The following is a 57052-nucleotide window of genomic DNA, read 5'->3' as shown; positions in this document are numbered from 1 at the left end:
CGGCCGGGCCGCCGCCGCGCCCGCGATCGCCAGGCCCGCCTTCCGCGATCCGGTGAACCCGACCGCCTGGACTCGCGCGTCGGTGACGAGCGCGGTGCCGAGCGTCGGCCCGTCGCCGTACAGCATCGAGAAGACGCCCTCGGGCAGCTCCGCCTCCCGGACGGCCTCCACGACGGCCCGTCCGGCCAGCTCGCACGTGCCGGGGTGGGCGTCGTGCGCCTTGACGATCACCGGGCAGCCCGCCGCGAGCGCGGCGGCGGTGTCGCCGCCCGCCACCGAGAACGCCAGCGGGAAGTTGCTGGCACCGAAGACCGCGACGGGCCCGAACGGCACCCGGCCCTGCCGGATCTCGGGCGCGCCCTCGCACGCCGGGTCGACGCTCGTCGCCGTCCCGCCCGCGAGATCGGCGCCCTCCGGCGGGTTCGAGCCGTGGCGCGCGGTGCTGCCGGCTGTCGCCGTCGCGCGCAGGTCGGATGCGAACAGGCGCAGCTGCCCCGACGTCCGCGCGACCTCGCCGGTCAGCCGGGCGGCGGGGAGGCCGGTCTCGGACGCGGCGCGCCGGACGAGATCGGCGGCCTGCGCGTCGAGCCTCCCGGCGATCCCGTCGAGCAACGCGGCGCGTTCCTCGGGACTCGTCGCGCGGTAGCCGTCGAACGCCTCCTCCGCGAGGCCGCAGGCCCGGTCCACCTCGGCGTCGCCGCCGTAGCGGTATTCCGGTTCGAGACGTTCCCCGGTACGGGGATCGACGGCGGTGATCGCCCTCCCCGTCCCGGTGACGCGCTCGAACCCGATCAGCATCTGCCCGGTGAGCTGCGCCAACGTCCCCGGTCCTCCTCGGTTGGACGGAATGCCTGAACCGGACGATAGGAGACGCGATCGATACCTGTCCAACACGAAGAACGCATCGTTCGATGCTCCGCGCGTATCACCGGCCGCGCCGGGAACGCGAACGGCCGCGCGATCGGGATCGCGCGGCCGTTCGGGGGCGACCGGAGTCAGTCGCGCTTCAGCCTGCGGTGGGTGACCCGGTGCGGGCGGGCCGCGTCGGCGCCCAGCCGCTCGATCTTGTTCTTCTCGTAGTCGGCGAAGTTGCCCTCGAACCAGAACCAGTTCGAGCCCTCCTCCCACGCGAGGATGTGCGTGGCGATGCGGTCCAGGAACCACCGGTCGTGCGAGGTGATCACGGCGCACCCGGGGAACTCCAGGAGGGCGTTCTCCAGGCTGGACAGGGTCTCGGTGTCCAGGTCGTTGGTGGGCTCGTCCAGCAGCAGGACGTTGCCGCCCTGCTTGAGCGTCAGCGCCAGGTTGAGCCGGTTGCGCTCGCCGCCGGACAGGACGCCGGCGGGCTTCTGCTGGTCGGGGCCCTTGAACCCGAACGCCGCGACGTACGCGCGGGACGGCATCTCGACCTGGCCGACGTTGATGTGGTCCAGGCCGTCGGAGACGACCTCCCACACCGTCTTCTTCGGGTCGATGCCGCCGCGGCCCTGGTCGACGTAGGAGACCTTGACGGTCTCGCCGACACGCAGGTCTCCCGCGTCCGGCTGCTCCTCCCCGACGACCATGCGGAAGAGCGTGGTCTTGCCGACGCCGTTCGGGCCGATGACGCCGACGATCCCGTTCGGAGGCAGGTTGAATGACAGGTCGTCCATCAGGAGCCGGTCGCCGAAGCCCTTGGTCAGCTTGTCGGAGATGATCACCGTCTGGCCGAGGCGCGGGCCCGGCGGGATCTGGATCTCCTCGAAGTCCAGCTTGCGGTGCTTGGCGGCCTCGGCCGCCATCTCCTCGTACCGCTCAAGGCGGGCCTTGCTCTTGGTCTGGCGCGCCTTCGGGTTCGACCGCACCCACTCCAGCTCGTCCTCGAGGCGCTTCTTGCGCTTGGCGTCCTTGTTGCCCTCGACCTTGAGCCGGTCGGCCTTCTTCTCCAGGTAGACGGAGTAGTTGCCCTCGTAGGGGTAGCAGCGGCCCCGGTCCAGCTCCAGGATCCAGGTGGCCACGTTGTCGAGGAAGTACCGGTCGTGCGTGACGGCCAGGACGGTGCCCTCGTACTTGGCGAGGAACTGCTCCAGCCACTGGACGCTCTCGGCGTCGAGGTGGTTGGTGGGCTCGTCCAGGAGCAGCAGGTCGGGCGCCTCCAGCAGCAGCTTGCACAGCGCGACGCGCCGGCGCTCGCCACCCGACAGCTTCGACACCTCGGCGTCGCCGGGCGGGCAGCGCAGCGCGTCCATCGCCTGGTCGAGCTGGCTGTCGAGGTCCCACGCGTTGCGATGGTCGAGCTGCTCCTGCAGCTTGCCCATCTCCTCCATCAGCGCTTCGGAGTAGTCCGTCGCCATCTGCTCGGCGATCTCGTTGAACCGGTCGAGCATCGCCTTGGTCTCGGCGACGCCCTCCTGGACGTTCCCGAGGACGTCCTTCTCCTCGTTCAGCGGCGGCTCCTGCTGCAACATGCCCACGGTGAACCCGGGCATGAGGCGCGCGTCGCCGTTCGAAGGCTGTTCCAGACCGGCCATCATGCGCAGCAGCGTCGACTTACCGGTGCCGTTGGGCCCCAGGACGCCGATCTTCGCGCCCGGAAGGAAATGCAGGGTGACGTCGTCAAGGACGACCTTGTCGCCATGTGCCTTGCGCACACGCTGCATCGTGTAGATGTACTCGGCCATATCCTCAAGACTAGGGGGTCCTGGAACCTGTTTATCGCGTTGGCGCCTCAGTTGCCGGACGGCTTGGGGCCCTCCAGAGCGGGGAGGCACACCCGGTCGCGTCCCGAGGACTTCGCCCGGTAGAGCGCCAGGTCGGCCGCCGTCATGAGTTCCAGGAGGTCCTGGCCGTGCGTGCGGAACAGCGACACCCCCACGGAGACCGTGACCGTGACGGTTCCCTCCTCGGCGGGGACGGCGAGACGGCGCACCCGGCCGCGAAGGCGCTCGGCGACACGGCAGGCCTCCACGGTGTCGGCGCCCGGCAGCAGGACGACGAACTCCTCACCCCCGAAGCGGCCCACCACGTCGTAGTCGCGCAGCTGGTGGCACAGGGTGCTGGCCACCCCCACCAGCACCTGATCGCCGACCAGGTGGCCGTGCGTGTCGTTGACGCGCTTGAAGTGGTCGATGTCGATCAGGAGGAGCGCGACGGCGTCGTGGGTGCGCTGGGCCCGGGAGAGTTCGGTGTCGGCCTCGCGCTGCCACGCGGCGGCGTTCAGCAGGCCCGTCTTGGCGTCGGTGCGCGCGGCGGCCTGGAGCTGCTGGTGCATCAGGCTGCGCTGCAGGAGCATCACCGGCGGAAGGGCCAGCAGGAGCAGCCCCAGCGACAGGGCGCTCGTGATCGCCACCAGGATGCCGACGCAGAGCTCCACCGTGTCGAGCAGGAGGCTCTCGCGCGTCCACAGGACGTCCCGCCACCGGCTCTCGGGATCGGCGGCGTGCGCGGCGACCGCGACGATCGCCGCGTTCACCACCGTGAACAGCGCCGCGCAGCCGACGGCCGCCGGTATGCCCGGATAGCTCTCGACGACCCACCGCGGAGCCCCCTGCAGCGGATCGGCCACCACCCGGTGGAACACCACCGACGCGCACGCCCCGGCGATCCCGAGCGCGGCGGCGACGACCGCCCGCCTGTAGACCAGCGTCCGCCGGACGCGGAACTGCATCAGCGCCTGCATCGGCACGGGGATCAGCAGCGCGTACACCGGCGGCAGCAGTAGCGCGACCGGCAGCCACCAGGCCGACAGCAGGTCGCGCGCGACCCCCGCCGGCATCCCCAGCCTCCGCGTCGCCTCGACGCACACGGCGCCGCACGCCAGCAGGGCCGCGAAGGTCGTCAGGTCGTCGCCCCGGAACGGGGTCTCCACCAGCCCCGCGACGATGAGCCCCAGATGGACGGCGACGACCACCGGCACGTAGACCAGGAGCAGGGACGGACGCCCAAGTCGCGCCCTGCGCTGTGGCCTGCGGACCAGCTCCCCACCACGGTCCTCGGCGGACGACTGCACTGCCGTCATCCTTCCCCCTTACGCACATCACGTTGTGTAACACGATAGTTGCAACGTGTGCGGAACGGGCGTGAAACAGGTACGTTCGGGAACGCACAAGCGGGTGACCGTTCTGATCACCGGTATCCGGGCCCGCTGACAGGCGAAGCCCGACCATCCTGAGGGGGACCACCATGCGCGGCGTTTCCTGGATCTGACCAGCCAACAGCCACCGACACCGCGGGGGCACGCTCACCGCTCCCACGGACTACCTCCCCCCACTAAAAACTCTTTGCGCCCCACCCTCCAACCCGGCAATCCCCGGTCGCGCCCTGCCCGCTCTCCGGCCCTCGGACGCGCAATGGCCGCACCTGGCCGACAGCCGCAAGCTGGAGGCGGGCTGCTTCTGGGCGTCGTCCGGAGCGTGCGGAGCCTGCGCCCGATGACGCCCTGCCTCGTACAGACACGGGGTAGAGGGTGGCCGGACGCATGCCGCCCCACGGATGCCGACCCACGGGCACACCGCGACCAGCGGGCACACCACCAGCAGGCCGGCGGTGCGGGTCCCGGCCAGGCTGGGCCCGCACTCCGTGGCACGGTCGGCCGCGCCCTGCCGCTGCCCAGCCCGGCCAGACGGTCGAGCAGCTTCGTGACCAGGCCGATCTCTCGGCCATGGCCTGGACGGGTGAGGCGCCGGCGGGGTTCGGCTAAGCGGCTTTGGGTTCCTCTTCTTCCGCTTCTTCCGTGGGGGTGGTCAGAGCCCATTGGTCGGCGGCGTCGCGGGCGAGTTGGCGGTCTTCGTCGGTCAGGGGGCCGCTGCGTTGGGCGGGGCGGTAGTCGACGGTGCCGCGGGTCAGGTCGGGGCCCAGGGTGGTGGCCTCGACCTCGGCGGAGAAGCGCCACTGGTCGTCGCGTTCGTACTGGCGGATGCGCAGGCGGCCGGTGACCAGGATCGGCGTGCCGCGCTGGAGGTCGGACGCGTTGACGTTGTCGGCCAGGCCGCGCCAGCAGTTCACCGTGACGTACAGGGACTCGTCGTCCTGCCATTGGCCGGTCTGCCGGTCGAAGCGGCGGGGCGTGCAGCCCACCCGCAGCGACAGGAAGGGATGGCCGTTGGTCGTCACGGCATAGCGGGGCTCGGCCGCGACCCAGCCGGTGATGGTGACGTGCGCCTCGTTCATCGGGTCCTCCGTTGTCTCGCGTACGAGGACAACGGTGGCTCAGAGGCGGAGGGCGGGGCCGGGTGTCGCGGAATTGTGGATAACTCAGCCGCGGCCGAGGGCGACGTCGACGTCCCGGCGGAAGCGGGCGTAGACCTCCAGGTCCTCCTCGACGGGGACGATCACCTTCTCGCGCGCGACGCGCTCGATGCCCTGGCGCATGTGCTGCTCCATCTTCTCGCCGTGTTTGGCGGACGACAGCGCGACCATGTTGCGGCACGCGGACGCGGTGAGCCAGCCCATTCCGAGGGTGCAGACGACCAGGATGGCGACGTACGGGATCAGGCCCGCCTGGCCGATGAGGCCGTCCGGGTCGTCGCCGCCGAGGTCGAACAGGCCGTAGGCGATGAGGAAGCCGATCCACACGACGCTGAGGGCCGCGACCAGGACCAGGAAGTACTGCCAGGTCTTGACCAGCCACCACCAGCGCGGCACCACGTTGAACGTGGGCAGGGCCTCCTTGAGGGACTCGCCGAGCGCCTCCGGGATCTCGGCGGCGTGGGAGCGGGCCGCGGTGCGGACGGAGCGGCCCCAGTGCGGCGGAAGCTCCGCGGCGACGCCCTCGGAGACGTTCTGGAGCGCGTTGTCCACGTCGCCCTGCTGGGCGCCGATCGGGCCGGTGAAGGCGTTGCGCAGCTCCTCGCGCAGCTCGGTGAGGCGCATCCGGCGCAGCGGGTCCGACCGCAGCCGGCCGATCATGGCGGTGACGGGCCAGCCGATGAAGTCGGCGGCGCGCAGCTCGTAGGCGCTCTCCATGGCCTCGGCGACGGCGGGCGCGCCCGCGGCGTCGGTGAGGGCCTGCAGGAGCTCGGCCTTGCGTCCGTCGTCCACCGTGACGGGCGGCTCGGCGTCGAAGCGGTAGCCGGTGAACCGCTCGGCGGCCCGGTCGACGTCGGCCGACAGCCGCTCGGTGCGGGCGCGGCGGGCGGCGACGGCGTCGACGAGGGTGTCGCGGAAGCCGTGCACGCCGTCCTCGGCCACCGCGGAGGTGGTGACGATCCGCGGGTCGGCGAGCCCCTCGGCCTCCAGCAGGCGGCGCAGGTCGGCGACGCAGTCGTCGATCTCGTGCGGCGCGAGCCGGTCGACCTGGTTGAGGACGATCAGGGTGACGCCGGTGTGCCGGGCGAACGGGACGATGTAGTTGCGGTGCAGGGCCGCGTCGGCGTACTTCTGCGGGTCGACGACCCAGACCAGCAGGTCGGCGATGGTGACGAACCGGTCGACCTCGGCGCGGTGCATCGCCTGGATGGAGTCGTGGTCGGGCAGGTCGATCAGGACGAGGCCCTGCAGGGTGGCGTCGGCGCGCTCCAGGTCGAGGGCGCTGGCGCGGGCGTAGCGGTGGCGCTTGTCGACGTCGAGCCAGTCGAGGAGGGGGCCCGCGCCGTCCAGCCCCCAGACGCACGCGTGGGCCTGCGACGTCATCGGGCGGCGCATCCCGGTCGGCGACAGTTCGAGCCCGCAGATGGCGTTGAACAGCGAGGACTTGCCGCTGCCCGTGCCACCGGCCAGGGTGACGACGGTGTGGTCGCCCGACAGCCGCAGCCGCTGCCCGGCACGCCGCAGCAGCGCGCCGGCGTCGTCCAGGACGGGCTCGTCGAGCCGGCCGAGGCCCGCCTGGACGAGCCGGTCGAGCCCGTCGAGCCGCTCGACCAGCCCGGGCGGGCCGGCGGAACCGGCGGAGGGGCCGGAGGGGCCGGCGGGAGGGCCGGCTTCGGGAGCGCCGGGGAGCGGGGTCTCGCCGGTTCCCGCCGGTGAGTTCGCGGGGATGGCCGAGGTGGTCATCGGGCAACCTCAAGGTTGTAGGTGGCCTGGTACAGCTGGACGGGGACGGTCTCGTCGGGAATGCCGGCGGAGTCGAGCACCTGACCGAACCGGATGGCCTCCTCGTCGAACAGCATCCCGATACGGCTACGCAGGTCGGCGCGGGCCTTGGCGCCCATGCCGCGCAGGGACTCGGCGCCGAACAGGGCCTTCAGCAGCCGCTGCGGGACGGCGCTGTTGCCGCCCTCCACGGCCACGTCGGACGTCCCGTACCCGAGCAGGCCGATCATCAGGACGAGGGAGACCGCCTCGGTGTCGAACGAGACCAGCTTCGCGACCGAGCGCTTGGTGACGCCGTGGGTGCGGATCAGCTCCTGGACGTGGTCCTGCCAGGCGCTGACGGCCCGGGTGACGCGCCGCGACAGCTCCGGGGAGACGTGCGCGAGGCCGGCGTCGGCGCCGGCGAGCACCTGGGCGCCCGCCGGGTGCTCGCGCCAGCGGGCCATGACCTGCTCCGCGCCGTGCTCGGCGGACGCCATGATCAGCGATTCCAGGCCGCTGCGCAGCGCCGCCTTGAGGGCGCGCACGCGGGCCGGGCTGCGGTGGCGGCGGTTCGCGGCGCGGCCGCGCCGGGACCGCTGGACGTGCAGGGCGCGCAGCAGGTCGCCGGTGCCGGCGAAGTCCTGCCAGCGGGCCAGCACCTCGCCGCGCAGCAGCGAGCCGTTGCGGGTCGCCTCGTCCAGCTCGGCGAGGGCGGTGCCGTACCCGGCCTCGATCTCCCTGGCCAGCTCGGTGCGCCGCTCGACCTGCGCCTCGACCTGCCGGGCGAGCTCGGGGACGCGGGTGCGGAAGCTGTCCAGGACGGCGGCGAGGGTGTCGCTGACGACGATCTCGCGGTCCTCGGCGTCGTCGGCGACGCCGGTCAGCCAGTCGCGGATGTCCTCGACGGTCTCCTCGGGGAGGCGGCTCTCCTCGATCCGGGTCTCGGGGATGGTGAAGCGGCGCGCGTCGCCGACCTCGTGCTCGTCCAGCATCTCGGCGAAGTGCTCGACGATCTCGCCGCCGCCGGCGCCCGCGCCCTGCGGGACGCGCGACAGCACGACGCCGATCGTGGCGCCGTTCTCCTTGGCGCGCTGGAGCATCTGCCAGACCTGGGCGTCGGCGTACCGGGCGGCGGTGGTGACGCACAGCCACAGGTCCGCGGCGGCCATCAGCTTGGTCGCGAACTCGTAGTGGTCCTCGAAGACGGAGTCGAAGTCGGGGCTGTCGAGCAGGGCGAGGCCGGGCGGCAGGACGTCGCTGGCGATGACGACCAGCTGGTCGCCCGCGATGGCGTCGGGCGCGGGTCCGCGGACCCGTCCCATGCCGGGCAGCATCGGCCCCTCCATGAACCACCGCACGTGGTCGGGGTGGCAGACGAGGATCGGGCTGCTGGTGGTGGGGCGCAGCACGCCGGTCGCGCTGACGCGGGCGCCGACGAGCGTGTTGACCAGGGTGGACTTGCCCGCGCCCGTGGAGCCGCCGAGCACCACGAGCATGGGGGCGCCCGCGGCCTGGACGCGCGGCAGGACGTAGTCGACGAGCTGGGCGCGCAGTTCGTCGCGGGCCTCGCGGGCCTGCTCGACGCCGGGGACGTCGAGCAGGAGGTCGAAAGCGCCGAGCTGTTCGCGCAGCGCGGTCAGGGCGCGGACCAGCTCACCCCGGTTGACCGTCGCCCCGGCCCTGGGGGCGCGCCGCCGTCCGCGCCTGGACTTGGCCTCGGCCTTCCTGTCGCCCTCGGCGCTGCCGGTGTCGGTGTCCGTCGCCTGGTCTTCGGATGCGGCGTCGTCCTCGGCCGCGTCCTTCTTCGAGGTCTTCTTCTCCCGTGCCGTGGCGCGGCCTCCCGTGTCCTTCCCGGACGCGTCCTCGCCGCCCGTGGTCTCGCCGGACGCCGCGGCCTCGTGGGGGGCGGGCTCGCCGGCCCGGCCCGAGCCGGCGCCGGCCTCCTCGTCGTGGACCGTGCTCTGCTCTGCGGGGGGTGTCACGGATCCCGTCCCAAGTCCGCTCGAATCATGTCGATCTCTCGTGCCACGTTGACCACGTCGCCCACGACCACGATCGCCGGGGGCCGGACATCTCCGGCGGCCATCTCATCGGCCACCGTGCCCAGCGTCGTCGTCAGCGCCCGCTGGCCGGGGAGGGTGCCGTCCTGCACCACGGCCACCGGCGTTCCGGACGACCGACCATAGCGCATGAGGGCCGCCGCGATGAGCCCCATCCGCTCCACCGCCATGAGCAGGACGATCGTGCCGTTCGCGCGGGCCAGCGCCTCCCAGTCGACGGTCGAGTCGGGGTGCCCGGGAGGGACGTGCGCGGAGACGACGTGGAACTCCTGCGCGACGCCCCGGTGGGTGACCGGGATGCCCGCGGCCGACGGCACGGCGACCGCGCTGGTGATGCCGGGGACGACCGTGACGGGGACGCCGTGGCGGGCGCAGTACAGGGCCTCCTCACCGCCGCGGCCGAACACGAACGGGTCCCCGCCCTTGAGCCGGACGACGAAGCGGCCCTGCCGCGCGTGCTCGACCAGGTACTCGTTGATGCGGTCCTGGGTGACCGTCCGGCCGTAGGGGATCTTGGCGGCGTCGACGACCTCGACGTCGGCGGCCAGTTCGTCCAGCAGCCCGCCGGGGGCGAGCCGGTCGGTGACGACGACGTCGGCCATGGCGAGCAGCTGCCGCCCGCGCACGGTGATCAGGCCCGGGTCGCCCGGCCCGCCGCCGACGAGCGCGACGCCCGCGGGCTTGGTCCGGGAGTGCCGGGACTCCAGGGCGCCGTCGCGCAGGCCCTCCACCACCGCGTCGCGGATGCCGGCGGCGCGCCGCGGGTCGCCGCCGAGCAGCACCCCGACGGTCGCGTCGCCCGCGTGCCCGCTGGCGGGCGTCCAGGCCGGGGACGACTCGGCGTCGTCGGCCCGGACGGACCAGATCCGCGCGGCGTCGGCCTCCGCCACCACGTCGCCGTTGACCTTGGCGTCGTCGGTGACGGCCTGCACCAGCCAGGCGCCGGCGCAGTCGCCGCGCCGGTAGCCCCGCCGGTGCCAGGTGATCCGGCCGCGCTCGGCGAGGCCCTCCAGGGTGGCGGTGACCGAGGGGGACACCAGGACCACCTCGGCGCCGGCGTCCAGCAGGGCGGGCACGCGGCGCTGGGCGACCCGTCCCCCGCCGACGACGAGGACGCGTCGCCCGCCGAGTCGCAGGCCTAGCAGGTACGGGGGCACGGTGGATCTCTCGGACGCGTGTGGCGGACAGTCTCTTTGTGGAACAAAGGTACTCGGCTCGGGGAGTCCGTGGAGAGGGGCCTCGCCCGTTCGATAGCCGAGCGTGACTCATTCCGTGATCACGTTGTTACGGCCGCCCGGCGTCCTTCTCGCTCACTCCGGCGGAGTCGAAGGTGGCGACCTCGTGCAGGACTCGCGCCGCGCCCTGGACCAGCGGCAACGCCAGCAGGGCACCGGTTCCCTCGCCGAGCCGCAGCTCAAGGTCGACCAGCGGCCGCAGGCCGAGGTGGTCGACGGCGGCGCCGTGACCGGGCTCGGCCGAGCGGTGCCCGGCGACGCACGCGCCGAGGGCGTCCGGGCACAGCGCGGCGGCGGCGAGGGCGGCGGCGCCGGCGATCACGCCGTCCAGGACGACGGGGACGCGCAGCGCGGCCGCGCCGAGGACGAACCCGGCGATCGCGGCGTGCTCCAGCCCGCCCACGGCCGCGAGGACCTCCATCGGCGCCCTGCCGTGCCCTTCGAGGAGCCCGTGCCGGTCCAGGGCGGTGCGCACCACCTCGACCTTGTGCGCGTGGGTGGCGTCGTCGATGCCGGTCCCCCGGCCGGTGACCCGCTCGGGCGGCAGGCCGGTGAAGGCGGCGATCAGCGCGGCGGACGCGGTGGTGTTGGCGATCCCCATGTCCCCGGTGAGCAGGCACCGGGCGCCCTGCGCGTGAAGATCACGGGCGACCTCGATGCCCGTCTCGGCGGCGCGCCGGGCCTGGTCGGCGGTCATCGCGGGCCCGGCCGTCATGTCGGCGGTGCCCGGCGCGATCTTGCGGCGGAGCAGGCCGGGGGCCTCCTCCAGCTCGGTGGCGACGCCGATGTCGACCACCGTGACGGCGGCGCCGACCTGGGCGGCGAACGCGTTGACGACGGCGCCGCCGGCCAGGAAGTTGGCCACCATCTGCGCCGTGACCTCCTGCGGCCACGGGGTGACGCCCTGGGCGTGGACACCGTGGTCGGCGGCGAACACGGCGACGGCGGCGGGTTCGGGCAGCGGCGGCGGGCACTGCCCGGCGAGCCCGGCGAGCCGGACCGACACCTCCTCCAGGACGCCGAGCGACCCGGGCGGCTTGGTGAGCCGGGCCTGCAGGTCGCGTGCGTCCCGCATGGCCGCCCCGTCCGGAGGGGCGATGGAGGCGACGGTCTCCTCGATCAGGTTCATGGCGTCCTTTCGGGGGGTCGTCGGGGGGTCAGATGCCCAGCTCGCCGAGCACGTCCAGCAGGCGGTCGTTGGACGGACGGTCGCGCACGGCGATCCGCAGCCAGTCCGGGCCGAGCCCGGGGAAGGTGTCTCCGCGCCTGACGGCGTAACCGCGCTGCCTCAGCAAGGCCCGGATGCCCAGGGCGTCCTGCACGCGGAGGCACAGGAACGACGCGCGCGCCCCGGGTACGACGTACAGGCCCCTGGCGGACAGTTCGGCGGCCAGCCGATCGCGTTCGGCGGCGAGCCCTGCGGCCCATGCCTCGCCTTCGGCGACGGCTTCGGGGGTGGAGCACGCCTCGACGGCGGCGAGCGCGGGCGTGGACACCGCCCACAGCGGCTGCGCCTCCGCCAGCCGTCCGATCATGTGGGGGGCGGCCAGGACGTACCCGGCGCGCAGTCCCGCGAGCCCCCACGTCTTGGTCAGGGAGCGGATGACCACCACTCCCGGGGGCAGCCGCGTGGCGAGGCTCTCCGGCTCGCCCGGGACGCAGTCCATGAACGCCTCGTCGACCACGACCGTCCGTCCGGGCGCGGCCAGCGCGGCGATCGCCTCGGCCGGATGCAGCACCGAGGTCGGGTTGGTCGGATTGCCGATCACGACGAGGTCGGCACCGTCCGGGACGGCCCCCGGGTCGAGGGTGAAGTCCTTCTCCAGGATCAGCCGCTCCACCTCGTGCCCGGCGGCCCGCAGCGCCGCCTCCGGCTCGGTGAACTGGGGGTGCACCACCACGGCCCGGCGCGGGGCGAGCACGCGTGCGAGCAGCACGAACGCCTCCGCGGCCCCGGCGGTGAGCAGCACCTCCCCGGCGGACCTGGCGTGCCGCGCGGCGACCGCCTTGCGGGCCGGGCGGGGGTCGGGGTAGGCGGCGAGGCCGTCGACGGACGCGCGGATCCGCTCGGCCAGCCACTCGGGAGGCGTGCCGGCGCGGACGTTGACGGCGAAGTCGGCGAGGCCGTCACCGACCTCGGTGTCCCCGTGGTGGCGCAGGTCGACCTCGGCGGGCCCGGTCACGGCCGTTCCGCCTCGTAGTAGAGCAGCGCGTTGACGGCGGCGGCCGCGACCGCCGACCCGCCCTTCTCCGAGACGTTGCTGAGCTGCGGCAGCCCGCTCGCGCGCAGGGCCTCCTTGGCCTCGCAGGCGCCGACGAAGCCCACCGGCATCCCGACCACCAGGGCGGGGCTGACCCGGCGGGCGACGATCTCGAAGATCGCCTCGGGCGCGGAGCCGACCACCCAGACCGCGCCCGGTCCCACCTCCGAGTACGACAGCCGGACGGCCGCGGCCGACCGGGTGATGCCGGCGGCGCGCGCCATCCGGGCGGCGGCCGGGTCGGCGGCGTGGCAGACCGCCTCGCGGGCGCTGATCCCGGCCGCGGCCATGCCCTCGTCGGTGACGATCGGCGCGCCGGCCCGCAGCGCGGACCAGCCCTGGACGAGGGCCTCCTCCGTGGTCACCAGGTCCACCGCGTACTCCAGGTCGGCGGTGGCGTGGATCACCCGCTCCGCCACCGCCCGCCACAGCGGCGGCATCGGGGACAGGTCGACGCGGGACCGGAGGACCTCATACGAGCGCACCTCGATCGGGTGGGGCCGGCGGACGGTCAACTGCGCTCCTCCACAACTCCGGGCAAGGCGGGGATGGTCTCGATGGGGCGGCCCGTCCGGGACGGCCGCCACGCGGGGGTGCGGGCGTCGCGTTCGCCCCAGACGACGATCACGGGCTCCGCGGCCTCCCCCCGCGTGGTCAGCGGGGCGGCCTGGAGCCGGACGGCGTCGGCGGCGAAGCCCTGCCCGCCCAGTTCGTCCAGTATGGCCTGAGCCTCGCCGGGCGCGGCGAGGACGACGATCCGGGACGGGCGGAGCGCCGCGCAGACCCGGACGGCCTCCGGCCCGCCGCGGCCGAGGAAGACGGCGTCGGGCTCGGGAAGGTGCTCGGCGCTGGACCGGACGTCGCCCGACGCCATCGCGACCTTGACGCCGTGCAGGCGGACGTTCTCCCGCACCCGCGCGGACGCGGAGTGGTCGCGGTCGACGGCGACGACGGCCGCGCCGAAGCGGGCGCACTCGATGCCGACCGAGCCGTCGCCGGACTCCACGTCCCACACCATGTCGCCGACCCTGGGGCCGAGCTTGGCAAGGACGAAGGCGCGCACGTCAGGGCGGGGGCCGGGTCCGTCACCGAAGGCCTCCGCCGGGAGCGCCCATCCGGCGGGGCCGAGCACGGGCCCGGGGACCCAGTTCGCTTCGCCCAGCGCGTGGCGGTTGTCCAGGACGAGCACGACCTCGGGGTCGTTCCATGGGCGGGTGGTCGCCTCCGCCGGCCGGACATAGACGATCCGCTCTTTAGGCCCGCCCAGGTCTTCACAGACCACGAAGGAGCGCGGCGTGACGGGGAACAGCGCGCGCGCCAGCTCGGACGGTCCGGCGCCCGGCTCGGTCAGGACGGCCACCTTCGGATGGGCGCGGCACGCGTTCACGGCCTGCCTCAGGTGCCCGCCCTTGGCGGAGACCACGAGAGCGTCGTCCCAGGGCAGTCCTGCTTGGGAGAAGGCACGCGCTACGAGGGTCGTCGCGGGAAAGCTCTCTGGCGCGTGGCCCTTTTCGAGTAGTTCGCGGACGACGCCGAAGTAGCCGGGGTCGCCGTCCACGACGAGGACGACGTCCTCTTCGGTGACATCGACGCCTTCGAGCGCCTCGGCGAACACCGTGGTGGCGACCGTGCGGACATCCGATGCCAGGGGCAGCCCGTCCAGATGGACTGGGGCGCCTATGACCAGCGTGGCACTTTCCAGAGCCGCCTTCGCCCCCTCGGAGAGGGGCGTCCCGTCGCGGCCGACGACTGTCAGCATCGCTATCGGGCCATCCGCCCGTACATGCCGACCATGCGCTCTCCCGCCGCGTCCAGGAGCACCACCTGGGCGGCGACCGGACTGTCCGCCGACCCCTCCGCCTCGGCGGCCAGGCGTTCGAGCCCCGCGGCCGTCCTGCGGCACAGCTCGCGCCCGCACGGACCGAGCTTGCCCGCGGCGTCCCACACGTCGTAGACGTCCTGGACGGCCGGGGCCTGCGCCACCCGGCCGGCCAGGGCGGGCCCGCAGTCCATGTCCAGCGTGATCGACTCCAGCAGGCCCGCGGCGCCGCCGAGGAACGCGGCCTGCTCCTGCATGCGGGCGACCATGACGACCTGCGCGAGCCCGGCCTTGACCGCCTCCCGCAGCCGCTCCGCCGCGACCGGGACGAAGCACGCGTCCGGCAGATTCGGCAGCATCCGGCGCGCGGCCTCCCGCGCACCGTCTCCGTACATCACGAGCGTCTTCTCCGCAGCGGTCACCTGTGCCGTCCCTCCTGGTCGTCGGCGACGAGCTTCCCGGAGGCGCCGTCGGCACGGCGCCATGGCACGCCGACGAGAGCCGGATCGGTCGCGACCGTCCGGCGCCGGCCGCCCACAGAATAGGCTGTCGCGGTGAGCTACCAGCGCCTGTCCCCGGACGAGCGGCGCGCCCAGATCCTGGACGTCGCGCGGCGGATGTTCACCGAACTGCCCTACGCCGAGGTGTCCACCGCCGCGATCGCGCGGGAGACCGGCGTGCAGCGCGGCCTGATCCACTACTACTTCGGGACGAAGCGGGAGCTGTTCCTCAAGGTCGTCCAGGGGCTGACGGCCTCGGCCGCGATGCAGGCCCCGCCGCCGGACGAGCGGCTGGCGCTGCCCGAGGCGGTCGAGCTGCTCGTCAACCTGTTCCTCGACACCGCCGAGCGCAACGCGACCACGTGGTTCGCCGCGCTCGACGCCGAGGGGTTCGGACAGGACCCCGAACTCCTGCGCATCGTCAACCGCTTCCGGGACGAGACGGTCGAGCACATGCTGGCCGTGCTGCGCGTGGCCGAGCCGACCGAGACGCTGCGGGCCGTGCTGCGCGTCTACTCCGGGCTCGCGGACGCGGCGACGCGCCAGTGGCTCCAGGAGAAGACGCTCGACCGCGACCAGGTGCGCACGCTGCTCACCCGGTCACTGCTCGCGCTGGTCAGCGATATCGGCCCCGCCCTGGAGCGGGCCCCGGAGGACCGGCCGCGGGCCGGCGCGGGCTAGCCGGGGCGCGTCTGGATGGTTCCGGGGACGGCGAACCAGACGGCCTTGCCGCGGACGGGCGGCCCGAGGCGGGAGAGGGTCCGCCGCAGGCCCCAGCGTCCGTTGGACAGCTCGTGGACGATGCTGAGCCCGCGCCCGCAGTCGCCGGACGTCCAGGAGTACCCCGGCAGGCCGACGTCGGCATGGGTGTCGAAGACGGCGCACCGCACTTCGCCCGCCGTCCCGTCCCCCATGTAGAGCCACAGCTCGTGCGGGCCGTGCTCGCCGGCGTGCTGGTGGGCGTTGGTGGCCAGTTCGCTCACCATGAGCCGGGCGTCGGCCGTCCCGTCCAGCGGTACGCCGAGGGAGGCGAGGGCGTCGCACAGGACGCGGCGGGCGTACCCCGCCCCTCCGGGGCCGCCCGGCAGGGCCCACACCCACCCGGGCACACCGTCGCCCCGGGCTGGGTCACCGCCCGCCATAGCGTCGGCCATGCTCTCCGCCGTCAGGTGGGCTGGCGTGGTCTTCACGGTTCCTCCCGCGTAACTGGTGCGAGTGTGAAGGGCGGGCGGTGCGATCGATCGTCACTGTCAGTTGACGACCGATCACGCATCCAAGCGTCTCCTGAGATTCTCACAATCGCAACACCCTTCATGGAATTGCTCTGACCTTCCTGCCGGGTTCGTCAATCGCGTTGTGACAGGCGCCGGGAGTGATAAAGACTCCACTCCCATGACCTACCGCCCCACCGTCCGTGGCCGCCGTCTCGCCAGGGAGCTCCGCAAGCTGCGCGAGGAGCAGGGCCTGACGCTGCAGGAAGTGGCGGACCGGCTCGACTGGTCGAGAGCCACCGTCTCCCGCCTGGAAACCAGTCAGACCCGCCCGAAACCCGGCGACATCGCCGACATCCTCGACCTGTACGGCGTGCCGAGCCCGGACCGCGACGCGCTCATCACCCTGGCCCGGCAGGCCGGTCAGCGCGGCTGGTGGACCGCCTACCAGGACGTCTTCGCGGGCAGCTACGTCGCGCTGGAGGACGAGGCCTCGCACATCCGCACCTGGGATCCGCAGCTCGTGCACGGGCTGCTGCAGACCGAGGACTACTCCCGCGCGGTGATCACGGCGGGCCGGCTGCTGCCCTCGGAGGAGGAGATCGAGCGCCGCATCGCCGCCCGCAAGATCCGTCAGGCGCTGCTGGACCGCGCGGACGCGCCGCGCTTCCAGGTGATCTTCGACGAGGCGGTGCTGCACCGCCCGATCGGCGGCGAGAAGGTGATGCGGGCCCAGCTGAGCGCCCTCGCCACCGTCGCGGAGATCCGCCCATCCGTCACGATCCAGGTACTCCCCTACACGGCAGCGGCACATGCGGGCCTAGATGGACGTTTCACCATATTGTCGTATCCGGACCCCGCAGACCCCGATATCGCCTACGTCGAGGGCACCATGGGCGACGTTTACCTCGAGAGCGCCGAGGAAATAGCAAAACATAGGGACCGCTTCGAACGGATCATGAAGCGGGCCCTGTCCCCCGAGGAGTCCGCGCACCTCATAGCCGAGGCAGCAAGGAGCAGCCTGTGACCCACCTCCAGCGCGAACTCAACCTGGCCGTCTGGCGCAAGTCGTCCCGCAGCGGAAGCGGAGACCAGTGCGTCGAGATGGCCGCCCTGTCCAGCGATCTGCGCGCCGTGCGCGACTCCAAGGACCCCTCCGGACCGGCACTGGTACTGACGCCGGCCGCCTGGCGGGATCTGCTGGACGGGATCAGGGAGGGCTAGCGACAGGTCGACGGGGCCGCGGCGAGACCTCGCCGCGGCCCCTCGCCGTACCCGGCGGCGGCCCCGGGGCGCCCCTTCCGAGAAAATAGAACGTGTTCTAGTATCGCCGGTGCGTCGACTACCGGAGGGTGCAACGTGACCGCGGAACTCAAGCTCGGCATCAACGTCGGCTACTGGCAGCGCGATCCCGAGGACCAGACCGAGACGGTCCTGGCCGCCGAGCGCTGCGGCTACGACTCGGTGTTCACCGCCGAGGCGTACGGCTCGGACGCGTTCACCACGCTGGCCTGGTACGGCGCCCGCACGTCCCGGATCAAGCTGGGCACGGCCGTCGTGCAGATGTCGGCGCGGACCCCGGCGGCCACCGCGATGCACGCGCTCACCCTGGACGCCCTGTCGGGCGGGCGCGTGATCCTCGGGCTCGGCGCGTCCGGTCCGCAGGTCGTGGAGGGCTGGTACGGGCAGCCGTTCCCGAAGCCGCTCGCCCGCACCCGCGAGTACCTCGACATCGTCCGGCAGGTGTGGCGCCGCGAGGACCCGGTGACCAGCGAGGGCCCGCACTACCCGCTGCCCTACCCCGGCGGGTCGGGCCTCGGCAAGCCGCTGAAGTCGATCGCCCACCCCCTGCGCCCGGAGATCCCCGTCTACCTGGGCGCGGAGGGCCCGAAGAACGTCGCGCTGTCCGCCGAGGTCGCGCAGGGCTGGCTACCGCTGTTCGTCGACCCCGAGCAGATCGAGCCCGTCTTCGGCGGTTCGCTGGCCGGACGCCCGGAGGGCTTCGAGATCGCCGCGACCGTCACCACGATCGTCACCGACGACCTGGCGGCCGCGCTGGAGTTCGCCAAGATCCCGCTCGCCTTCTACATCGGCGGGATGGGCGCCAAGGACCGCAACTTCCACCTCGACCTGATCGGCCGGCTCGGCTACGCGGAGGAGGCGGGGCGCGTCCAGGAGCTGTTCCTGAGCGGCCGCCGGGACGAGGCGATCAAGGCCGTGCCGGACGGGCTGGCCGACGCGATCTCGCTCCTGGGCCCGCTCGGGCGGATCAAGGAGAGGCTGCGGCTGTGGCGGGACAGCCCGGTCACGACCCTGCTGATCGCCGGGGTGAAGGACGAGCCGACGCTGCGCGCCATCAGGGAGATGGCCGACTCCTGAGAGACCGAGCACACATCTTCGCGCGGAATGGAGGTAGGGACCCGGGTGCTGCACGGAGAGCACCCAGGACAGACGCAGACTGGAGATGGGACACACGATGTCCACGCAGGACGCCGCCCGGCTTCTCGTCAGGACCCTTGAGGCGGAGGGCGTCGAGTACGTCTTCGGCATCCCGGGCGAGGAGAACATCCATTTCGTCGACGCGCTGAACGACTCGCCGATCCGCTACATCCTCGTCCGGCACGAGCAGGGCGCCGCGTTCATGGCGGAGATCTACGGCCGCCTCACCGGCAAGGCGGGCGTGGCCTCCGCGACGCTCGGCCCCGGCGCGATCAATCTCCAGCTCGGCGTCGCCGACGCCACCACCAACAGCACGCCCGTCGTCGCGATCTCCGCCCAGGTCGGCCTGGACCGGATCTACAAGGAGTCGCACCAGATCGTCGACCTGGTGTCCCTGTTCCGCCCGATCACCAAGTGGTCGGAGCTGGCACCGCGGGCGGAGGCGCTGCCCGAGATGGTGCGCAAGGCGTTCAAGACGGCCCAGACCGAACGTCCCGGCGCCGTCTACCTGGCGATCCCGGAGGACGTCGAGTCGGCCGAGGTCTCCGCCGACCTCGCGCCCCTGCCGGTGAACGTCGTGCGCGCGCAGGAGCCCTCCGCGTCCCAGATCGCCCGCGCCGCCGACGTGATCGCCCTCGCGCGGCGGCCGGTCGTCCTGGCCGGCCACGGCGCCACCCGGGCCCGCGCGAGCGACGCCCTGGTGCACTTCTCCGAGCGCCTCGGCCTGCCGGTCGCCACCACGTTCAACGGCAAGGGCGTCTTCCCCGACGACCACCGCAACGCCCTCGGCGCGGTCGGCTTCATGCGCCACGACTACGTCAACTTCGGATTCGACGAGGCGGACGTGCTGGTCGCCGTCGGCTACGAGCTCCAGGAGTTCGACCCGGTCAAGATCAACCCGAACGCGGACAAGAAGATCATCCACATCCACCAGTCGCCCGCCGAGGTCGACGACCACTACCCGGTCGAGGTCGGCATCCAGGGCGACGTGTCCCGGTCGCTGCGCGCCCTCGCCGACTCGGTCCACCGCCGCTTCGACGTGAACGGGACCGACCGTCCTCCAGCCCCCGCCCACCACCATCCAACGGACGAGCTCCGCTCGACGGGCCAGAAGATCCGCCGGATGCTCCAGGAGGAGCTGGCCGAGGGCGCGACCGAGGACGGCCACCCGCTCTCCCCCCGCCGCATCATCGCCGACGTCCGCGCCGCGATGGGCCGCAGCGACATCGTCCTGGCCGACACCGGCGCGGTGAAGATGTGGATGGCGCGCATGTACCCGACCTACGAGCCGAACACGCTGCTGGTCTCCAACGGCCTGTCGTCGATGGGCTTCACCGTCCCCGGCGCGATCGCCGCCAAGCTCGCGCACCCCGAGCGCAGGGTCCTGGCGGCGACGGGGGACGGCGCGTTCCTGATGAACTCCCAGGAGCTGGAGACGGCCGTCCGCGAGAACATCCCGATCACCGTGCTGATCTGGGACGACTCCGCCTACGGGCTGATCGAGTGGAAGATGGACCTCGACCTCGGGCGCAGCTCGAACATCAGGTTCGGCAACCCCGACTTCGTCCGGTACGCCGAGAGCTTCGGCGCCCGCGGCTACCGCGTCGAGTCGGCCGCCGAGCTGCTGCCCACCCTCCGCAAGGCCCTCGCCGACGACGCGGTCTCCGTCATCACCGTCCCGGTCGACTACTCCCACAACCTGCAGCTGACCGACAAGCTCGGCGATCTCACCGGCCCCTTCTGACGCCCCGGCGCGCCGGTCACACGCGGCAGATGATCTCGCCGTGGGTGACGGAGTACCAGCCGTCCTCGGCGGCGGCCCACGCCTTCCAGCCCTCGTAGACGCGCTGGAGTTCGGCACGGGTGGCATGGCCGCCGGCGACGGCGTGGTCGGCCACCGACGACCTGATCAGGCGGCCGCCCCAGGACTCGCTCCACCACTCGCGCTCCTGCGGGGTGGCGTAGCACCAGGCCGAGGCGGAGGCGGTGACGTCGGTGAACCCGGCGGCGCGCGCCCAGGAGACGAGGCGGCGGCCGGCCTCGGGCTCGCCGCCGTTGCCGCGCGCGACCTTGTAGTAGATCGGCAGCCAGGCGTCCATGCCGGGCGGGTCCGGGTACCAGACCATGGTGCCGAAGTCGGCCTCGCGCGCGGCGACGATCCCTCCGGGCCGGGCCACGCGGCGCATCTCCCGCAGCGCCTGGACGGGGTCGCCGACGTGCTGCAGGACCTGGTGGGCATGGACGACGTCGAACGTGCCGTCGGGATGGTCCAGGGCGTGGACGTCGGCGACCGCGAACTCGACGTTGTCCAGCGGGGCGGTGTTCCTGCGGGCCTCGTCCAGGACCGTCTCGGCCGAGTCGGCGGCGACGACGCGGCCCGGCGCCACGCGTTCGGCGATCCCGGCGGTGATGGTGCCCGGTCCGCAGCCGACGTCCAGCACCGACAGGCCGGGCCGCAGGTGCTCGACCAGGTGGGGGGCGGAGTTCTCGACCGTGCGCCACTGGTGCGCGCTCAGAACGCTCTCGTGGTGGCCGTGGGTGTAGGTCGCCTTCGCGGTCATCGGGATCACCTCTCTTGTCCGGTGCCTCCCACCGTACGATCACTTCTCAGATTTTGAGAAACGCGTATCAATATATGAGACGGCCGGACAAGAGGAAAGGGATCGAGGCACCGGCCTCGATCCCTTTCGGGTGGTGCGTGTCAGGCCGCCACGGCGACGCGGCGGGCGGGCAGCGGCTGCGGACGCACGGGCAGGGCCTCGACCGCCGCGAGCGGGGGCGCGGTCTCGGCGTAGGCGTTCAGCGTCGCATGGGAGAGCTCGGTGAGCCACGGCTGCACGACGGTCCGCTCGGCGGGCCCGTCCAGCCGCGGGTGGGTGAGATGGAACGTGCCGGTCGCTGCGCTCACTGCCAACGCCCCTTCCTTCGCCCGGTGGGGCCGCGCCTGTGCGAGCGCCACCGTCTGTCACATACCCCTAGGTACGTCGTTGAAAGCGATCTGGTTCGACACGTGTTCCCGATGTCTCCCAAATCACAAGGTCAACGCTACGCGGAGGGTCTGACATTCTCGAACCCTTATTCGAGCTAGTCGGGGCGCGGGGCCGGGTCGGCCGTCACGGAGCGCAACAGCGGGCGGCTCAGCGCGCTCGCGCCGAGGACGCCGCCGAAGCCGAGGACGACGAACCCGGCGAGCCCCGCCAGGCCGGAGAGCCCGAACCCCTGGGCGAACGGCAGCCCGAAGAGCACGCCCGTCAGCAGCGAGCCGCCGCCCATGACGGCGAGCGGGATAAGCGTCTCCTGGCGGCGTGCCCGGTCCAGGACGGACAGGGGCGTGCCGGCCAGGCGCAGCATCGCGTACGTCTGCCTGCGGTCCAGGACGGCGGACGCCCCGGTGATGCCCGCGCTCGTGATGCCCACCAGGAACGAGACGGCGAGGACGATCAGCGCGCCGGTGCGCAGATCGGCCACCAGGAAGTCGCCGGTCACCTCGTCGTCGGCCGGGGTCGTGGCGACCTTGCCCGGGACGAGTCCGGTCAGCGCGGTGCGCGCCCGGTCGACGGCGGCGGACCCGCCGGGAACGGTGACCGCCACGACGGCGGTCGCGTTGAGGCGGGCGTCGGCGGCCGGCGGTCCGTCCCCGGCCTCGATCCTGCGCACCGAGACGCCCGCGTCGAGACCGGCGAGCCTGCCCTTCGCCTGCTCGGCGACGGCGGCGGACCGCTCGTAGGGGACGGCCAGTTTCAGCTCGTCCCGCGGCTCGCCGGCGGAGGAGTGGGCGTTCAGCAGGGCGAGGAACCCGGCGATGAAGCCGGTGAGCGCGACGCCGGCGACCGTCCGCCAGGCCGAGCGCGGGTCGTCCACGAGGCGGCGCCCGGCGAGCAGCCGGGCCGGGCCGCGCGCCGTGCCGACCGTCAGGTGGCCGATGATCGCCACCACCCACGGGCCCGCGAAGTTGATCGCGAGGAAGGCCAGCACGAGGAAGACCATCAGAACGATCATGCCCGCGCGGCCCATGTCGATCAGGCCGCCGCCCACCGCGCCGAAGGCGATCACGACGGCGAGCAGCGCGGCGATCCGGACGGCCCGCATGCCGGGCGGGGTCTCGCGGCGCGCGACGCCGAGGGGGCTGACGACCACGCGGCGCAGGCCGACGACGGCGCTGACGCCGACGAGCACCGGCACCGCCGCGAGCAGGCCCGCGAGGGCGGGCGGGCCCGGCCACAGGTCGCCGGCGAACCAGCCGCCGCCCGCGATCGTGATCCGGGTGAGCAGCGGGGTCGCCGCCGCGTACAGCACGAGCCCGGCCGCGGCGCCCACGACGGCCGTCAGCACGGCCTCGGTCGCGGTGATCGCGACGACCTGGCCGGGGGTGGCGCCGACCAGCCGCAGCGCCGCGAGCCGGCCGTCGCGGCGGGCCACGGTGAGCCGGGCGGCGGCGCCGCCGAACACCAGCAGCGGCACGACCATCAGCACCGACGCCAGGCCCGCGAGCAGCAGGTAGACGCCCGCCGACCAGGACGCGCCGGTCGCGAACCGGTCGACGCGCGACGGGCCGCCGGTCGTCCCGAGATGCTCGACGGCGCCCCGGCCGGCGGTCATGGCGGGGTCGTCCGGGCTGCGCCCGACCACCGCGACGAGCTCTCCGGGGTGGACGAGCGCGCCGCGCCCGAGGGTCCCCGCCGGGGACGGGAACCGCTCGGCGAGCCGCTCGGCGGGCAGGTCCCGCATCAGGCGGGCCAGGGCGGGCGACGTCCACGCCTCACCGGGCTTCGGGAAGCGGGTCATCCCGGGCGGGACGGGAGCATCGCCCCTCAGCGCGGCCAGGTCGACGACCGTGATCGGCTCGCCCTGGACGTAGTCGGTCGACAGCGCCTCGATCATGGAGGGGTTCGCGGCCGGCTTCCCCGGATGCCGCCAGGCGTCGGCGTGGGCGCGCTGGAGGAACGCGTGGTCGGCGCCCACAGCGAACAGCAGCAGCCCGGTCGAGACGGCCACCGCGGCAAGGGTCAGGAGCGAGCCCAGCACGTTGTTCCTGCCGCCGCCGCGCAGCAGGCGCCAGGAGAGTTCCACCGCCGTGCGCATCAGGCCGTCCTCTCCAAGGGCGACCGGATGCGGCCGTCGCGGACCTCCACGACGCGGTCGCACCAGGCCGCCACCGAGGGGTCGTGGGTGACGACGACCAGGGACGCGCCGTTGTGCTTGGTGGCGTCCACGAGCAGCCGCATGGTGTCGTGGCCGGTCGCCTGGTCGAGCGCGCCCGTCGGCTCGTCGGCGAATACGACGGCCGGAAGGGGCACGAGCGCACGGGCGATCGCGACGCGCTGCGCCTGGCCGCCCGACAGCTCGCCCGGGCGCCGGTGCTCCAGCCCGTCCAGCCCGAGCGGCCGGAACCAGTTCCGCGCCGCCTGCACCGCCTCCCGCCTGGACGTGCCGTTCAGCATCAGCGGCAGCGCGGCGTTCTCCACGGCGGGCAGTTCCGGGAGCAGCTGCCCGAACTGGAACACGAAGCCGAACCGGTTGCGGCGCAGCGCGCTGCGGGGGCGCTCGCCGAGCGTGTCGATCCGCCGGCCGAGCAGGTGCACCTCCCCCGCTTCCGGCCGCATGATCCCGGCCAGGCAGTGCAGCAGCGTCGACTTGCCCGACCCGGACGGACCCATGATCGCGACGGCCTCGGCGCGGGCCACGGCCAGGTCGACGCCGTCGAGGGCGACGGCCGTCCCGAACCGCTTCACCAGCCCGCGGCCGAGCAGGACGGGCTCGCTCACGCCGCCTCCCCCCGCTCTCCCAACGGACGCGGCCCGCTCGCCGGGCGCAGCTCCAGGACGTTGTCGGGCGGACGGGTGCGACGTCGATCGCGGATCGACTCGGCGATCTCCATGGCGGGCATCACGACGCCGCCGTAGACCACGAACGCGCAGAACGCGGCGGCGAGGGGAACGTAGATCAGGTACATGGCCCAAGCGTGCGCGCCGCCGCCGCCCGGCCGCATCGGACGCGGGGCCGGTCCCCGAGGGGCCGGATCGGCCGAATGGCCGATCCGGCAGTCCGCATCGGGTCGTACGCTGCGTGAACGTGAGCGACGTAGGGGCACGGCTGGACCGCATCCATTCGGTGGGCGGCTGCCTGGTGCGCGCGGCGTACGCCGGGTTCGCGTCTCTGTACCTGCTGGGGTGCACGGCCGCCGGAATCCGGGACCATCCCACCCTGTGGATGGTGTTCGTCGCGGCGGTGGCCAACATCGCGGCGGTCTCCGGGCGCGGCTTCCTGGTCTGGGCGGCCGGTGCGGGGGCGCTGTCGGCGCTCAGCACCCTGTACCTCGGCACGGTGGTCCGGCCCGATCTCGGCGCCCCGAGCCTGTTCGCGGAGATCGGCGGCCTGCTGATCATCATCGGGCGGGTGGTGTGGAAGGCCCGCCGCGACCGGCTCGTCCCCATCGCGGTGCTGCTCGCCGCGGCGGTCCTGGCGACCCCGCTGCGCTGGTCGCTGATCGCGGCGGCGCTGTTCACCGCGCCGCTCGGCATCACCGTGGCGATCGCGCTCGGCGTCGGCCTCTACCTGCGGGCGCTGGACGCGCGGCGGGCCAGGTCGCTGGCGTCGGCGCGGCGGGACGAGCGGCTGGAGCTGGCCCGCGACCTGCACGACTTCGTCGCCCACCACGTGACCGGCATCGTCGTCCAGGCGCAGGCGGCGAGGTTCACGGCCCAGTCGGGCGCCGCGCAGACGCAGGAGCAGCTCGACCGGATGCTCGGCGAGATCGAGAAGGCCGGCACCGAGGCGCTCACGTCGATGCGGCGCATGGTCGGGCTGCTGCGCGACGCCCAGCACGTGAACGCCCCGGACGGGGACGCCCTCCCGGACGGCGGCTCCAGCACCCGTCCCGTCGGCGACCTCGCGCAGCTCAGGGGCCTCGTCGAGGGGTTCTCCCACCCGCCCGCCGCGCTCACGGTGGAACCCGGCCTCGGCACGCTGCCGCCGGAGGTCGCGGCGTCGGCGCACCGCGTCGTCCAGGAGGCGCTGACCAACATCCGCAAGCACGCCGCCGACGCCGCGGCCGTGCGCGTCACGCTGGCGCGGGTCGGCGGCGACGTCGAGGTCGCCGTGCGGGACGACGGGCGGGGGCGCGGCGGCAGGCGGCTGCCGTCCGGCGGTTTCGGGCTCACCGGGCTGGGCGAGCGGGTCGGCGCGCTCGGCGGGCGGCTGCACGCGGGCCCGCGCCCCGAGGGCGGATGGGAGGTCGTCGCACGGCTCCCCGTATCGGACGGATGACCGGTGATGCTGACACAATCGGCAAGGTGACCATCCGCGTACTGATCGCCGACGACCAGGAGATGGTCCGGACCGGGTTCCGGATGATCGTCGACTCGCAGCCCGACATGGAGGTGGTCGGGGAGGCCGCCGACGGCGCCGCGGCCGTCGCGCTGGCCCGCCGCCTGCGTCCCGAGGTGTGCCTGTTCGACATCCGGATGCCGCGGATGGACGGCCTGGAGGCGACCCGCGCCCTCGCCGGCCCGGGCGTCCCCGACCCGCCCCGCATCGTGATCGTCACGACGTTCGACATGGACGAGTACGTCTACGGGGCGCTGCACGGCGGCGCGGTCGGGTTCCTGCTGAAGGACAGCGGGCCCGCGCTGCTGGTGGAGGCCGTCCGCGCGGCGGCGAACGGCGGGTCGCTGGTGTCGCCGTCCATCACCGTCCGGCTGCTGGAGCACCTGGCCAAGCCGCCCGCGCGGCCCGTCCAGCCGCGCGAGCCGCTCACCGGGCGGGAGCTGGACGTGGTCAGGCTCGTGGCGCGCGGCCGGACGAACGAGGAGATCGCCGCGGAGCTGTACGTGTCGCTGTCCACGGTCAAGACGCATCTCGGCAGCGTCAACCGCAAGCTGGACACGCGGAACCGGGTCGCGACGGCCGCGTGGGCCTGGGAGTCGGGCCTCATGACCTGACGGGTCTCGGCAGGGAACGCAGACGGGGAACGCGCGAAAGACGGGGGAGGCTCGGCGCTGGCACCGGAGTCGATGAACGGAGTGCCCGTGACCGTCCTGGTCGTGTGGGTGCTGTGCGCCGCGGGCTGGGGCGCCGTCCTGCTGGCCCTGCGGCGCGGCCTGCGCGGACCGGCCAGGGGGCCCGCCCTGTTCGCGCACATCGCGACCCCGGCGGGCACCGTCCTGCTCTTCTCCCTGATCGGCCTCGGGTCGCTGTACGCGACGATCGCGCTGACCGCCGAATGGTGGGCGCTGCTCGCGGTGACCCGTTTCCGTCCCGAGCGGCTGCTGTCCACAGGTGGCCTCGGGCGCCTGGCCGCCTGGGCCGCCGTCACCGCGGCCGCGACGTGGGCGGTCACGCGGCTCATGCTCCACATGTGACGATCCTGTAAGGGCCCGAACTCCCGTTGGGCCGTGTCGGTCAAACGTACGTAGTATCCAAAACAGCCAACAGCAAAGGCCCTGGGGAGGTGGATCATGCCGTGTGCGCTGTGCGGCGACATCATCCCGACCGAGGTCGACCGGTGCCCGGCCTGCGGCGCGTGGGCGCGGCGCCGCGACTTCCGGGCCGTCGGCGTGGCCGTGTTCATGCTGCTCGGCTTCAACGCGTTCGTGGCCCTCGGCTCGGGGATCAGCCTGCTCAGGCTGGCGCGGCCGCTGCACGGCGCGACGCACGACAGCTATGACGCCGCCGCCACCGGCCAGGCCCTCGCCCCCTACGCGGACGTGTTCACGATCGGCGCGATCATGGCCGCGGTCACCGGCCTGCTGTACCTGACCTGGCTGTGGCGGGCGTTCCACCAGTCCCCCGGTCCGCACCGCCACCACCGCGCCTGGGTGCTGCTCGGCTGGTTCCTCCCGATCGTCAACCTGTGGCTGCCGCCCCGGATGGTCTACGAGGTGTGGGTGAACAGCGGCCGGTACCGGACGGCCGAGCGGCAGGCCGCCGGGATCGTCGTCGCGGGCTGGTGGGGCTGCGCCCTGCTCGGCCTCGTCCTCGGCCGCGTGTTCACGCACGGCAGCGTCGAGACCCTCGCCGACGCCCGCCTCGACGTGCACGTCGGCGTCGCCGCGGCCGCCTTCCAGGCCCTCGCCGCCGCCCTGTGCATGGCGACCGTCTTCCAGATCACCCGGATCCAGATCACCCGGTGAACCGCCCGGACCGGCGGACGTGGCGGCAGGTCAGGCGGGGGGAGGGCCGGAGCTTCCCTGGCTGGTGTGCCAGAGGGGAGTTCTCGGCGGGCGCCTGACGGCCGGGCCCGCGTGGTCGACGTCGGAGTACGGCGACATCGCGAAGCCCGTGGGCTGGACGATGCGGCGGCCCACCGGGCGGCTCCGGCCGGACGGGCCCGCCATGGCCGCGCGGAGGGCGTCCGGGCCGCCGCGGCGCCACTCCTCGTGCAGGGCGTTCAGGTCCCAGCAGGCGTTCGCGGTGATCGAGACGGCGCGGTCCCCGGCGCGGCGGAGCCGCCCCCGGGCGACCAGCAGCCAGGAGCCGAACACGGTGGCGGCGCACCTGTCCTGCACCGATTCGAAGAACGTGAGGTCGACCGGGCCGGTCGCGTCGTCCAGCGTGGCGAAGATGACGCGCTGCCCCGACCTGACCGCCGGGGTCTGCGTCGCCACCTTGACCCCGGCGACCAGGACCTCGCTCTTGTCCGGTCGTCCCGGCAGGTCGGCGGCGCGGACGACGCCGAGCGCGGCGAGCAGCCCGGCGTAGAAGGTCATGACGTGCCGGCTCACGTCCATGCCCAGGATGTCCAGTTCGGCCTCGACCACCTCGGCGGGCGTCATCGGCGGCAGCCCGCCCGCCGGGATCTCCTCCGCCAGGCCGGTCTCCACTCCGGCCAGGACATCGTCGCCGTCCTCGGGGCCGAGGGGGAGCTGGCCCTGCGGGACGCGCGCGGGTCGGGCGGTGACCCGGTCGAGGGCGCCGACGCGGCACAGCAGGTCGCGGCGCGGGACGCCCTCGTGGAGGGCGTCGAACGCGCCCGCCAGGACGAGCCGTTCGGCGATGGGCCGCGACACCCGGGCGCGGCGCCAGAAGTCGGTCAGCGACCGGTACGGCCGGGCCCCGGCGATCCTGCCGACCTCGGCGTCGGAGATGCCCCTGACCTCGCTCAGCGCGACCCGGATCCCGGCCGGGCCGCCCGCCGGGACGGGTTCGGCGCGCCAGTCCGCGTCCGAGCGGTTGACGTCCAGAGGGAGGATCGGGACGCCGAAGTGCCGGGCGTCGTCAAGGATGACCCGCTTGGGGTACATGCCGGGGTCGTGGGTCAGGACGCCGGCGTAGAAGGCCGCCGTGTGGTGCCGTTTCAGCCAGGCCGACTGGTAGGTGGGCAGCGCGAACGACGCGGCGTGGGCCTTGCAGAAGCCGAACGCGCCGAACGCGGTCAGCATCCGCCACACGCGCTCGACCGTCGCCCCGTCGTAGCCGCGGGCCAGCGCCCGCTCCCGGAACCAGGCGCCGACCACGGCCTGGCCCCGCTCGTGGTTCAGGCTCCGCCGCGCCGCCTCCGCCTTGGACAGGCCGCAGCCGGTCATCACGTCGATGACGCGCAGCACCTGCTCGTGGAAGACGACCACGCCAAGGCTCTCCCGCAGCGCGGGTTCGAGTTCGGGGTGCGGGTAGGCGGGCTCCCGGTTCCCGGCGCGGGCCTCCAGGAACGGCGTCACCATGTCGGAGTTGACCGGGCCGGGGCGGAACAGCGAGATGTCGATCACCAGGTCGTCCAGGTCGCGGGGCTGGAGCCGGCCGATCAGCTCCCGCTGGCCGGGCGACTCGATCTGGAAGCAGCCGAGCGTCCGGGACGTGCGCACCAGCGCGTACGTCGCGGGGTCGTCGCGGGGGACGTCCTCCAGCGCGACCGTCTCCCCCGTCACGCGGGCGACCTCCGCCACCGCGTGCGCCATCGCCGACTGCATCCGGACGCCGAGCACGTCGAGCTTGAGCAGCCCCATCGCCTCGACGTCGTCCTTGTCGAACTGGCTCATCGGGAACCCCACGGCGGCCCGCTCGACCGGCGTCCGGTCCCGCAGGCCCGGGTTCGACAGCAGGACGCCGCACGGGTGCATGGCGATGTGGCGGGGCAGCCCGTCCAGGCGCTCGGCGATCCGGAACAGCACCTCCAGGCGTCCCGCCGCCAGGTTGCTCTGCCGCAGCTCGGGCAGGTCGTCCAGGGCCGCGCGGATCTGGTTCGCCCGGATCCGCGGGAACGCCTTCGCGATCGCGTCGATCTCGTGCGGCGGGAGCCCGACGGCGTTGCCGACGTCGCGCAGCGCGCTGCGCGCCCGGTAGGTCTCCATCATCGACACGCACGCCGTGGCGTCCGCGCCGAACCGGTCGAACAGCGCCCGGTAGGCCTCCAGCCGGCGGGCCGACTCCACGTCCAGGTCGATGTCGGGCAGGCCCTCGCGGCTGTCGGCGAGGAACCTCTCCATCACCAGGTCGTGCCGCAGCGGGTCCAGGTCGCCGATGCCGATCAGATAGTTGACCAGGCTGCCCGCGCCCGAGCCGCGGATCGCGCAGCGGATGCCGCGCGCCCTGATCAGCGCGGCGGCGTCGGCGACCGTAAGGAAGTACGGCGCCAGGCCCTTGCGCCCGATCACGCCCAGCTCCTGGTCGAGCCGGGCCGCGGCCTCCCGCGACCCGTCGAGCCCGCGCCGCGCCATCCCCTCCGCGCACCGGGCGGCGAGCCGGGCGTACGGGTCGCCCCCGACGTCCGGCAGGTGGACCTCGTCCATGCCGAGGTCGCGGCCGGGATCGAGGACGCAGCGCTCCGACAGCCGCCGGGTGGCCGCGAGCAGCGCGTCCGCCTCGTCCGGGCCGCAGGCCGCCTCCGCGACCCGGCGCATCTCGGGGACCGACTTCAGGTACGCCTGGCCGGTGCGGTCGTCGAGGTGCCGCCGGTCGAGCGGGACGAGGCGGCGCGTCACGTCCAGGACCTGCGCGACCGGGTGGTCGGACGGGTCCAGGTAGCGGACGGCGTTGCCCAGCACGGCGGGCACCCCGGCCTCGCGGGCGAGCGCGAGCATCCGCGCCGCCCGCGGCCCGTCGCCCTTGTCGCGGTGGTCGACGATCTCGATCACCGCCTCGGCGGCGGCGCGCCACGCCGCCAGCCGGGCCGCCGCCACGTCCGGGCGCCGCCCGGTGAGGGCCCGCCCGACGTCCGACGCCGGGCCGAGCAGGACGATGAGGCCGTCGGCGTGCGCGCCGACCATCTCCCTGGTCACCAGCGGGCGGCCGCGCTCGCCCGCGGCGTGCGCCGCCGTCACCAGCCGGCACAGCGACCGCCACCCGGTGCGCCCCTCGGCGAGGACCACGACGCGCTCCTCCCCCGTGGAGGCGACCCTGAGGTCGGCTCCGACGACGGCGCCGATCCCCGCGTCCGCGCACGCACGGACATGCCGGACGGCGCCGTACAGGCCGTCGCGGTCGGTCAGCGCCAGCGTCTCCATGCCGAGGACCGCCGCGCGCTCCGCCAGCGCCGCGGGCGGCGCGACGCCGAACCGGAGCGAATAGGACGAAGCGACATGAATATGCACGTCAGTCCCATACCCGGGATAGCAGCCAGCTGTCGGCGGCCACGTCATAACGCAGCTCGTAGACGCCGATCTCCCGGTCCGGGGTCGCCTCGATCCGCCAGAACTCCCGCTCGCCGGCGGCCTCGCCGCCGGGATGCTGCTCCCGCCACCAGTCGCGGGTCGTGACCCAGTGCTCCAGCACCCGCCGGACGGTGTAGAGCCGGCCACGCCAGACGAACCGGACCGGACGCCCGTCGCTCACCCAGACGTCCACCGGATCGCCGAACACGCGCGTCATCTGCCTCCCCCTCGCGCTCGCCGCACGGGGGAAGGAGCATGCGGACCTCATTCTCGAACAAACGTTCGGAGTCGAGTCTAGGGAACCCCGGGCCCGGGGAGCAAGGCGGGGTCAGTCGAGAAGTGCGCGGATGCGGTCGGCGACCTCGGCGGGGCGGGCGGCGTCGGCCATGCCGCCGGCGGGCCACAGGTAGTACCAGCCGTCGCCGCACGGGGTGGCGAGGACGATCACGTGGCGCCCCGCGCCCGGCACGTAGACGGCCAGCAGGGACTCCCCGGGCCCGGCGAACCGCCAGGCCAGGCCCCGGGCCTCGACCTCGCGCGCGAGCGCCGCGAGGTGACGCCGGCGCGTCTCGGCGATCTCCCGCCCACCGACTACAGACACATCATCCGCCTCAGCAGGGTCCGAGCCGCCTTCATGACCTTGGGCGATCCTCCGGCGACGGTTGGTGACCGGTCCTCAGCATGACCCCGATCCGGCGGCCGTGCGGGGAGAATCCCAAGAGTGGGGACGGGTGTACCCCGCCCGCTAGGGGATGGTCCGCTGAAGCGGTGTAACGCGCCGTCCGGATACGCGCCCATCACCGTGCGGGTGGTTTCCGGTCCCCGGAACCTGGCCCGCATACGGAGGCTCCGTCCGTGATAAAAGCCTCTGTGAGGCGGGCATCGCCCGCGTCACCCAAAAAAGAAGGAGCGAGCCGATGAGCGCCGTCCCCGCCGGCGACCCGTCAGGCCACACACACCACGGCGTCCACGGGCACGGTCCCGAGCAGGACCAGGCCCTGGCCGGACTCCGCGAGCGCAAGAAGCAGCGGACCCGCCTCGCGCTCATCGACGCGGCCCTGGACCTGTTCCTCGCCCAGGGGTACGAGGCGACGACGATCGACGAGATCGTGGCGGCGGTGGAGGTGTCGCAGCGCACCTTCTTCCGCTACTTCGGCACCAAGGAGGACGTGGTCACGAGCTTCCTCACCGAGCACGACCAGGTGCTGGCGGAGGCCCTCGCGGCCCGTCCGCCCGAGGAGCGGCCGTTCCCCGCCCTGTTCGAGTCGCTGCGCGTCGTGCTGCGCACGATCGCCGAGAGCGACCCGGCCGACAGCGCCCGGTTCCGCCGCGTCCGGCAGGTGATCGAGGCGACGCCGTCGCTGATGGCGGCGCAGATGGCACGGTACTCGGCGTCGGCGGAGGCGCTCGCCACCGAGATCGCGCGCCGCGAGGGCGTCGACATGGAGCAGGATCTGCGGCCCCGGATCGTCGTGTCGTTCTACCTGGCCGCGACCAAGGTCGCGTTCGAGGACTGCGCCCGCCACGACATCTGGGACCCCGGGACGGTCGCCGCCCGCGTGGAGGAGGCCGTGACGCTCGTCAGCCGGACCATGCGCGACTGGGTGTGAGCGTCCCGCCGGCGGAATAGCCCGCGGGGGAGCCGGGGTTCTGCGGGAACGTCCACGCGAACCGACCGTCAGGAGAACGACATGCGCGCGATCGTCATCACCCGCACCGGCGGCCCGGAGGTCCTGGAGGCGTCCGAGGTCCCGGCCCCCGAGCCCGGGCCGGGCGAGGTGCTGATCGACATCGCGGCGGCCGGGGTCAACTTCATCGACGTGTACTACCGGACGGGCGCCTACCCGCAGCAGACCCCCTACACGCCGGGTGTCGAGGCGGCCGGAACGGTCGCCGCGGTCGGCGAGGGCGTCCGGGAGTTCTCGGTGGGCGACCGTGTCGCGTGGGCGAACGTGCAGGGCGGCTACGCGGAGAAGGCCGTGGTACCGGCGGACAAGGTCGTCCCCGTCCCCGGCGGGGTGAGCCTGGAGGACGCGGCGGCCTCCCTGCTGCAGGGCATGACCGCCCACTACCTGACGAGGTCGACATATCCGGTCCAGGAGGGCGACACCGTCCTCGTGCACGCGGCGGCGGGCGGGATGGGGCTGCTGCTCACGCAGGCGGCCGTGGCCCTCGGCGCCCGGGTGATCGCCACGGCGTCCACCCCGGAGAAGGAGAAGCTGGCGAGGAACGTCGGCGCGGCCGCCACGATGGGCTACGACGGGTTCCCCGAGCGGGTGCGGGAGCTGACGGACGGCGAAGGCGTCGCCGTGGTGTACGACGGCGTCGGGGCGCCCACGTTCGACGGGAGCCTGGAGAGCCTTCGGCGGCGCGGCACCCTGGCCCTGTACGGGGCGGCCGGCGGCCCGGTCCCGCCGGTCGACCCGCAGCGCCTCAACCGGGCCGGGTCGGTGTTCCTGACCCGGCCGTCCCTCGCCCACTACGTGGAGAAGCGCGAGGAGCTGCTGGAGCGCGCCGCCGACGTCTACGCGTGGGTGGAGTCCGGGGCCGTGAAGGTCCACGTCGGCAGCCGCCACGACCTCGCCGAGGCCGCCGCCGCGCACGCCGATCTGGAGGCGAGGCGCAGCACCGGCAAGCTCCTGCTGATCCCCTGACCGTCCCGACCGGCGCCGCCGCCTCCCTTAGGCTGGCCCGGACAGACGATCTTCCAAGGAGCGCCGCCCCCCATGACGACGTACGCCGCCGGACCGCTGGAGCACGACGAACCCCGTGTCCTCGGCCCGTACCGCCTGCTCGGGCGGCTCGGGCGCGGCGGCATGGGGACGGTCTACCTGGCCGCCGAGCCCGACGGCCGGCGGGTCGCGGTGAAGGTCGTCAACCGCGAGCTGGCCGGGGAGCCGGCGTTCCTCGCCCGGTTCCGGCGCGAGGTGACCGCCGCGCGGCGCGTCCACCGGTTCTGCACCGCGCCCGTGATCGACGCCGAGCTCGACCAGGACCCGCCGTACATCGTCACCGAGTACATCGACGGGCCGAGCCTGGAGAAGGCCGTCCAGAGCAAGGGGCCCCTGCCCGGCTCCGACCTGGAGGGCCTCGCGGTCGGCGTCGCCACCGCGCTCGCCGCCATCCACGGCGCCGGGATCGTGCACCGCGACCTCAAGCCCGCCAACGTCCTGCTGTCCTCCACCGGCCCCCGCGTCATCGACTTCGGCATCGCCCGCGCCCTCGACGCCCCGGACGGCCCCACCCGCACCGGCCAGTTCGTCGGGACCCCGTCCTACATCGCGCCCGAGGTGCTGCGCGGCGAGCCGGTCGAGCAGGCGTCGGACGTGTTCGCGTGGGGCTGCGTCGTCGCCTACGCCGGGACGGGCCGCGCCCCGTTCCAGGGCGGCACCGTCGCCGAGACGTTCCGCCGCATCGAGCACGAGGAGCCCGACCTCGCCGGCCTGGACCCGCGGCTGCGCGACGTCGTCGCCGCCGCGCTCGGCAAGGACCCGCGCGACCGTCCGACGGCGCGGCGGCTGCTCACCCTGCTCGTCGGGCAGGAGAAGGCCGATCTCACGCAGGCCGTGGAGACGATCTCGGCGTCGTGGCGGGGGCCGGATCCGGCCGCGGAGCCGGCCTCCCCCTCCGATCGGGACGGCGAGCCGCCGGCGGCCGTCGAGGTTCCGGCGCCGAGGCCCGCGCCGGAGGCCGCCGCGCCTGCGGCCGTGGCGGCCCGCGAACCCGGCCCGGGCGAGGAGACCGTCCTCGTCGACCTGCCGTTCCCGGCCGCCTGGCGCGGACCGCGGCGCTGGTTCACCCTGCTCAGGGGCCTGCTGGTGGTCCCCCACCTGGCCGTGATGCTGCTCATGTACGCGGCCCTGGTGGTCGTCATGCTGCTCAGCTGGCTGGTCATCCCGTTCACCGGCCGGTATCCCCGCGCCCTGTACGCGCTGGTCGTCGGCTGCCAGCGCTGGTCCAGCCGGGTCGTGGCGTACGCGTTCGGGCTGACCGGCGAGAAGCTGCCGCCGTTCCGCACTCTTCCGCGCGCCCGCCGGACGCACTGAACGCGGTGACGGCTCCGCGCGTCCGAATTGCCATGGACCGCTAGGGTTCTACCACGAAGACTCCCGAATCCCCCTCAGGATCATGATGACCACGCACGCAGGAGAGAACGGGGAGACCCTGCGCCCCGACGACCCAGGAGAGCTCGGCCCCTACAGGCTCGTCGGGCGGCTCGGCCGGGGCGGCATGGGGACGGTCTACCTCGGCGAGGACCGCGCCGGGCGCCGCGTCGCCGTGAAAATGATCAACCGGGAGCTCGCCGGCGAGGGCACGTTCCGGGAGCGGTTCCGGCGCGAGGTGACCGCCGCGCGGCAGGTCCGCCGGTTCTGCACCGCGCCCGTGATGGACGCCGAGCTGGACACCGACCCCCTGTGGGTGGTCACCGAGTACATCGAGGGCCCGAGCCTGGAGAGCGCCGTCGCCGAGCGCGGCCCGCTGCCCGGTTCCGACCTGGAGGGTCTCGCGGTCGGCGTCGCCACCGCGCTCGCCGCCATCCACGGCGCCGGGATCGTGCACCGCGACCTCAAGCCCGCCAACGTCCTGCTGTCCTCCACCGGCCCCCGCGTCATCGACTTCGGCATCGCCCGCGCCCTCGACGCCGCCGACGGCCCGACCCGCACCGGCCAGTTCGTCGGGACCCCGAACTACCTGCCGCCCGAGCTGCTGCGCGGCGAGCAGGTCTCGTCGGCCTCCGACGTGTTCTCGTGGGGCTGCGTCGTCGCCTACGCCGGGACGGGCCGTCCCCCCTTCGCGGGCAACACGGTTCCGGAGATCTTCTACCGCGTCGTGCACGAGGAACCGAAGCTGGACGGGCTCGACCCCGGCCTGCGCGACGTCGTCGCCGCCGCGCTCGACAAGGACCCGCGCCGGCGGCCGACCGTCCAGGACCTGCTCGGCCGGCTCGTCGGCAACGGCCAGGCCGACCCGGCGAGGCTCGCCGAGACCGTCCAGGCGAGCTGGCACGGGCCCGCGAGCGAGCCGACCGTCCAGCGGACGGCCCAGGCCGCCTTCCAGCAGCCGACCCCGCCGTCCGCGCCGCCCGGCGCCACCCGCCAGGACGCGCGGCCCGCCGCCCGGCCGGGCGGCGGCGGGTCGACCCGGCGCCCGCTGATCATCGGGGGCGCCGTCGTGGCCGTCCTCGCCGTGCTCGCCGTCGTCGGGTTCCTCGCGCTGCGCCCGGACGGCCCGCCCGGCGACCTCGCCACGACGTTCAGCGACGACTTCTCCAGCGACAGCTCCGGCTGGGGCTCCTTCACCGGCCAGTACACCTACACGAACGGCGCCTACCGGCTGCAGACCGAGGGGAGCACCGGCTCCACGGGACGCGACGTGCCCAAGGACGAGTTCGCCCCCGACCCGATGCTGGCCACGGTCGGCGCAAGGGTCGCCCAGGGCTCCCCCGACGGCAGGTACGGCCTCACCTGCCGCTCGTCCGACAACGGCAACAACGAGTACAGCTTCCTGATCCGCAACGACGGCAAGGGCGCGGTGCTCCGCAAGGTCACCAAGGATCGCGGGACCAAGGAGCTGGACAACCCCGACTCGGTCCCCGGCTTCGCCGAGGGTGAGTCCAACCAGCTCCAGATCGCCTGCGAGAGCGGCGACGAGGGCAAGCAGGTGCGGCTGCGGCTCTGGGTGAACGGCCACCAGGTCATCGACGCGACCGACACCGACCAGCCGCTCGGCAACGGCAAGGCCGGTCTGCAGGTCGAGCGGGGCGGCAACGCCGCGCAGCAGATCATCGTCGACTTCGACGACTTCGACCTGTCGAAGATCCTCGGTTAGGCCGGGGGCCGGTCAGCCGGGCAGGTAGCCGTTCGTCCAGCGGGTCAGCTCCGCGAAGACCTGCGTGCGGGCCGGTTCGGCGGACAGCACCAGGTCGTGCAGGCCGCCGTCGATCCGCACGAGCGTGACGTGGCGTCCGATCCGCGGCGCCCACCTCGCCATGTGCTCCACGTCCAGGACGGCGTCGGCGCCCGTCACGTCCAGCACCCTGCGGGTCGGGCGGACGCTGCGCGTCGACGCCATGACCAGCACCGGGACGTCGACGTCCAGGCCGCGGTGCAGGCGCAGCTGACCCCGGCGGACTGCCGCCAGCCACGCCGCCCGCACCGGGAACCCGGCGAGCGGCTTCCAGGCGAGGTCGAACTCCCACTCGCCCTCGTGGTCGCGGTGGATGCTGCGCGGGTACCGGTCGGACACGCCCGCGGGCAGTTTCGCCTTGGGGAACCGGGGGCGCAGCGCCCGCGCCAGCCCGGCGCCGACCTTGCGCATCACCAGCGGCTCTGCGATGTCCAGGAACGGACTGTTGAGGAACACGCCGTCCACCAGGCCCTTGCCCCTGGCCCCGTCGGCCCACAGGGCGGCGACCAGGCCGCCGGTCGAGTGTCCGTTCAGCAGGAGCGTGTCGTGCCCGTCCACGTCCCGGACGATCCGCACCGCCTCGTCGATCTCCGGGAAGTAGTCCGCGAGGCTCTCGACGTAGTTCGGGGTCTGATGCGGACGCAGCGAGCGCCCGTACTTGCGCAGATCGAGCGCGTAGAAGTCGAAGCCGAGCTCGACGTAGAAGTCGGCGAGGTGCCGCTGGAAGAAGTAGTCGACGAACCCGTGCAGGTAGAGCACCGCCCGCCGGGACGGGTCGCCGCCGCCGCGGCGCCGCACGAGCGTCGCCACGACCTCGCCCTCGGCGTCCCGGCCCATCGGCAGCTCGATCGCCTCGTACCCGGGGCCGAGCACGTCCGCCGTCACGTCCACTTTTCCTCCCGCTGTCCGGTGAACTGATGCCCCATGATCGGGCGTCAAAGGGACTGACCGTACGACAGACTGAATCACAGCACACCGCCACCCCCCGGGAGTCGAGCCATGCAGGCGCCCCTCCGCGACCGAGACCCGCGGCTGCTCGGCCCGTACGTGCTCACCGCCCGGCTGGGCCGGGGCGGCATGGGCACCGTCTACCTCGGCGAGGACGAGTCGGGACGGCGGGTCGCGGTCAAGGTCATCAACGCGGAGCTGGCCGACGACGAGGCGTTCCACGACAGGTTCCGCAGCGAGGTGACGGCCGCGCGGCAGGTCAGCCGGTTCTGCACGGCCGCCGTCCTGGACGCCCGCCTCGACGGCGACCCGCTGTACGTGGTGACCGAGTACGTCAACGGGCCGTCCGTCGAGGAGGCCGTCAAGGCGAACGGCCCGCTGCGCGGCGGGGACCTGGAGGCCCTCGCGGTCAACATCGCGACGGCGCTGGGCGCGATCCACGGCGCCGGGATCGTGCACCGCGATCTCAAGCCGTCCAACGTGCTGCTCTCCCCGACCGGGCCGCGCGTGATCGACTTCGGCATCGCCCGCGCGCTGGACGCCACCGACGGCCCGACCAGGACCGGCCAGTTCGTGGGCACGCCCGCCTACATCGCGCCCGAACTGATGCACGAGCGGGAGATCACACCGGCCGCCGACGTGTTCTCCTGGGGCTGCGTCGTCGCCTACGCGGGAACCGGCCGCGCCCCGTTCGGCGGCGGGACGCTCCCGGAGGTCATCAGCCGGGTGACGTCCGCCGACCCCGACCTGGACGGCCTCGACCCGGCCGTCCGCGATCTGGTGACCCGGTCGCTGGCCAAGGAGCCCGCCGAACGTCCGACGGTGAGGCAGCTGATCCAGGCGCTGACCGGCCAGGACGAGCCGCCCGCGACTCCGCCCCCGGTCACGCCGCCCCCACCTGAACCGGCGCCCGCGCCCGCCCCGGCACCGAAGTCCGCCCCGGTGCGGGCGCCCGCGCCCGCACCTCTGACGAGCGTCGACTCCGTGCCGCCGACGCGTCCGATCGGCGCGCGGACGCCGGCGGCTCCGGCGAAGAAGCCGTTCCCGTACCGCACCAGCGGCGTGCGCGCCGCCGTCGGCATCGCGGTCCTGGCCGTCGCCGCCGTGCTCGGCTCCCTCAACGTCCCGGGCGACGACGACTCCCCGGACGCCTCGGGGCCCAGCACGGACGCCGTCCCCGGTGACGAACCGCCGGAGGTCAAGGACAAGATCTTCAGCGACCGGTTCAACGACGCGGACTCCGGCTGGAAGACGGCGGTCACCCCGGTCTTCGACGCGGCCTACCGTGACAAGAAGTACGAGATCCACGTCCTTCCGAAGGCCGCGCGCACGACCGTCGACGCACCGGTGAGCCGAATCCCCGACTCCCAGCTCATCGAGGCCGAGGTCACGCCGAAGGACGCCTACGGCGAGTCTGGGGTGTACTGCCACGGAGGCTTCGGCTACGCGTTCCTCCTCCGCTCGGACGGGCGCGCGCGCATCGCCAAGCTGTCCACCTGGAGCGCGCAGACCGTGACGACCGGCACGGTGCCCAGGCTTCGCGACGGCAATCGCCTCCAGGCCGCTTGCGTGAAGCGCGAGGACGGCAACATCGACCTCGCGATGTGGGTGAACGGAAAGCCGGTCGCCTCGTCCGCCGCCACACCGCCGAGCACTGTTCCCGGTCACAGCGGCCTGCTCGTCGTCCGCTCCGAGGGCGCCACCGGATGGCCGCAGGCGGTCTTCGACGACTTCACGCTCTGCGAGGTCTGAGACGGCTCCCACCGTCCCGGCGGGCAGGACAGGGGTCTGGCTCAGTCCTTGCGGCCCGTCGCCGCGACGGTGACGCCGAGACCGATCATCATCAGGCCGCCGGTGCCGCCGATCGCCGCGAGGCGGCGCGGCGAGCGGGCGAACCAGTCGCGGGCCGTCCCCGCCGCGATCCCCCACACGCTGTCGCAGCAGAGCGCGATCACCGCGAAGATCACACCGAACACCATCATCTGGAGCTCGACGTGGCCGTTCTCGCGCACCACGAACTGCGGCAGGACGGCCGCGAAGAACACGGTCGTCTTCGGATTGGTGATGCCCACGAAGAAGCCCTGCAGCAGCGCCCGGCCCCCGCCGCGCTCCGCCTCGCTCCCGGCGATCGCCTCCTGGAGCGAGCGCCGGTGCCGGATGGCCTGCACCCCGAGGTAGACGATGTAGACCGCGCCCACGATCTTCAGGGCGGTGAACACGACGACGGAGCGTTCCACGACCGATCCGATGCCCACCGCGACCGCCGCGGTCAGCACCAGGGCGGCGAGCACCCCGCCGACCACTCCCGCGAGCGCGGTGCGCCGCCCGTGCGCCAGCGCGCGGCCGACGACGAACAGGACGGACGGCCCGGGGATCAAGATGATCGCCAGCGCCATCGCGGAGAACGCCAGAAGCTGATGACTCGACACCATGACCCGCAGAGTACGCATTCCGGGCAGGGCGGCCCACTCGATTTTTCGGGGGCCGAGACGCGGCTCAGGTGGTGAGGACGTCCCAGGCGCCGCCGCGGCGGACCAGGAGGTTGTGCGTGAGCAGGCTTCCGACGGGGACGTCCCACACCGGGTCGACGCCGTCGTCCCCGCGGTCCTCGGCCCACACCTGCGCGACCGCCCAGCGGAGCTTGTCGACGCCGTCCGGGTGACCGGTGCCGGACGCGACGAACACGTCCCGCGCGGGCGCCGCGACGACGAGGTCGCCGTCCACGTCCTGCGCCAGCTTCTCCAGGAACCCCTCGTCCAGCAGCAGGCCCGACTCCAGGCCCCCGCCGTGCGCGGACGCGCCCAGCGACACCGTCACGGCGCGCACGTCCGGGTACCAGCTGAGGCTCAGCTCGGGACGCAGGTCGCGCAGGTTGATCACCGCGTGGCGGCGCAGCTCGCCCTGCGTGACCCCGAGGTCCGCGCAGTGCCGGCGCGCCACGTGCTCGTAGCGGCGGCCGGACGGCGCGCCCTCGTCGGCGATCTCCACCGCGTAGGTGACGTACAGGTCGGCGGCGAACGGGTCGCGGATCGGCTCCTCGTCCGCCGGGAGCGGGAACTCCAACTGGACCTCGGCCGGCACCCGCGCCTTCATCAGCGGGACGATCAGCTTGGACCGCGGGTCGGTCACGGGACGTTCCTCCTGGTGCTCGGCCTGCGTGCGCCTGTCTTCACGAGTGGATCACCTTACCGCCGCGGAGGGCGGCGTCGGGGCTCCGCCGGGCGGGACGACGGGCAGGCCCCCCGGCGCGCCGCCCTCGATGAGCCGCCACACGGCCTCGGTGTCCATGTGCTCCTCAACGAGGTCGCCGAGCGCGTCCAGGGTCGCCTCCCTCAGCGCCTCGAACGACACGTCCGGGGCCGTGACGAACTCCCGTTTCGCCGTCCGGGCGACGTCCGCGAGGAATGCCCTCCGGAAGCCGTCGTTCTCCATCGCACCGTGCCAGGTCGTCCCCCACACGGCGCCTTTCCGGCACCCGTCGAGGAAGGGCTCCCCTTCCACGGTCACCACGCCGTGATGGATTTCGTAGGCGTGCACAGTTTCCCCATAGGCGCTCCCTGTAGGCCGCCCGAGGGTCTTCTCCTTCTTGAATTCGACTCTCGCGGGAAGGAGGCCGAGCCCCTTCGCTCTCCCCTCCTTGGACTCGACATCGTCCACGATCTCCTCGGCGAGCATCTGGTAACCGCCGCAGATCCCGAGGACGGGCCGTCCCTCTTCGGCTCTTCTCCGGATCTCCTCTGCCATTCCCCGGTCGCGAAGCCACGCCAGGTCGGCGACCGTGGCCCGGGTCCCCGGAAGCACCACCAGATCCGCCTCGGCCAGATCGCCGGCACTCGCCGCGTACCGAACGACGACGCCGGGCTCGCAGGCCAGAGCGTCCATGTCCGTGAAATTGGAGATGCGCGGGAACCGGACGACGGCGATGCGCAGTGTCTGCCTCCCGCAGGGCCCTTTCGCGTCGGGCCTCGGCGCGTCCAAAGCCAGGGTGTCCTCGGAATCGAGATACAGGCCGAGTTTCCAGGGCAGCACCCCCAGCGTCGGCCGCCCTGTGAGCATCGCGAGCTGCTCCAGCCCCGGCGCCAGCAGTTCCTCCGCCCCCCGGAACTTGTTGATGACGAACCCGGCGATCAGCGCCTGGTCCGCCGGCTCCAGCAACGCGACCGTCCCGTAGAGCGACGCGAAGACACCGCCCCGGTCGATGTCGCCGACCACCACCACCGGCAGGTCGGCGGCCCGCGCCAGCCCCATGTTCACGATGTCGCCGCCCCGCAGGTTGATCTCGGCGGGACTCCCGGCGCCCTCGCACACCACGACGTCGTACTCGGCACGCAGCTCCTCAAGGCTCTCCAGCACGACGCCCTTGAGCCATTCCTTGTGCGCCCCGTACTGCAGGGCGTCGACCTCCGCCACGGGCCTTCCCAGCACCACGACCTGGCTCCTGCGGTCGCTTCCCGGCTTGAGCAGCACCGGATTCATCAGCGCCGCGGGCTCCACCCCCGCGGCCTGCGCCTGCATGTACTGCGCCCGCCCGATCTCCGCCCCGTCGCTCGTCACCATCGAGTTCAGCGACATGTTCTGGGCCTTGAACGGCGCGACCTTCACCCCCTGCCGGGCCAGCCACCGGCACAGCCCCGCCGTGACGACGCTCTTCCCCGCGTCCGAGGTGGTCCCCGCCACCAGAAGCCCGCTCACCGCACACTCCAGACCACGGCCGCCGCCGCGAACGTCACCGCCGCCGAGAGCCGGACGGCCCTCCGGATGTCCCTGACCTCGGGCGCCCGGCCGTCCCCCATCTCGGGCCGCCGCTCGACCCGTCCGCCGTAGGCGTTGACCCCGCCCAGCCTCACCCCGAGCGCCCCGGCGAAAGCGGCCTCGCACCGTCCGGCATTGGGACTCGGATGCTTCGCCCCGTCCCTCCTCAGAACGCGCCAGGCCTCCCGCCCCGAGCAAAGAGCGACCAATCCCCCGGTGACCCTCGCCGGAACCCAGTTCGCCACATCATCGAGCCTCGCCGCCGCCCACCCGAACCGCTCGTACCTCGGATTCCGATACCCGACCATCGCGTCAAGCGTGTTCACGGCCCGATACATGAGCAGCCCCGGAATCCCCGCCACCGCTCCCCACACCAAAGGCGCGATGGACGCGTCCGACGTGTTCTCGGCCACCGACTCCACCACCGCGCGGCTCAGATCCCGCGCGTCCAGCCCCCGCGGATCCCGCGCGCACAGATGCGAAAGCCGCTTTCTGGCCGCCCCCACGTCTCCCCGCTCCAGCACCCGCGCCATGTAGAGCCCTTCACGCCCCAAAGACGTCCCGCCGAGCACGGCCCAGGTGACCCCGGCGGTGACAAGACAATGCACGAGAGGCCGCCGGCTCACCCGCTCAAGTACAACCCCCGCGACCCCGGCACCTCCCACCAAAGCCGCGACATAGACCACGCCCCTTGCGCGCGAATCCCCGTACACATGACGCTCCGCCGCCGACGCCACCCGGCCGAACCCGGCCACGGGATGCCACCGCTTCGGGTCCCCGAGAACAGCGTCCAGCGCGACCCCGAGAACCAACCCCTCACCAGAGACGCGCATCGAGCTCATCCCAGTGCCGCTCCAGCCAATCCTGGGCCCGCCGTATCCGGGGCCCGGCGCCCCCCTGCCAGATCCGCGCCCATCCCCCACCGCCTTCGGCCCTCCCCCGCATCGCCCGATAGGACCGCTCGAACCTCACCCGCGCCGCCGGCAGCACCTCCCGCCGCCGCTCCCGGTCCAACCCGTAGGCATCACAGAAGACCCGCATCCGCCGCCCCACGTCCGCCCCGTAGAGCACGGCGTCCCGATCGGCCGGATCCTCGATGGGCCCCCAGTGCCGCAACGCGGTGACCACGTCGAACACCCGCGTGGTGGGCCGCGCGAGGTCAAAGTCGATCAGAGCGACCGGCCGCCCACCCCGAAAGACGACGTTCTGCGGCGTCACATCGCAATGCCCGATGACCTCGGGCTCCCCGTCCACATTGGACGTCTCCGCGTCCCACGGCGCCCCCACCGGCGCCTCATACGAAGCGACCGCGTCGTGGTACCGCCTGAGCAGCCGCCCCACGCCCCGCAGCACGTCCTCCGAGACGACATCGGCCTCCAACGGCCGATGCGGCACCTCCCCCGGCACCCAGCTGAGCACCTCCCGCCCCAGCTCATCGACCCCCAGCACCCGCGGCGCCTCGAACCCCACGGCCTCCAGATGCCGCAGCAACCCGTGGACCGCCGGACTGTGCGCCCGCAGCGGCCGCCGTACCGTCTCCCCGACCCGCACCACACCCTCCGACACGTCCCCACCGGAGAGCGGCACCTCAAAGTTCACCGCCACAGCACCCCAAGATAGAACCCCCGCCCCAGCGGTAAGGACGTAATGGATGTGGAGACGGACGACGCGCACCCTTACACTGTGTCCCGGCGTCCCGCCGGGCGCCGAGCGCCCGTAGCTCAGCTGGACAGAGCATCGGACTTCTAATCCGACGGTCGCGGGTTCGAATCCTGCCGGGCGCGCCATCACCACCAGGTCATCTATGCGCTGACCTGCGAGAACGCCTCTCGCCGTTGCCGCGCCGGATGCAGCCAGATGCCACCGAACGCAGCCGCACGGCACTGTTCCCGGAATATACGCGGAATGACCCGGGCCGCGTTTCCCCAGGTCAGCCCGGACGCGAAGAGAGGCCCCGGAACGCTCCGGAGCCTCTCCACCGTGGTCGCCGATCACGCCAACGCGTCCTCGATACGCTGGTTTGCGACGTCCCGTTGCCCGTCTATGCACTTAGCGTAAACACGCAGCATCACGTCGACCCCGTGCCCAGCGCGTTCGGCCGCTTCGGGCGCATGGACACCCGCGTTCAGCCACAGCGACACCGCCGCATGCCGCAGGTCATACGGCCGGGCCGCCAACGGCGATTCGACCTGATCGGGAGTCAGCGCCAGGGCGCGAGCCCGCTTCCACACCTGCGCGTAGGCCGAGCCCGAGAACGACTGCCCGCCGCTTGTGACGAACAGCCGCCCATCTTCGGCCGTCCCGAAGACGTCGAGGTGTTCCCGGAGGATCGCCACCAGCTCAGGAGGAATCGGGACCGGCCGGACCATGGCGTCCTCCCGATGCTTGAGGCCCCGATCATCGAAGGTCTCCCCCGAGTCGGTGTAGCGCTTGTTGGCCTGGGGCCGGGTCTTCTTGAGCGTGATCAGGCCCCAGCCGGTTGCCGGAAGTTCGCAGTCCTGCCGCCGAAGGCCCGCCGCCTCAGCCGGACGAAGACCGGCGAAGTACATGCACGCGAACATCGCCCGCAGCCGGGGCCCACGCGACCGGCCAACATAAGACACCGCCGTCAGTAGCTCCCGAGCTTGAGCCGAGTTCACGACGACGCGCCGGTCAACGGCCCCGTTCTGCTTCGGCGGACGCCACTTCACCCGATCGAGAGGATTCGCCGCCAGGTCCCCCAGTTCGACCGCGTAGCCGAGCGCATGCTTGAACACCGCCCGCTTGCGCCGGAAGGTCGAAGACGCCGCCGGCTGCCCGTCGAGCTGGAGCGCGAGAACCTCCAACGCTGCCCGCACCAACCGCGGTTCGTCCAAGTTCGTGATCGGCATGGACGCCGACTCCAGCCACCGCAGCGCAACGGCCAGGTCAGGCGACATCTCAGGACGGCGGTCATCCGGGACGAAGACGAATTGCCGAAGAAGCGCCCGCAGAACGGATGCGTCAGGACGTCCCGGCTTGTCCCGGACGAACACGAGCGTCACAGCGGTCATGGTGTCGGTGAGTCCCTCGCGGGATTTCGCCGCCGCATGGGGCCAACGCGCCGTGACGTATGCCCGTGCGAACTCCAGCCACGTGCTCGCTGTCACCGCCTTGAGCATGGACAGCGGAAGACCCGTGTCCGTATCGAACGCCTCACCGTTCTTGGCAGCCTGCCGCAGGTCAGACAGAAAGCTCTTCGCCTGGGAAGAGCGTTCGAAAGTCCGGGACTTCTCGCGACCACCGACCGTCCAACGCGCGGTGAACGAGATGACCTTGCCCGGCTTACTCGACCTCGGCCCCGCCTTGTTCGGCCGGACCTCCCAGAACTTGACCTTGTAGGAGGTGTTCACGCCGCCTCCTCACGCAGCGACCAGAGCCAGGCGTCGAGGTCGCTGCGATAGATGCGGATCTCCCCGTTCGGAAGCTTGAAGGACGCCGGGGCCCGGCCGATCTCTCGCCAGCGGTAGAACGTCCGCCGGGACACCCCGCCGAGCGCTTCGAGCACCTGGTCAACCGTGAGAAGTTCGTCCTTCCTGCCGCTCACGCTGCCTCCCGAGTCGCCGGAAGATCGGACGAGGTTGCTTGGTCGAGTTGGCGGCGCCGTTGTATGCGTTCGTTGATCAGGTGCAGGAGCCGTGCTTCGGCCGGCTTCACATCGGGATCGGCAGGCCCGGCGCGTTCCCAGACGTGGACGGCGTTCGGGTCGGCCGGGTACAGCACGGAGATTCCGGCCTCAGCGAGGCGTGCCAGGACCCACGCTTTGCGGTCGGCTTTATGGTCGGCGAGGGTCTTGCCGGACCACTTGCGGGAGACCAGGACGCGACGGCCGCCGTAGCCGAGATGCTCCCGGCGGTGTGCCTTGCCCTTACAGAAGCCCGGAGCCATGCCCTCCCGCGGATTCTTGGGCTGGATGCCGTAGCGCAGCCAGTTCGCGCAGGTCGGTGAGCACGGCTCATACCGGAGTGCCTCAGTCATCCGGTCGACGTGTTCACGCTGCGCCGGAGTCTCGGCGGTGTGGCACTCGGCTACGCCCTTGATGAGGTATTTGGTGAGGTAGCCGATGAGCTTGCGGGATTGGGGTGAGTCGGGCATGACGCCTTGTGCGTCGATCTGCCGCCCGAACTTCACCATGTGCAGGGGTTCGGCGTCTTCGTCCAGGCCGAGCGCGTCCAGCGCGTCATCCCAGGTCGGGAGAACCTCCCCCGTCGCAGGATCGAGGTATCCGCCGCCGTCCTCACCTGCCACGTCGTCCCAGACCGGCAGGTGAGCCCCCGCGAAGACCACGCGATCGGTGGAGGGCCACCACACTTGGTGATAGGTGGCCGCGACGACCTGACGCAGTTCCGCCCGCGAGATGGTTCCGCGTATGGCCATGTGCAGGTGGGGCGCGTGCCTCCGTTGAGGTTCGACGGTGGCGAAGTACTGGACGTCGTAGCCGACGAAGCGGCGCAGGTTCTGAACGAACCGATCGACCAGCTTGGAGAAGTGGAGCGCGTCCCGAGCGGCACGTGTGTAGTCGTAGCCGTTCGGGTCGACGGGTGTTCCGTCCGAGCGCACCCGTCCGTAGGAGTCCAGGGTGAGCGTGAGGAAGATCGAGGGCCGGAAGGTCTTCCCGTCGCGGCCCTGGTAGACCTTGCCGAGAGTGCGGGAATCGACCGGCCGCCGGGGAAGGTCGGGGGCGTCCTGCCGCCGTCGCGTGGAACGAGTGCGCCGGCCTTTGGTGTCCTCACCGGTCTTGAGTGCACCGCGGACCCCGGTGCGTTCTAGTTCGTTGTCCAGGTCACGCACGACCGCGTCCCAGAAGCCGACGTCTTCCCCGTTCGCCGTCCCATCCTCGGCTGCCTTGTCACGGGCCGCCGTGGCTTGCGCCCGCAGTTCCATCCAGGCGCGTTGCTCGTCGTCGGGATCGGCGCGCGTGATGACCGGCTCCTCAGTGAGGTGCCAGCCTTGGGAGCACTGCACGGCCCGGAGCTTGCGCTTCCGCTCAGCGCACGAGGGGCACACCGAGGCCATGGTGTGACCGCACGGCACGTAGACGACTTCGGCCGCGCCGGTGTTGAGGTCCACGCGCCGCATGGGCACGGGGCGGATGCAGACGCCGTGTTCGACCGCGACCGCTTCCAGGACCCCGCGCGCGAGCGGAGGGAGCGTCTTGACCACCGCGCCCGTCTCCGCAGGAGCAGCCGGAGCCGGAGCCGACCCGGAGGGCGAACCGTCGAGGGTCAGTTGGGTCACGCCGCCCCCTCGATGTCGAGGTCGGGGAGGCCAAGCGCGACCATGGAGCAGATGTCGTCATCGGAGACGTAGGCGGCCCGGACGCGGACCGGGTCGGGGGTGGTCTCCAGCCGGACGAACCCAACCCCCGCGCCGATCTGTGGGATGGATGAGATCTGATCGGCCAGGGCGCCACGGTCGCGGGCCCCGTCGCCCAGCACCATGTCAACCTGCTCGTCTTCGTCCAGGCGCAGCGCGATCCGGTCGGGGAACAGGTTGCGCAGGTTATTGACCTCTTTGCGCGCGTCCTGCTGCGCCCCGATCACGCAGTAACCCACCGACCGGCCCTGACTTGTCAACACCGCAAGGGCCGACTCGGCCCGCTTCCGGAGATCACGCTCCGGGCAGTACGCGGTCAGGAAGGCCAGTTCATCGACCACGATGACCCGGAACGGGTGCTCATGCGAAGGCGTGAACGATCGGGTGACGCCGGCGAAGCGTTCGGCGCGAGCGTTCATGTCCGCCGCCGCGTCCTCCAGGAGCGCGACCATGCCGCCGGAAGGGTCGGAGGAGTAGCGCCCGTATCGCTCGAACAGCGGACGCCCAAAGCTCAGTTCCATGCGTTTGGGGTCGACGGCCCAGACCTCCACCAGGCCCGCGAGGATCAGCGGGAGCAGCGCGCGGATAGCCGACCAGATCACCGACCCCTTGCCCGAACCCGTCGCCCCAGCGATCAGCACATGCGTCCCGAGGAGCCGCAGACGCCACGGCGAGCCGTCCTCTTGCCGTCCGATCTCCACCCCCGACAGGTCCACCGCGGACGGGTCGGGGACGGGAAGCGCGGGAATCGGGACGGCGAGGGTGTCACGTCGGACGAACTCCAGCCACACCCGTCCCGGGCGGTCCCCTTCCCGGACCCGGACCAGGGCAGCGCCGAAGCCGTGCGCCAGGTTGGCCGTGACGTTCTCCCAGGCGTCGGGGGCCTGCCCCTTGAGCATCTTCACCAGGACGCGGTCGGACGTCGGACCGCAGCGCACCCGCACAAGGGAGGGCAGGTACTCGCGGCCCTTGTGGACTTTGGTCAGGCCGGCGGTGATGAGGACGGGTTGCCAGTACCGCCGGTACACCCTCACCAGCCGCCACCGAGCCAGAGCCGGACGACCCACCCACCGCACAAAGGACGGACGGTCCACCAGAACCCACGCGGACAGGCCCAGGGTGACGAGGGCCAGGACCACGGCGGGGACCGTCCACCCGAACCGGTAGCCGAGCCAGCCCAGACTGGCCGCAGCGGAGACGGGGACGATGTTGCGGACGAGGAAGACGACCGTCCGGACAAGCACGCGGACGATGTTGACCAGTAGCACGAGCCCTTCGGGCATGTGCCACACCGGAGGCGCCCACTTCGGGGCCGCGAACGGGTCGCGTTGGGCCTCTACGGCGACGTTCTCACCAGGGCCGAGCTTGCGGAACTCCCATGCCATGATGGGTCTCACCTCTTCTATGCGCTGTTCAGCGGGGAGGGGAAAGCGGGGCGGCCGGAGGTACCAGCTCCAGCCGCCCCACCTGCTTTTCAGGCCGCCGACTCGCGGCGCGTCGAGGCGTCGTTGAGGGCGTGGAGCCGCTCCACCTCGGCCGCGTACCGCGCGAACACCTCGGCGAGTTTGCGCGCGGTCTCGACGTCTTCGGCGGTCGGTGCCTCGGGGTTGGTCGGCGCGATGAGAACCCGCGCCCGAGCGTGCGAGATCCAAAGCTGCGCGCGGTTCACGCCGGTCGGGCAGGTCATCGCCATGCGCCCGTCCGGGTAGAGGCTCACCGAGATGACCGCCGTTCCGTCCGGCTCCACCATGACCGTGGTGTGGCTGTAGGAGGTCTCCATCACGCCGCCTTTCCCTTGCCCGAGGACCGGCCCGAGGAGGGACGACGACCGGACCGGTACAGCCGCTCCACCTCCACCGCGTAGGCCGCAGCCTGGGAGGCCAGGCCCCGCGCGAACTCCACATCACCCGCGCTCACCTGCTCGGGGAGGGTCAGGGTGACCAGCACCCGACCGGCCGAGACCGTGAACAGCGGCGTACGTGCCCGGAACGGCTTGAACTCCACCGACGCCCCCGCGTCGATCGGCAGGGACAGCGCCGACATGCGCCCGCCCGCCATCAGGCCGCATCCTTCGCGGCCGCGCCGTTGTCCTTGGCTCGGTTCGCGCCGCCCTTGAGATTGGCCGGGAGGACCGCCGACGCCTTGAGGCTGTAGGCCAGTCGTCCGGTACCGGAGTTGACGTAGGGCGTGACCGCCAGCCCCTCGAACTCCACCGGCACGAAGGGGAACCCCGCCGGAGCCGCCGGAACGATCGGCTGAACCGGCGCGGTCAGCTTCACCTTGAACGTCCCCTTGGACTCCGGGTCACCGTCGACCACTTCCACCGCCCACACCAGTTCCCCGGTGTCCTTGTCCCGCGCCTGGACGAAGGTCTCCTTGGTGGAGGCGTCGAAGTCGCGGACCGCCTCTACACCGCCCTTGACGAATGCGCCCAGGGGGAACATGTCCCCGAACGCGACCTTGAACGGACCCTTTACCGCCATTGCGGTACCTCCAGATGTCCACCCGTCCGCTTGTCCGGACGAGTGCACCTTGAATGTACCTCAGCCACTCGACCGGACAACCTTAGAGGAGAGTGACCTGCATCACATAGCGAGTATTGGCAGGTCAGGGAGGTTGGGTCATTCGGGGACGCTGTAGACGTCTTCCAGCTCATGCAGGGATCCGGGCATCACGACCTCGGCGACGAACCGCACCGCGTCCGAGGCGTCATGCAGCCCGGCCAGCACCGACAGCACCGGCTCAGACTTCTTGATCTGCAAGAGGCGGGGTTCGTCCCCTGCGGGAAGGCGCGCGGTCATCCGCTCGGAGATGTGATCGATGCGCAGGCCCTTGACCGTGCGCAGGTGTGCCCGCAGACCGACCGGAAGCGCCGCATCCTTGTCCAGGTCGGTGCCGTACACCAGCTCTTGCGGGAACCAGCACGTCACCACCTCCGAGGCGATCCCGTCCCGGACCGTCACCAACCGCCGCGCCACCACACGCCCACCGTCCCCGCCTAGCAGGCCGGCGACCGCAGTAGGCGCATGCACCGATCCGACGTCGACCAGCGTGACCCCAGCCGCGGTTTCGGGTTGGTCCAGCACCGCCAGGCCCGGACGAGCAGGCCGCGCCGACGACGAGGGCCGGCCTTTGACGTACGAGCCGCGCCCGTGCTCGCGGATGATCCATCCGTCCTGCTGGAGCATCTGGAGCGCCCGCACCACCGTGGTACGCCCCACCGCGAACTCCCGCACGAGCTGAGATTCCGAGGGCAGCATGGCGCCGGGGGCGTAGTCCCCGTTCTCGATCCGGCGGCGCAACTCCAGCACCACCCGCGCGTACTTGGGGGGCTCGAACTCCAAACCCGACATGACGACCACCTGACGACTCTGGTGCTTGACCGCATAAGCGCACTTCACCGCACAGTAGCGCCCCTGCGCGCTTACGTCACGGCTACCGGGTCGCTCCGACCCGCACTAATCGCGCCGCGCCCCCGCAACAGCAGGGATGCGGACCGCTGGGAAAGCTCACCCCAGCTTTGGCACCGAGAACCCCGCCGCCAGCAGCGCCGCATGCACCTCGCCGACTCCTCGCGCGCCCATCAATCGCACCTCGTGCAGGTCACGCGACCACAGCAGGTCCAGCAGGTCGCCCACCGTCTTGGCGGTGCAGTTCCGATCGTTGCGCAGGGCGTTGCGGCCCCTGGTCGACAACTGCAAGCACGCCAGCGGACATGCCCGAGACAGCCGCCCGCCTTCATGCCTGTGCGTGCCAAAGGTGCCATCGACGGGAGCAGCAGGCAGCCCGGACACCCGCCGAGCCTCCACCAGCAGGGCCAGCAAGTCACCGACCGTCCACACCCCCAGGCACGTGACCGGGCATTCAAGCCCGATCCGGTCGTGCCCCACCGCATGCGGCCCGCCACCGCCCTGCCCGCTCGTCACCTCGGCCACGACCAGCCCCGCGCGTTGACGATCGCTTCCCGCAACTCGCTCGGACCCGCGGCCTCCACCAGGCGCAGCCCACCGCGGACCCGGACCATGGCCCACCATGCTTCGGTGGCGGTGCCATACCAGGCCACCACCCCGGAGAACTCTCGTTCGATCTGCGCCGCTACCGGCCGCCGACTGATCTCGGGCGACATCGACGCCGCCGCCACCCATGACACGCCCATCACTGGCACCCGCCCGACGCCTCATCCGGCGAGCTGGCGAAGGGGACGGCCAGCACCCGCGCGATCCGCTCACCCGCGAACGCGATGTCGGCCGCCGGGCACAGCGGCTCCAACTCCGAGAGCGCACGGCGGTCCGGCCCCGACCAGACCCACCACCACCACAACGCGCCCCGGTGAGTGCGGCACACCACCTCCTGCCGCAGTCCCGGACTCAGCGCCCGCGCCCGCGGATCATTCATGTCAGGTTCACCGGCCGGGTTGCGCGCCCGCACCGCGCCGTGGTCCATCACCTCGGCCGCCAGGCGCCGCCGCTCCAGGTCGGCCACCAGCGCCACAGCAGCCGACTGCCGCACTACGTCAGCCGCCCACGTCCTTACCTCATCACCCACAGCCACCACCTCCACAGGAAGAAGAGAGCGGGACCGGCGAACGACGACCCAGGGGCGCACCGCCACCCCCCGGCAGGCACGACCGCACCGCGCCGGGCGATCACACCCTTATCCGCCTGACCGCCGCCGGCCCCGCAGCTTTCTGGACTACGCCGCGCGCTCCTCACGCACCGGCACGCACCATCGACACGGCTTGCGGTCCACCGGCGGCCCGGACCCACCCGGCAGCCCCACCAGGACCGCCCGCCGAGGGTGAACGAACTTCCACCCCCGACCACCACAGGACCCGCAGTCCGGATTGCCCGCATCTTGCTGCTGCGTCATGCCGCACACGATCCGCCACAGCCCCGGCCCCGGCCCATCCCCAGGCGGTATCTCACAGCGGGATATACGCTCGGCAAGGTCTGGTCACACGGAGGGGAGACGGCATGCCGAAACGGGCATCAGACCCGATCGTCATCCCCGATGAACTGTGGGAACGCCCGCAGATGACCCAGGCCCTGACTGCCCGCGACATCGGGACCGTCTTCCACATCCTGCGCCAGTACGCAGGCGCGACTCAGACCCAGATCGCCATCGCTTGCGGCTTGACCCAGGGCAGGGTCAGCGAGCACATGAAGGAGGGCGGGCGCCGCGTCACCGAGCTGGACGTGTTCGAGCGCATCGCCGACGGCCTCCAGATGCCCGACGCGGCCCGCATGGCTCTCGGTCTCGCACCACGAACCCGGCCCGGCGTCCCGGCCCCCAGAACTCCCGAGCCCAAGGCCCGCACGGGGATCGTGCGCACCGAACCCAGACCGGCCGGAGCCGACCCGTCCGACCCGATGGACCTCTCCCGGCTGACGCGATGGCTGACGGTGAGCGACACGGCAGACGAGACGATCGAGAGCCTTGCCCGCTCAACCACGTCACTCGCCAGCGCACACACCCAGGTCCCTGCGAAAAGCCTGCTATCCCAGGTGCTTCGCCTTCACCGCCGCACACAAGACCTGTTGGAAAGCAGCCGGGCCCGCCCCCGCCACACCCGCGAGCTACTACGCATTGACGCCGATCTCCTCGCACACGCAGCCGTGATCCTCGGTGACGTCAACCTCGACCACCACGCCGAACAGTACGCAACTGCCGCCCTCATGCTCGCCCGAGAAGCCGAAACCAACGAGGCGTTCGCCTGGTACGCCCAAGCCAAAACGGCCCGATGGCAAGACCGCCTCATCGAAGCGGCCGACTTCGCCCGGCAAGGCTACGAAGCCAGCCCGCACACACCGATGAAGACGCAACTCGCCTGGTACGAGGCCAACGCCGCCGCCCTCCTCGGAGACCAGACCAGAGCCCGCCAGGCCGTCAAGCGAGCCGAGCAGTCCGCCGAGACCATCCACGACAGCCCCACCGACCGCTCAGTCTGGTCATTCCCCACAGAGCGCCGCGCCCTCTTCGCGCTCGCGGTGGCCACCCGAACAGGCGACCCGGACGGAGCCCTCCAAGCCGCCAAAATGGCCGACACCGCATGGGCAGCAGGCGCACCCGTCGCCCCAGCTATCTGGGCACAGATCCGCGTTGGCACCGGAGTAGCGCACCTACTCAAGGGCGACCTTGAAGGCACCGCCGAACAACTCGCCGAGCTGCTCACGCTCGACCCCGGCATGCGCCTGACCACCGTCACGCGCTACGTCGCCGACCTCGACCGCCGACTCAGCCACCCCCGCTACCTAGACACCTCTCTAGCCGTCCAGCTCAGAGCGCAAATCCGCGACTTCAACGCCGCCGCCCTCACCGACGACCCCCACATGGAGCGCTCATGAGCCCCCTGCCCACACGCATGATCAACCGCTGGCAGAACCGCCAGGAACCCGGCCCCGGACAGGGCACCCTCTATTGGCACATCCTCGTAGGCAACCACCCCGAGGCCCGCGACCTGGCACACACCGCCCAGAAGCGACTCGCAGGCTTCCACGGCCTCCACATGACCCCAACCGAGTGGCTCCACATCACCACTCTCGTTGTCGGCCCCACCGACGAGATCACCCTCGATCAGCGACAAGAGATGCTCGCCGCCGCATCCGAGCTACTCGCCGCGCTCCCGCCCGTCCCAGTGACGCTCAGCCGCATCCTTTACCACCCCGAGGCAATCGCCGTCGCGGTCGAGCCCACAGACCCCTTGAGGCATATCCGCAACGCCGTCCAGATGGCGATGCACAAAGCGACCGGACGCGAAGGACTCACCGAGGGTCCCGCCCAATGGACCCCACACATGACGCTTGCCTACAGCGAGACAGAACAACCGGCTGGACCGCTCATCACCACGCTGGGTCGCGACTTCCCAACCCAGGAGTTCGCGATCAAGGAGGTGACTCTCGTTGACCAGAGGGGCTCCGAACGCCTCTGGAACTGGCAACCCGTAGGTCGAGTTCCTCTCCTCGGCCGTTGACAATAACACTCCAAGGCGCGAATCGTCCCGAACGCTTTGAGATTGCCAACCTTGGCTGCTCTCTTAGGTGTCGAAATAACGTACGACCCGCATCAGAAAATCGGCTAGCGGCCCAGAAGGGACTTCATGCAGTCCGTTCTCAAATACATGCGATAGCCAATTTTCCTTACTAACCTTCAAGGGTAGCCATGATTCCAGTTCTCCTTGAGGAACCAAGAATACTCCACACTTCTCCAATTCACGAACAATTCTTTCTCCTACAGTCTTGCCCTCCACATCCAGGCAATCCAGCCCTTCTTTCTTTAGTATGCCCCAGGCACTCACGCCTCGCAGGCTCGCCTTAATTCGGTCGATCTCTTGATTGGTCAGAACAGCTTCACCGGAGCCATCGACTTCCATCGAATCTATTGTTTGTATAACATCTGAAACTTTCGGCGCTTCCGGGGACAGCCGCAGTACCGATCGGCTCAGCACTTCATGATCTTTTTCTATTTCCATCCAAGATCCGCCAGCGGCATCGATGGTCCTCCGCAGCAGCCCCCGCTGATTAAGAAGATCCAGATCTGCGATCGCCGCCACTCTAACCTTCAGCCCTCTAAGTTCTGAGATTCCCTTATATATGCGCCCTTTCCCTCCTAGGTGCGCAAAGAGCAGATCTAGATCCCGATCCACATCTGACATCTTATCGAGCGTTGCAGTATAGAAACGACAGTCAGAATCTCCTTCCGCAATCACAACGCCATGGTGAAAGAGTCCGTCTATTATGGACGAGTATTTAAGTAGCGGGTTCTTCCAAATTTCGGAGATACGGTTAGCATCCAGAACGTCGTGACGGAACCCCCTATGCTCGTCACGTGTGAGTCTTATAATTGAAACAGATCTGTTGGTGGCTTCGAGAATCCCTTGAAGCAGATCCTGACTATGTGTCGCTACAATCAATTGAGAATTTACAGGCGTCTCGTCGACCAATATCCTGCCAAGACGGCGAGCTTGAGAGGGATGAAGAAATGCCTCCGGCTCATCTATTACGGTAATCGGGAGTGGACGGACGACAGTACTGAGCAGCAGGCCAATAAAGCTGCGCAAGCCATCCCCCTGCTCACGCACAAGCGGAAGGGCGTCATATTGCTTGTGAACTTCAAGAGGTATCTGTCCCTCCTCAAAGTATGGTTCCACCTTCCCTAGACGCAATTCCAGAGTCGGAACGACAGTGTTGATGCATACCTCATCACCGAAAGCTCGCAATGTCATAGCTGAAAGCTTTGCCGTAAACTTCGAATCCGATGCCATTAGTTGCACAGGCCCGCCGGGAACAGACGTCATTGGATCAATCATTTGCTCCCCGCTAATTAGACTAAGTCGCCCTTGAGTGTTCTCATATCTGAGAATGAACTGCGCTAGATCACCCAACTTGGCCGCCGCTTGCCACGAGTGGCTAATATAAGTTTCCCGAACCCCTCCATTATTGCCAGAGGCGCCATACACCGCCTCTCCTGACGAGTTTCTTATCGGCCTCCATCCGGAGTCTTCCAACCAGGCCAGAAAGGGCCTCACATCCTCCGGTGACTTACTTATTTCGACGTCTTTAACAATAGGCTCACTCTTTCCATAATAGAAATTAACACCACGAGCAGAATTGATAATATTAAAAAGCGAAAACGACTTCCCTGAATTATTGGGGCCCACGAACACGGTAACGCCATCTTGAGGGATATCGACAATATCACCATTGTTGAAATAGAGCTTTGTGATGGCAATTTTGGAACCCATAACGTCCTTGATTCCTTTCATCTATGCGCCACCCTGACACAGCGGGTCGCGACTCGCGGGAAAGGTCTCAGAATAGCGTTGTTTGACGCACAGCGAAACGCAGTGAGAACCTTGCCGAATTAGGCTGTTTTGGATCAAGGGGCGGCGGCGCTTGGGCCGCTGCGCGGCCCCGCGCCTGGCCGCCCGGAGCGTGCGGCGTGGGCGCCGGTCACCGGACGGCCGCGCCGGGCCGCGATCGTGCCACCGCCGCCCCCGTCCGTCAGCCGCCGGCG

General features: G+C 71.7%; 55 protein-coding genes and 1 tRNA gene (1 of these 56 cut by a window edge). 17 read left to right on the top strand and 39 right to left on the bottom strand.

Features of this window, described 5'->3' with window-relative positions; all coding sequences use genetic code 11:
- From AB0H37_RS22580 to AB0H37_RS22525, 12 genes are all read right to left on the bottom strand, one after another.
- Positions 1 to 819: the 5' portion of an aldehyde dehydrogenase (NADP(+)) gene (locus AB0H37_RS22580; protein ID WP_360614899.1), read on the bottom strand. Its footprint begins 717 nt before the window's first position; only the first 819 of its 1536 coding nucleotides appear in the window; its start codon is at positions 817 to 819; its stop codon lies beyond the left edge, outside the window.
- A gap of 176 nt (positions 820 to 995) precedes the next feature.
- Positions 996 to 2660 carry an energy-dependent translational throttle protein EttA gene (gene ettA, locus AB0H37_RS22575; RefSeq protein WP_179836793.1) on the bottom strand — a complete coding sequence of 555 codons (1665 nt, stop codon included), beginning with the start codon at positions 2658 to 2660 and terminating at the stop codon, positions 996 to 998.
- A 47-nt stretch (positions 2661 to 2707) separates the two neighbouring features.
- Positions 2708 to 3997: a GGDEF domain-containing protein gene (locus AB0H37_RS22570; RefSeq protein ID WP_179836794.1), complete on the bottom strand. Its 1290-nt coding sequence runs from the start codon at positions 3995 to 3997 to the stop codon at positions 2708 to 2710.
- A 677-nt stretch (positions 3998 to 4674) separates the two neighbouring features.
- Positions 4675 to 5148: a single-stranded DNA-binding protein gene (locus AB0H37_RS22565; RefSeq protein WP_329087114.1), complete on the bottom strand. Its 474-nt coding sequence runs from the start codon at positions 5146 to 5148 to the stop codon at positions 4675 to 4677.
- 84 nt (positions 5149 to 5232) lie between these two features.
- Positions 5233 to 6969 (bottom strand): ABC transporter, encoded by a 1737-nt coding sequence (locus AB0H37_RS22560; protein ID WP_329087112.1) that lies wholly within the window; start codon positions 6967 to 6969, stop codon positions 5233 to 5235.
- Positions 6966 to 8972, bottom strand: a complete 2007-nt coding sequence (locus AB0H37_RS22555; protein ID WP_360614896.1) for an AAA family ATPase — start codon at positions 8970 to 8972, stop codon at positions 6966 to 6968. The genes AB0H37_RS22560 and AB0H37_RS22555 overlap by 4 nt, the downstream gene beginning before the upstream one ends.
- The gene (gene cobA, locus AB0H37_RS22550; protein ID WP_179836796.1) at positions 8969 to 10207 is read right to left on the bottom strand and encodes a uroporphyrinogen-III C-methyltransferase; all 1239 of its coding nucleotides are present in this window, start codon (positions 10205 to 10207) and stop codon (positions 8969 to 8971) included. Before cobA ends, AB0H37_RS22555 begins: the two co-directional genes overlap by 4 nt.
- Positions 10208 to 10334: 127 nt before the next feature.
- Entirely contained in the window at positions 10335 to 11414 is a 1080-nt protein-coding gene (gene cobT, locus AB0H37_RS22545) for a nicotinate-nucleotide--dimethylbenzimidazole phosphoribosyltransferase (protein WP_179836797.1), read from the bottom strand.
- 28 nt (positions 11415 to 11442) lie between these two features.
- Positions 11443 to 12468, bottom strand: coding sequence for an Rv2231c family pyridoxal phosphate-dependent protein CobC (cobC, locus tag AB0H37_RS22540; RefSeq protein WP_360614893.1), 1026 nt, complete (start codon positions 12466 to 12468; stop codon positions 11443 to 11445).
- Complete coding sequence (locus tag AB0H37_RS22535) at positions 12465 to 13061, bottom strand: precorrin-8X methylmutase (protein ID WP_179836799.1); 597 nt, start codon at positions 13059 to 13061, stop codon at positions 12465 to 12467. The genes cobC and AB0H37_RS22535 overlap by 4 nt, the downstream gene beginning before the upstream one ends.
- A complete protein-coding gene (cbiE, locus tag AB0H37_RS22530; RefSeq protein ID WP_360614891.1) occupies positions 13058 to 14305 on the bottom strand; it encodes a precorrin-6y C5,15-methyltransferase (decarboxylating) subunit CbiE in 1248 nt (415 codons plus the stop codon). The genes AB0H37_RS22535 and cbiE overlap by 4 nt, the downstream gene beginning before the upstream one ends.
- Before the next feature lie 2 nt (positions 14306 to 14307).
- Positions 14308 to 14787: a hypothetical protein gene (locus AB0H37_RS22525; RefSeq protein ID WP_360614889.1), complete on the bottom strand. Its 480-nt coding sequence runs from the start codon at positions 14785 to 14787 to the stop codon at positions 14308 to 14310.
- 132 nt (positions 14788 to 14919) lie between these two features.
- Here AB0H37_RS22525 and AB0H37_RS22520 point away from each other — a divergent pair, with 132 nt between their 5' ends.
- Complete coding sequence (locus AB0H37_RS22520; RefSeq protein WP_360614887.1) at positions 14920 to 15546, top strand: helix-turn-helix domain-containing protein; 627 nt, start codon at positions 14920 to 14922, stop codon at positions 15544 to 15546.
- Here AB0H37_RS22520 and AB0H37_RS22515 read toward each other — a convergent pair.
- Positions 15543 to 16055 (bottom strand): ATP-binding protein, encoded by a 513-nt coding sequence (locus tag AB0H37_RS22515; protein WP_360614885.1) that lies wholly within the window; start codon positions 16053 to 16055, stop codon positions 15543 to 15545. The two genes, AB0H37_RS22520 and AB0H37_RS22515, sit on opposite strands and share 4 nt — an antisense overlap.
- A 202-nt stretch (positions 16056 to 16257) precedes the next feature.
- Between AB0H37_RS22515 and AB0H37_RS22510 the strand changes: the two genes are divergently transcribed.
- The 4 genes from AB0H37_RS22510 to AB0H37_RS22495 all read left to right on the top strand — a co-directional run bounded on the left by AB0H37_RS22510 (position 16258) and on the right by AB0H37_RS22495 (position 20259).
- Positions 16258 to 17103 (top strand): helix-turn-helix transcriptional regulator, encoded by an 846-nt coding sequence (locus AB0H37_RS22510; RefSeq protein WP_189269939.1) that lies wholly within the window; start codon positions 16258 to 16260, stop codon positions 17101 to 17103.
- Positions 17100 to 17300, top strand: coding sequence for a DUF397 domain-containing protein (locus AB0H37_RS22505; RefSeq protein ID WP_179836805.1), 201 nt, complete (start codon positions 17100 to 17102; stop codon positions 17298 to 17300). The genes AB0H37_RS22510 and AB0H37_RS22505 overlap by 4 nt, the downstream gene beginning before the upstream one ends.
- A gap of 135 nt (positions 17301 to 17435) precedes the next feature.
- Complete coding sequence (locus tag AB0H37_RS22500; protein WP_360614882.1) at positions 17436 to 18455, top strand: LLM class F420-dependent oxidoreductase; 1020 nt, start codon at positions 17436 to 17438, stop codon at positions 18453 to 18455.
- A gap of 97 nt (positions 18456 to 18552) precedes the next feature.
- Positions 18553 to 20259, top strand: a complete 1707-nt coding sequence (locus tag AB0H37_RS22495) for an acetolactate synthase large subunit (protein WP_360614880.1) — start codon at positions 18553 to 18555, stop codon at positions 20257 to 20259.
- 16 nt (positions 20260 to 20275) lie between these two features.
- Here AB0H37_RS22495 and AB0H37_RS22490 read toward each other — a convergent pair whose 3' ends face one another.
- From AB0H37_RS22490 to AB0H37_RS22470, 5 genes are all read right to left on the bottom strand, one after another.
- The gene (locus AB0H37_RS22490) at positions 20276 to 21076 is read right to left on the bottom strand and encodes a methyltransferase domain-containing protein (protein ID WP_179836808.1); all 801 of its coding nucleotides are present in this window, start codon (positions 21074 to 21076) and stop codon (positions 20276 to 20278) included.
- A 140-nt stretch (positions 21077 to 21216) separates the two neighbouring features.
- On the bottom strand, positions 21217 to 21423 hold the full coding sequence (locus AB0H37_RS22485) for a hypothetical protein (protein WP_179836809.1): 207 nt from the start codon (positions 21421 to 21423) through the stop codon (positions 21217 to 21219).
- A gap of 176 nt (positions 21424 to 21599) precedes the next feature.
- Entirely contained in the window at positions 21600 to 23597 is a 1998-nt protein-coding gene (locus tag AB0H37_RS22480; RefSeq protein ID WP_360614877.1) for an FtsX-like permease family protein, read from the bottom strand.
- The gene (locus AB0H37_RS22475; protein ID WP_360614876.1) at positions 23597 to 24280 is read right to left on the bottom strand and encodes an ABC transporter ATP-binding protein; all 684 of its coding nucleotides are present in this window, start codon (positions 24278 to 24280) and stop codon (positions 23597 to 23599) included. Before AB0H37_RS22475 ends, AB0H37_RS22480 begins: the two co-directional genes overlap by 1 nt.
- Positions 24277 to 24468: a hypothetical protein gene (locus AB0H37_RS22470; RefSeq protein ID WP_360614874.1), complete on the bottom strand. Its 192-nt coding sequence runs from the start codon at positions 24466 to 24468 to the stop codon at positions 24277 to 24279. The genes AB0H37_RS22475 and AB0H37_RS22470 overlap by 4 nt, the downstream gene beginning before the upstream one ends.
- Positions 24469 to 24587: 119 nt before the next feature.
- On the opposite strand from AB0H37_RS22470, the gene AB0H37_RS22465 reads away from it, so the two are divergent.
- The 4 genes from AB0H37_RS22465 to AB0H37_RS22450 all read left to right on the top strand — a co-directional run bounded on the left by AB0H37_RS22465 (position 24588) and on the right by AB0H37_RS22450 (position 27646).
- Positions 24588 to 25781, top strand: coding sequence for a histidine kinase (locus tag AB0H37_RS22465; protein ID WP_360614872.1), 1194 nt, complete (start codon positions 24588 to 24590; stop codon positions 25779 to 25781).
- A 26-nt stretch (positions 25782 to 25807) separates the two neighbouring features.
- Positions 25808 to 26455 (top strand): response regulator transcription factor, encoded by a 648-nt coding sequence (locus AB0H37_RS22460; protein WP_329087082.1) that lies wholly within the window; start codon positions 25808 to 25810, stop codon positions 26453 to 26455.
- A gap of 72 nt (positions 26456 to 26527) precedes the next feature.
- A complete protein-coding gene (locus AB0H37_RS22455) occupies positions 26528 to 26875 on the top strand; it encodes a hypothetical protein (protein ID WP_229810348.1) in 348 nt (115 codons plus the stop codon).
- A gap of 96 nt (positions 26876 to 26971) precedes the next feature.
- On the top strand, positions 26972 to 27646 hold the full coding sequence (locus AB0H37_RS22450) for a DUF4328 domain-containing protein (protein ID WP_329087079.1): 675 nt from the start codon (positions 26972 to 26974) through the stop codon (positions 27644 to 27646).
- A gap of 30 nt (positions 27647 to 27676) precedes the next feature.
- On the opposite strand, the gene AB0H37_RS22445 is transcribed toward AB0H37_RS22450, so the two are convergent.
- From AB0H37_RS22445 to AB0H37_RS22435, 3 genes are all read right to left on the bottom strand, one after another.
- Entirely contained in the window at positions 27677 to 31039 is a 3363-nt protein-coding gene (locus AB0H37_RS22445; protein WP_360614869.1) for a DNA polymerase III subunit alpha, read from the bottom strand.
- Position 31040: 1 nt separating this feature from the next.
- Positions 31041 to 31316 carry a DUF6504 family protein gene (locus AB0H37_RS22440; RefSeq protein WP_179836816.1) on the bottom strand — a complete coding sequence of 92 codons (276 nt, stop codon included), beginning with the start codon at positions 31314 to 31316 and terminating at the stop codon, positions 31041 to 31043.
- 111 nt (positions 31317 to 31427) lie between these two features.
- Positions 31428 to 31700 carry a hypothetical protein gene (locus AB0H37_RS22435; protein WP_229810350.1) on the bottom strand — a complete coding sequence of 91 codons (273 nt, stop codon included), beginning with the start codon at positions 31698 to 31700 and terminating at the stop codon, positions 31428 to 31430.
- 316 nt (positions 31701 to 32016) lie between these two features.
- Here AB0H37_RS22435 and AB0H37_RS22430 point away from each other — a divergent pair, with 316 nt between their 5' ends.
- From AB0H37_RS22430 to AB0H37_RS22415, 4 genes are all read left to right on the top strand, one after another.
- Complete coding sequence (locus tag AB0H37_RS22430) at positions 32017 to 32709, top strand: TetR family transcriptional regulator (protein WP_179836817.1); 693 nt, start codon at positions 32017 to 32019, stop codon at positions 32707 to 32709.
- An 81-nt stretch (positions 32710 to 32790) separates the two neighbouring features.
- On the top strand, positions 32791 to 33753 hold the full coding sequence (locus AB0H37_RS22425) for a quinone oxidoreductase (protein ID WP_329087071.1): 963 nt from the start codon (positions 32791 to 32793) through the stop codon (positions 33751 to 33753).
- A gap of 72 nt (positions 33754 to 33825) precedes the next feature.
- Entirely contained in the window at positions 33826 to 35145 is a 1320-nt protein-coding gene (locus AB0H37_RS22420) for a DUF4389 domain-containing protein (RefSeq protein WP_179836819.1), read from the top strand.
- A gap of 82 nt (positions 35146 to 35227) precedes the next feature.
- A complete protein-coding gene (locus AB0H37_RS22415) occupies positions 35228 to 36928 on the top strand; it encodes a serine/threonine-protein kinase (protein WP_360614865.1) in 1701 nt (566 codons plus the stop codon).
- A 12-nt stretch (positions 36929 to 36940) separates the two neighbouring features.
- Here the strand turns inward: AB0H37_RS22415 and AB0H37_RS22410 are convergent, their stop codons facing one another.
- Positions 36941 to 37891 (bottom strand): alpha/beta hydrolase, encoded by a 951-nt coding sequence (locus AB0H37_RS22410; protein ID WP_360614863.1) that lies wholly within the window; start codon positions 37889 to 37891, stop codon positions 36941 to 36943.
- Between the two features lie 114 nt (positions 37892 to 38005).
- Here AB0H37_RS22410 and AB0H37_RS22405 point away from each other — a divergent pair, with 114 nt between their 5' ends.
- On the top strand, positions 38006 to 39706 hold the full coding sequence (locus tag AB0H37_RS22405; RefSeq protein WP_360614861.1) for a serine/threonine-protein kinase: 1701 nt from the start codon (positions 38006 to 38008) through the stop codon (positions 39704 to 39706).
- A 41-nt stretch (positions 39707 to 39747) separates the two neighbouring features.
- Here the strand turns inward: AB0H37_RS22405 and AB0H37_RS22400 are convergent, their stop codons facing one another.
- From AB0H37_RS22400 to AB0H37_RS22380, 5 genes are all read right to left on the bottom strand, one after another.
- Positions 39748 to 40386 (bottom strand): LysE family translocator, encoded by a 639-nt coding sequence (locus AB0H37_RS22400; RefSeq protein WP_329087062.1) that lies wholly within the window; start codon positions 40384 to 40386, stop codon positions 39748 to 39750.
- Between the two features lie 64 nt (positions 40387 to 40450).
- Entirely contained in the window at positions 40451 to 41083 is a 633-nt protein-coding gene (locus tag AB0H37_RS22395) for a DUF1444 family protein (protein ID WP_229810777.1), read from the bottom strand.
- A 51-nt stretch (positions 41084 to 41134) separates the two neighbouring features.
- On the bottom strand, positions 41135 to 42646 hold the full coding sequence (locus AB0H37_RS22390) for a cobyric acid synthase (protein ID WP_360614858.1): 1512 nt from the start codon (positions 42644 to 42646) through the stop codon (positions 41135 to 41137).
- On the bottom strand, positions 42643 to 43548 hold the full coding sequence (locus tag AB0H37_RS22385; protein WP_360614856.1) for a cobalamin biosynthesis protein: 906 nt from the start codon (positions 43546 to 43548) through the stop codon (positions 42643 to 42645). Before AB0H37_RS22385 ends, AB0H37_RS22390 begins: the two co-directional genes overlap by 4 nt.
- Positions 43523 to 44311 (bottom strand): aminoglycoside phosphotransferase family protein, encoded by a 789-nt coding sequence (locus tag AB0H37_RS22380; RefSeq protein WP_179836823.1) that lies wholly within the window; start codon positions 44309 to 44311, stop codon positions 43523 to 43525. The genes AB0H37_RS22385 and AB0H37_RS22380 overlap by 26 nt, the downstream gene beginning before the upstream one ends.
- A 105-nt stretch (positions 44312 to 44416) precedes the next feature.
- On the opposite strand from AB0H37_RS22380, the gene AB0H37_RS22375 reads away from it, so the two are divergent.
- Positions 44417 to 44493: transfer RNA gene (locus AB0H37_RS22375), tRNA-Arg, on the top strand.
- Positions 44494 to 44697: 204 nt separating this feature from the next.
- Here AB0H37_RS22375 and AB0H37_RS22370 read toward each other — a convergent pair.
- From AB0H37_RS22370 to AB0H37_RS22320, 11 genes are all read right to left on the bottom strand, one after another.
- Positions 44698 to 46077 (bottom strand): tyrosine-type recombinase/integrase, encoded by a 1380-nt coding sequence (locus AB0H37_RS22370; RefSeq protein WP_360614854.1) that lies wholly within the window; start codon positions 46075 to 46077, stop codon positions 44698 to 44700.
- A complete protein-coding gene (locus tag AB0H37_RS22365; protein WP_360614852.1) occupies positions 46074 to 46271 on the bottom strand; it encodes a helix-turn-helix domain-containing protein in 198 nt (65 codons plus the stop codon). Before AB0H37_RS22365 ends, AB0H37_RS22370 begins: the two co-directional genes overlap by 4 nt.
- Positions 46268 to 47962 carry a replication initiator gene (locus AB0H37_RS22360; RefSeq protein WP_360614850.1) on the bottom strand — a complete coding sequence of 565 codons (1695 nt, stop codon included), beginning with the start codon at positions 47960 to 47962 and terminating at the stop codon, positions 46268 to 46270. The genes AB0H37_RS22365 and AB0H37_RS22360 overlap by 4 nt, the downstream gene beginning before the upstream one ends.
- Positions 47959 to 49425: an FtsK/SpoIIIE domain-containing protein gene (locus AB0H37_RS22355; RefSeq protein ID WP_360614848.1), complete on the bottom strand. Its 1467-nt coding sequence runs from the start codon at positions 49423 to 49425 to the stop codon at positions 47959 to 47961. The genes AB0H37_RS22360 and AB0H37_RS22355 overlap by 4 nt, the downstream gene beginning before the upstream one ends.
- Before the next feature lie 89 nt (positions 49426 to 49514).
- Entirely contained in the window at positions 49515 to 49820 is a 306-nt protein-coding gene (locus tag AB0H37_RS22350; RefSeq protein ID WP_360614846.1) for a hypothetical protein, read from the bottom strand.
- Positions 49820 to 50098, bottom strand: a complete 279-nt coding sequence (locus AB0H37_RS22345) for a hypothetical protein (RefSeq protein WP_360614844.1) — start codon at positions 50096 to 50098, stop codon at positions 49820 to 49822. Before AB0H37_RS22345 ends, AB0H37_RS22350 begins: the two co-directional genes overlap by 1 nt.
- Positions 50098 to 50523 carry a plasmid replication, integration and excision activator gene (locus tag AB0H37_RS22340; protein WP_360614842.1) on the bottom strand — a complete coding sequence of 142 codons (426 nt, stop codon included), beginning with the start codon at positions 50521 to 50523 and terminating at the stop codon, positions 50098 to 50100. Before AB0H37_RS22340 ends, AB0H37_RS22345 begins: the two co-directional genes overlap by 1 nt.
- 138 nt (positions 50524 to 50661) lie before the next feature.
- Positions 50662 to 51351, bottom strand: coding sequence for a GntR family transcriptional regulator (locus AB0H37_RS22335; protein WP_360614840.1), 690 nt, complete (start codon positions 51349 to 51351; stop codon positions 50662 to 50664).
- 198 nt (positions 51352 to 51549) lie between these two features.
- The gene (locus AB0H37_RS22330) at positions 51550 to 51975 is read right to left on the bottom strand and encodes a hypothetical protein (protein WP_360614838.1); all 426 of its coding nucleotides are present in this window, start codon (positions 51973 to 51975) and stop codon (positions 51550 to 51552) included.
- Positions 51963 to 52196, bottom strand: a complete 234-nt coding sequence (locus AB0H37_RS22325; RefSeq protein ID WP_360614836.1) for a hypothetical protein — start codon at positions 52194 to 52196, stop codon at positions 51963 to 51965. Before AB0H37_RS22325 ends, AB0H37_RS22330 begins: the two co-directional genes overlap by 13 nt.
- Positions 52196 to 52585, bottom strand: coding sequence for a hypothetical protein (locus tag AB0H37_RS22320; RefSeq protein ID WP_360614834.1), 390 nt, complete (start codon positions 52583 to 52585; stop codon positions 52196 to 52198). Before AB0H37_RS22320 ends, AB0H37_RS22325 begins: the two co-directional genes overlap by 1 nt.
- 428 nt (positions 52586 to 53013) lie before the next feature.
- Between AB0H37_RS22320 and AB0H37_RS22315 the strand changes: the two genes are divergently transcribed.
- Complete coding sequence (locus AB0H37_RS22315) at positions 53014 to 54384, top strand: helix-turn-helix domain-containing protein (RefSeq protein WP_360614832.1); 1371 nt, start codon at positions 53014 to 53016, stop codon at positions 54382 to 54384.
- On the top strand, positions 54381 to 55010 hold the full coding sequence (locus AB0H37_RS22310; RefSeq protein WP_360614830.1) for a 2'-5' RNA ligase family protein: 630 nt from the start codon (positions 54381 to 54383) through the stop codon (positions 55008 to 55010). Before AB0H37_RS22315 ends, AB0H37_RS22310 begins: the two co-directional genes overlap by 4 nt.
- Before the next feature lie 63 nt (positions 55011 to 55073).
- Here AB0H37_RS22310 and AB0H37_RS22305 read toward each other — a convergent pair whose 3' ends face one another.
- Positions 55074 to 56801 carry an ATP-binding protein gene (locus tag AB0H37_RS22305; protein WP_360614829.1) on the bottom strand — a complete coding sequence of 576 codons (1728 nt, stop codon included), beginning with the start codon at positions 56799 to 56801 and terminating at the stop codon, positions 55074 to 55076.
- Between the last annotated feature and the right edge of the window lie 251 nt (positions 56802 to 57052).

Origin of the sequence: Actinomadura sp. NPDC023710, assembly GCF_040639875.1 — a bacterium.
Lineage (GTDB): Bacteria > Actinomycetota > Actinomycetes > Streptosporangiales > Streptosporangiaceae > Spirillospora > Spirillospora citrea.
The sequence above is the reverse complement of the archived record's forward strand: the minus strand, read 5'-3'. Positions and strand labels throughout refer to the sequence as shown.

Bases quoted from the DNA above. Each gene is read 5' to 3' on its own strand.
- ettA (WP_179836793.1), bottom strand. From the start codon at position 2,660: ATGGCCGAGTACATCTACACGATGCAGCGTGTGCGCAAGGCACATGGC.
- AB0H37_RS22570 (WP_179836794.1), bottom strand. From the start codon at position 3,997: ATGACGGCAGTGCAGTCGTCCGCCGAGGACCGTGGTGGGGAGCTGGTC.
- AB0H37_RS22565 (WP_329087114.1), bottom strand. From the start codon at position 5,148: ATGAACGAGGCGCACGTCACCATCACCGGCTGGGTCGCGGCCGAGCCC.
- AB0H37_RS22560 (WP_329087112.1), bottom strand. From the start codon at position 6,969: ATGACCACCTCGGCCATCCCCGCGAACTCACCGGCGGGAACCGGCGAG.
- cobT (WP_179836797.1), bottom strand. From the start codon at position 11,414: ATGAACCTGATCGAGGAGACCGTCGCCTCCATCGCCCCTCCGGACGGG.
- cbiE (WP_360614891.1), bottom strand. From the start codon at position 14,305: ATGCTGACAGTCGTCGGCCGCGACGGGACGCCCCTCTCCGAGGGGGCG.
- AB0H37_RS22510 (WP_189269939.1), top strand. From the start codon at position 16,258: ATGACCTACCGCCCCACCGTCCGTGGCCGCCGTCTCGCCAGGGAGCTC.
- AB0H37_RS22495 (WP_360614880.1), top strand. From the start codon at position 18,553: ATGTCCACGCAGGACGCCGCCCGGCTTCTCGTCAGGACCCTTGAGGCG.
- AB0H37_RS22490 (WP_179836808.1), bottom strand. From the start codon at position 21,076: ATGACCGCGAAGGCGACCTACACCCACGGCCACCACGAGAGCGTTCTG.
- AB0H37_RS22480 (WP_360614877.1), bottom strand. From the start codon at position 23,597: ATGCGCACGGCGGTGGAACTCTCCTGGCGCCTGCTGCGCGGCGGCGGC.
- AB0H37_RS22470 (WP_360614874.1), bottom strand. From the start codon at position 24,468: ATGTACCTGATCTACGTTCCCCTCGCCGCCGCGTTCTGCGCGTTCGTG.
- AB0H37_RS22455 (WP_229810348.1), top strand. From the start codon at position 26,528: ATGAACGGAGTGCCCGTGACCGTCCTGGTCGTGTGGGTGCTGTGCGCC.
- AB0H37_RS22450 (WP_329087079.1), top strand. From the start codon at position 26,972: ATGCCGTGTGCGCTGTGCGGCGACATCATCCCGACCGAGGTCGACCGG.
- AB0H37_RS22440 (WP_179836816.1), bottom strand. From the start codon at position 31,316: ATGACGCGCGTGTTCGGCGATCCGGTGGACGTCTGGGTGAGCGACGGG.
- AB0H37_RS22430 (WP_179836817.1), top strand. From the start codon at position 32,017: ATGAGCGCCGTCCCCGCCGGCGACCCGTCAGGCCACACACACCACGGC.
- AB0H37_RS22425 (WP_329087071.1), top strand. From the start codon at position 32,791: ATGCGCGCGATCGTCATCACCCGCACCGGCGGCCCGGAGGTCCTGGAG.
- AB0H37_RS22420 (WP_179836819.1), top strand. From the start codon at position 33,826: ATGACGACGTACGCCGCCGGACCGCTGGAGCACGACGAACCCCGTGTC.
- AB0H37_RS22415 (WP_360614865.1), top strand. From the start codon at position 35,228: ATGATGACCACGCACGCAGGAGAGAACGGGGAGACCCTGCGCCCCGAC.
- AB0H37_RS22405 (WP_360614861.1), top strand. From the start codon at position 38,006: ATGCAGGCGCCCCTCCGCGACCGAGACCCGCGGCTGCTCGGCCCGTAC.
- AB0H37_RS22400 (WP_329087062.1), bottom strand. From the start codon at position 40,386: ATGGTGTCGAGTCATCAGCTTCTGGCGTTCTCCGCGATGGCGCTGGCG.
- AB0H37_RS22385 (WP_360614856.1), bottom strand. From the start codon at position 43,548: ATGAGCTCGATGCGCGTCTCTGGTGAGGGGTTGGTTCTCGGGGTCGCG.
- AB0H37_RS22355 (WP_360614848.1), bottom strand. From the start codon at position 49,425: ATGGCATGGGAGTTCCGCAAGCTCGGCCCTGGTGAGAACGTCGCCGTA.
- AB0H37_RS22350 (WP_360614846.1), bottom strand. From the start codon at position 49,820: ATGGAGACCTCCTACAGCCACACCACGGTCATGGTGGAGCCGGACGGA.
- AB0H37_RS22345 (WP_360614844.1), bottom strand. From the start codon at position 50,098: ATGGCGGGCGGGCGCATGTCGGCGCTGTCCCTGCCGATCGACGCGGGG.
- AB0H37_RS22340 (WP_360614842.1), bottom strand. From the start codon at position 50,523: ATGGCGGTAAAGGGTCCGTTCAAGGTCGCGTTCGGGGACATGTTCCCC.
- AB0H37_RS22325 (WP_360614836.1), bottom strand. From the start codon at position 52,196: ATGGGCGTGTCATGGGTGGCGGCGGCGTCGATGTCGCCCGAGATCAGT.
- AB0H37_RS22315 (WP_360614832.1), top strand. From the start codon at position 53,014: ATGCCGAAACGGGCATCAGACCCGATCGTCATCCCCGATGAACTGTGG.
- AB0H37_RS22310 (WP_360614830.1), top strand. From the start codon at position 54,381: ATGAGCCCCCTGCCCACACGCATGATCAACCGCTGGCAGAACCGCCAG.
- AB0H37_RS22305 (WP_360614829.1), bottom strand. From the start codon at position 56,801: ATGAAAGGAATCAAGGACGTTATGGGTTCCAAAATTGCCATCACAAAG.